Below are 56,884 nucleotides of genomic sequence, written 5' to 3'. Positions count from 1 at the left end.
CGCGGTCGGCGGCCACGCGGGCCGCGGCGTCGGCGGCGGCAGCGCGGGCGGCGGCCTCTTCGGCGCGGCGCTGCTGGTCCCAGGCCAGGTAGGCGTCGCGCTGGCTTTGCAGACCGGCGACCTGGGAGCGGGCGAGGTCGAGGCGCTGCTGGGCCGAATCGCGTTGGGAGAGCAGGTCGTTGCGGCGCGTGGTCTGCTGGTCGAGTTCGGCTTGGGCGGCGGCGACGGCGTTCTGGGCTTCGGTCTTCTTGACCTCGGCGTCGGCCGCGGCGGCGTCGGCGACCTGCTGGGCCTGCTTGGCGGTGGAGGTCTTGTTGGCCTGATCGACCTGGGCGCGGCGCAGGTCGTTGACCACGTCCTGCTGATTCATCGAGGCGATGGTCAGCACCTGGGCGCGCGCCAGAGCGATCTCCGGGCTGGGAGCGGCCAGGTAGTTGATGAGCGAGGTGGAACCCGGGCGCATGTAGACCTGGGCGACGTATTTGTCGAAGTCGTCGTGTGCGCGATCGACATTCGTGCCGGCCTCGGCGAGCTCGGTCTGGCACTGGGTGACCGCGCGGGCCGCGGCGTCGGCGGCGTCACGGGCGATCTGCAGGTCGACGAGAGCCTTGTTGACGGCTTCGCGGCGGGCGGCGACGGCATCGTCGAGCTGGCGCAGCTGCTGTTCGACACCGGCCACCTGATTGATGAGCGCGCCGACCTCACCGAGGTTCGCATCGACCTGGGCGCCCGCGTCGGCGATCTCGCCGTCGCTGGGATTGGGCGGTGGCGGCGGTACGGCATGGCCGGAAGTCGCCCCGATGACCAGCACGATCAATACGACCAGCAACTCGGTAGCGATCCTGAGCATGCGCAGACGTCGCCGCCTCGGCTGTCGCATCGCACCTCCCGGTCGCCCCTTACGACACTCTGTCCCCATCAGTGCCATCGCGAAACCGTACGACACTTATGGGTTTCAGAGCTTCAGGCGCGCCAGGGAGACCCGAAGGAATTTTGCTCGTTGCCAGTAATTTGCCTACCGGCAGCAAATCGCCGGAGACCTGTCAGGCGACGGGCGTGCGCTCCTCGGCAGCCGCCTCCGAACGCTTCTTCTTCACCACGTACAGCCCGCCGATCACCGCGAGCAGACCCGCCAGAATCACCAGCGTGATGACCGTCCACGACACCGTCTCCGGCTGCTCGAGCCGATCGACGAAGATCTGCGCCGCCTCCACCGTGTGGTTGGGCCCGCGATACTTCGCCTTGTCCTCGGCCCATTCCAGCCGCGCCCGCGTGAATTGATCGCTGTAGGTACCGATCCAGTCGTCGCCGAAGACGACCACGGTGCCGTGCTCCTCCTTGCCGACCTCGGTCGCGAGATCGCGCAGATTCGCCTCGATGCCCGGGTTGCCCTGCACCACAATGATGTTGAGATCGATGCCGTGCTCGCGCGCGTCCGCGGCGATCACCGCGAGCTTGTCCTGATCCCGGCCCTTGGGCGCGGCGACGTGATTGTCGGCCAGATCCAGCAGGATTGCCTTCAGATCGGTGTTGGGCGGTAGTTCCGCCTTCATGGGCGCGAAAACCGAGGTACGCGAGACGGTCACGAAGGCACAGTACGCGACAACTTGTCACATCACCTCACCACGGCACGCCGTAAGCTGCACTGGCCGGTCGGAACCCTCCCCCGTGCGTTCACAGGACAAGCGTACTGTTAGGCTCGAACACGGACGAGGCCTGCGCCTCGACGAGCCATCGGCACAGCCCCGCCGGTGGCCAACCATTCACAGACGAGTGGAGCTGAACGTGACGAGTATCGATACATTTGGCGCCAAGGGCACCCTGCAGGTCGGCGAGAACTCCTACGAGATCTTCCGCCTGTCGGCCGTGCCCGGCACCGAGAAGCTGCCCTACGCCCTCAAGGTCCTCGCGGAGAACCTGCTTCGCACCGAGGACGGCGCGAACATCACCGCCGACCACATTCGCGCCATCGCGAACTGGGACCCCAACGCCCAGCCCGACACCGAGATCCAGTTCACGCCCGCCCGCGTGATCATGCAGGACTTCACCGGCGTCCCCTGTGTGGTCGACCTCGCCACCATGCGTGAGGCCGTCACCGCCCTCGGCGGCGACCCCAACAAGGTCAACCCGCTCTCCCCCGCCGACATGGTCATCGACCACTCGGTCATCCTCGACGTCTTCGGCCGCGCCGACGCCCTCGAGCGCAATGTCGACCTGGAGTACGAGCGCAACTCCGAGCGCTACCAGTTCCTGCGCTGGGGCCAGGGCGCCTTCGACGACTTCCGCGTCGTCCCGCCGGGCATGGGCATCGTGCACCAGGTCAACATCGAATACCTGGCCCCCACCGTCATGGTCCGCAACGGCCAGGCCTACCCGGACACCTGCGTCGGCACCGACTCGCACACCACCATGGTCAACGGCCTGGGCGTGCTGGGCTGGGGCGTCGGCGGCATCGAGGCCGAGGCCGCCATGCTCGGCCAGCCGGTCTCCATGCTGATCCCGCGCGTCGTCGGCTTCAAGCTGACCGGTGAGATCAAGCCGGGCGTCACCGCCACCGACGTCGTGCTCACCGTCACCGACATGCTGCGCAAGCACGGTGTGGTCGGCAAGTTCGTCGAGTTCTACGGCAAGGGCGTCGCCGAGGTGCCCCTCGCGAACCGCGCCACCCTGGGCAATATGTCCCCCGAGTTCGGCTCCACCGCCGCGATCTTCCCGATCGACGAGGAGACCATCAACTACCTGCGCCTGACCGGCCGCAGCGACGAGCAGCTCGCGCTCGTCGAGGCGTACGCCAAGGAACAGGGCATGTGGCACGACGCCGACAACGAGCCGGCCTACTCGGAGTACCTGGAGCTGGACCTGGGCACCGTGGTGCCGTCCATCGCCGGCCCGAAGCGCCCGCAGGACCGCATCCTGCTCGCGGAGAGCAAGACCGCCTTCCGCAAGGACATCCACAACTACACCAACGATGCGGAGACCGGCCCCGCCGCCGTCACCCCGCACTCGCACCTCGACGAGGCCATCGAGGAGTCCTTCCCGGCCAGCGATGCCGCCGCCCTGTCCTTCGCCGACGACGACGCCATCCTGCCGTCCGCCGCGAACGGCAACACCGGCCGTCCGTCCAAGCCGGTCAAGGTCTCCGATCCGGAGCGCGGCGAGTTCGTCCTCGACCACGGCGCCGTCGTGGTCGCGGGCATCACCTCCTGCACCAACACCTCCAACCCGTCGGTCATGATCGGCGCGGCCCTGCTGGCCCGCAATGCCGTCGAGAAGGGCCTCGCGTCCAAGCCGTGGGTCAAGACCAACATGGCCCCGGGCTCGCAGGTCGTCGCCGACTACTACGAGAAGGCCGGCCTGTGGCCGTACCTGGAGAAGCTGGGCTTCTACGTGGGCGGCTTCGGCTGCACCACCTGCATCGGCAACACCGGCCCGCTGCCGGACGAGATCTCCAAGGCCATCAACGACAACGACCTGTCGGTGACCGCGGTGCTGTCCGGCAACCGCAACTTCGAAGGCCGCATCTCCCCCGACGTGAAGATGAACTACCTGGCCTCGCCGCCGCTGGTCATCGCCTACGCGCTCGCGGGCACCATGGACTTCGACTTCGAGACCGACGCGCTGGGTCAGGACAAGGACGGCAACGACGTCTTCCTGAAGGACATCTGGCCGTCCCCGCAGGAGATCGACGACACCATCAAGTCGGCGATCAACAAGGAGATGTTCACCAAGTCCTACGCCTCCGTCTTCGCGGGCGATGCGCGCTGGCAGGGCCTGAACACCCCGGCCGGCGACACCTTCGCCTGGGACGAGAACTCCACCTACGTCCGCAAGGCGCCGTACTTCGACGGCATGCAGATGGAGCCGGCCCCGGTCGAGGACATCAAGGGCGCGCGCGTGCTGGCGCTGCTGGGCGACTCGGTCACCACCGACCACATCTCCCCGGCCGGTCCGATCAAGCCGGGCACCCCGGCGGCGCAGTACCTCGACTCGCACGGCGTCGAGCGCAAGGACTACAACTCCCTGGGCTCGCGTCGCGGCAACCACGAGGTCATGATCCGCGGCACCTTCGCCAACATCCGTCTCCGCAACCAGCTGCTGGACGACGTCTCGGGCGGTTACACCCGCGACTTCACCCAGGACGGCGGCCCGCAGGCGTTCATCTACGACGCCTCGCAGAACTACCAGGCCGCGGGCATCCCGCTGGTCGTGCTGGGCGGCAAGGAGTACGGCTCCGGTTCCTCGCGTGACTGGGCTGCCAAGGGCACCCGCCTGCTGGGCGTCAAGGCCGTCATCACCGAGTCGTTCGAGCGCATCCACCGCTCCAACCTCATCGGCATGGGCGTCGTCCCGCTGCAGTTCCCGGCGGGCGAGTCGGCCAAGTCGCTGGGCCTGGACGGCACCGAGGTCTTCGATATCGAGGGCATCACCAAGCTGAACGAGGGTGTGACTCCGAAGACCATGAAGGTGACCGCCACCAAGGAGAACGGCGAGAAGGTCGTCTTCGACGCGGTGGTCCGCATCGATACCCCCGGTGAAGCGGATTACTACCGCAACGGTGGCATCCTGCAGTTCGTGCTGCGCAATATGATTCGCGGCTAAGAACACACCGCGGCTCGGCTGTGAAGGGCTGTTTCACAGCCGAGTCCTGGTGACGGGCACCGGTTTTCACCGTGCCCGCCGCGCGATCCGCCCGGATCGCTTCGCTCGTCGCTCGTGCGGGATTCCGCGCCGGACGCTTCCGGTGCGGAATCCCGCACACCCCGTTTCGGAGGAGTCCATGCCCAAGGTCAGTGACGACCACCTCGCCGCCCGCCGCAGCCAGATTCTCGACGGAGCACGCAGCTGCTTCGCCGAATTCGGCTACGAGGGCGCCACCGTCCGCCGCCTCGAGGAGGCGACCGGCCTGTCCCGGGGCGCGATCTTCCACCACTTCCGCGACAAGGACGCCCTCTTCCTGGCCCTCGCCCAGGAGGACGCCGGCCGCATGGCCGAAGTCGCCGCCACCCAGGGCCTCGTCCAGGTCATGCGCGATATGCTCGCGCACCCCGAAGACTTCGACTGGCTCGGCACCCGCCTGGAAATCGCCCGCCGCCTGCGCAACGATCCCGATTTCCGCACCAACTGGGAACAGCGCTCCGAAGAACTCACCGCCGCCACCGTGGCCCGCCTCGAAAAGCGCAAAGCCGAAGGCGCCCTCCGCGACGACGTCCCCACCGAAGTCCTGCTCGGCTACCTCGACCTCGTCCTCGACGGCCTCATCGCCCGCATAGCCTCCGGCCACGCCAACGACAACCTCTCCGCCGTCCTCGACCTCGTCGAAGCCTCCATCCGCCGCAAACAGTGAGCGTTCGGTAGGTTCGGGGTCGGATTCCGGGGTTTCCCCGGACGCGCCGGCAGGAAAGCGCCGCTAGCGTCGAAGAATGCGCGGCACACGGGCGACCGTCTGGACCGAACCGCTACAGCGGCTCACCTCGGTCTACTCGGTCGCCACCACCGCCGGCACCGCCCTCGTCCTCGGCTACGTGACCCCGGAAGTCCTCCTGGCCCGCACCGACATCGAACCCGCCGATGTCGACCAATGGCTACTCGCCTACCGCGCAGTGGGATTCATCTTCCTCCTGCTGAACGCGATCGGCATCGCAGCGGTCCGGGACAAGCCCTGGGTCTTCTGGATTGTGCTGCCCACCTGGTTGTTCCAGGGCATCGGCTTCTTCGCCGTCGATTGGCCCGCCACCGGCCTCCGCGACCTCGCACTGATCGCCACCTACGTCACCGACCTCGGCAGCGGCCTCCTCGCCTTGATCCTCCTCGGATTCCTGATCCGCTACCGGACCGCCTGGGCCTACCAGCGCATCCGATAACCCGCCCGCACACGCGGGATAGGATTCACACCGCGAGGAGAGAAGGTGTGAGAGGCAGAGAATGTATCGACCTGGGAATGGTTTGCCGGGCAGCCGTTTTCGAAAATGGGTGATTGTCGGCGCCGCCGGGGTGCTCTTCGCGGTCGCGGGGGTTGCGGCGACGAATATCGAGGTGACGCGGGAGCTTTCGTTGTCGGCCGACGGCGGCGGGCTGTCCCGGCCGTACGTGAGCGACAGCATTGCCGTTGGAGAAAATCCGGAGCACCTTGCCCTGTACGGGAGTACGGCGTTCGTCGCGGATCTGAACGGCACCGTGCGGGTCGTCGATCTCGGCACGAGCACTGTGCAGGGCACGATTCCGGCCGCGGCGAATGACTGGACCGCCGTGGGACTGGTTGTCGACGAGCGGAGTCACACCCTGGTCATGGCGGTGAACGATCGGGCGGGCAAGGGGCACCTCGTTCTGATCGATGCGGTCACGCGGCAGACCGGTGGCATCGTGCCACTGGGCCGGGAATCCAATGGCGCCATGGCGATCGATCCGGGGCTTCGCGCAGTGTATGTCACGGCCGGGGACGACGGCGCGCCGCAGTCGGTGGTGGCTGTCGATCTCGATACCCGGTCCGTCACCGGCGAATTCGCGCTCGACGCCGCACCGGGTCCCATAGCGGTCGATCGGGACACGCACTCGGTCTATGTTTCCGGATATTCGGGGGTGTGGATCTTCGACGGCGTCACCGGGACGCGCACCGGCACCATCGACACGATCGCGCTCGGGCTCGCGGTGCACGCGGGCAAACTGTATGCGACCAACGATGATCCGCACGAGGACGCCATCACGCCGTACAACACGGTTCTGACCATCGTCGACCTGAGCACCCGCGCCGTCACCGCCACCGTGCGCTCCCGCAAGCTGGGCCACGACATCGCGTTCGACACCTCGACCGGAATCGTCTATGTGACCAACGCGTATGTGAACGGGCTCGACCCGCTGGGCACGTGCTCCAGCGGATTTCTCACCCTCGTCGATCCCCTCCGCGGAGCAAGCGTGGACCTGGTGTGCCTGGGCGGTGCCACGGGCCGGGGAACGCCGACCGTGATCGACCCGGTGACCCATCGCGCCTACGTCCTCGCCGGGGACAACTTGCTCGTCGTCACGCCTTGACGGCGAGCTCGCACATTATTGCCGGCCCTCCAGGTCGGCGAGCAGCAGGCGGGTCAGGCGGTCGAGTTCCTTGCGGTCCTTCGCGGAAAGCACTGAGAGCAGGCGGGTTTCGTTCTCGGTGTGCTCGGTGACGACCAGGTCGACGAGTTCGAGGCCGCGGTCGGTGAGGGCCACCCGGATGGCGCGGCGGTCGCCCGCGTCGGCGGCGCGGCGGACCAGGCCCGCCGATTCGAGGCGGTCCAGGCGGCCGGTCATGCCGGCGCGGGAGAGCATGAGAGTTTCCGCGAGGACCGACGGGTTGAGCTCGTAGGGGGCTCCGGAGCGGCGCAGCGCGGCGAGCACGTCGAATTCGCCGCGTTGCAGGCCGTGGGCGGTGAAGACCGCCTCGATCTCCTTGCCCGCGACGACCGAGAGCCGGCCCAGGCGGCCGATGATGGCCATGGCCTCGAGGTCCAGGTCCGGTCGTTCGTGCCGCCACTGTGCGGCGATGGCGTCTACCGCATCCGTCGTCATCTCACCCATGGACAGGATTCTATTCGATGCCGTATAATTCGACAGCGAACTATCAACCACCGAATAATTCGGAGCTTGCCATGAACATCACCGCTCGCCAGGTCGCCATCCGTCAGCCGCACGCGGCCGAGACCCTCGGGAACGAGAATGCCCGCGTGCGCCTGCTCATTGATTCCAACGAGGCCGGCGGGACGGTCAGCACACTCGAGGTCACCATGGCCCAGGGCGCGGATGGGGCTGCGCCGCACTATCACACGAAGTCGGACGAGCTGTTCTATGTGGCCGAGGGAGAACTCCAGCTACTCGCTGGCGATCGCATCGTCACGGTGGGCGCGGGCGGGTCGATCGTGGTGCCGAAGTTCATGCCGCACGCCTTCGGCGCGACGCCCGACAGCGCGGCGAAGATCATGATCGCGCTCATGCCGGGCGTGGAGCGCTTCGAATACTTCCGGCTGCTGGATCGGATAGGGAAGGGCGAGGCCACGTTCGAGGATCTGGCGGCCTCGCAGGAGGAGTTCGACAATCATTTCGTGGATGCCCCGCACTGGTGGGCCGAGCGCAATGCGAACCGGCGGTAATGTTCCGGCCAACCTCGCGCCAACCCGGGGCAATGCGTCCGCGACCGGAATTGCCGGGGGTAGCCTGGCAATCGCCGGAATTGTGCCGTAGACCACGGAAAATGAGGAATGGACGCCCCCGGACGACAGGTTGGTGGTTGTATGGTTTTCTCCGTCCCCGTCACCGTGCGCGGTTATGAGCTCGATATCAATGGCCATCTGAACCAGGCCGTGTACCTGCAGTACGCCGAACACGCACGGTGGGAACTGCTGCGCTCGAGCGGCGCCCCGGGCGAGAAGCTGGTGGCCGGTGGCGTCGGACCGGTTGTCCTGGAAACGAACATCAAGTATTTCCGCGAACTGCATCTGGGTGATGAAGTCACCGTGAGCTGCGAATTCGAGTGGGCGGGCGGCAAGGTCTTCAAGCTGCACCAGCAGATCACCAAACTGGACGGCACCCTGTCCGCGCAGGTGGACGTCGTGCTCGGGCTCATGGATCTGAAGGCGCGCAAGCTCGTTCCGAATCCGGCCGAGGTGTTCCGCTCGCTGTCGGACTCCCCCGAGGTGCTCGGCCTCTAGCCGCGCGCGAGGGCCGTCGAAAAACTTTCGGCCGTAGCGGTTTCCGGGACTCCGGCAGAGTTTGCCGGAGTAGCGGAAATCTTTCGTTGCGAACCGGACTCCCCCGGTCAGGGGATATGATTCAGATCACGCTCGGCCTCGTAGCAAATCCCGAGCAGATCGGAGTTCAGCATGACCGGCGCCCTCCGCCCACCTGCCTGGACCAGTGTCGCAGGCATCGCCCCACCGCTATCCGGCTACCTCGTGGCCGCCACCGACCGGCATATCAGCGTGCGCGTCAGCGACGGCACCTGGACCTTCCGCCGCGCCGACATCATCGATCTCACCGACTGGGAAATTGAGTCCACGCAGGGATTCTGCGAGGGCCGCCCGGTATTGGTGCGGGTGCGCACCGGCGCCACCGCCGATTTCACCGTCCCCCGGCGCATCGAGCTCGTCGACCGCCCGCTGACCATTCCGCAGGACCACACCCCCGCCCGCGGCGACGAGGAATTACGGGAGCTCACCGAAATCTGGGCGCGCGCACTGGAATTGACCACGCGCCCCGGTATCGGCGGCGCCACCATGACCTGCTGCCAGACCCGCTCGCAGCACGGTAGCGACGACGGCGCCGCCTGCGACAGCCTGGACTGAGTTCCCGCATGGCCGCCCGCACAACGGGATCGGTGCTCATGGTCACCGAAGCCGACGACCTGCACGGCGACGCCCTCGCCGCCACCCTGCGCAAGGTGCACGCGCACAGCCCGATTCGACTCGATATGCGCGACTTCCCGCGCGAGAACGGCACTTTCCGGCTGGGCCGCGACGGCACCGCCCGCAGCCTGTCCCATGTACTGGGCCTGGACGATGTCACCGCGGTGTGGTGGCGCCGGCCGCAGCCGTGCCGGGTGCCGCTGGGGGCCAGCGGCGAGGACGACGCCTACCGGCAGGCCGAATGCGACGGGTTCCTGCAGGGGCTGCTGTGGTCGATGCCCGCGCTGTGGGTCAACGATCCGGGCGCCGACCGCACCGCCAATCGCAAGATCGTGCAGTTGGAGACGGCCTATCGGGCGGGTTTCGCGGTGCCGGAAACGCTCATCACCAATGATGTCGAGGAGGCGCGCGCCTTCCTCGAGTCGCGCCCCGGTCCGGTGGTCTACAAGCGCACCGGCACCGGGCGCGGCGCGTTCACCGAGACGCGCATCGTGACCGCGGCCGATATCGCCCGGCTGCCCACGATCCGCAACTCCCCCACCATCTTCCAGGATTACATCCACGCCGAATGCGATCTGCGCATAGTGTGGGTGGACGGCATCGAGTGGGTGGTGCGAATCGATTCGCAAGCCGGTGTGGGACGCGTGGATTCGCGCCTGGACACCTCGGTGGCCTTCACCGCCGACCGGTTGCCCGCCTCGGTGAGCAAATCCCTGACCACCCTGATGGGCACGCTGGGACTGGCCTTCGGTGTGCTGGATCTGCGGGTCGGCCGCGACGGCGAGTTCTGGTTCCTGGAGGTGAACCCGCAGGGGCAGTTCGCCTATCTGGAAATCAAAACCGGGCTGCCGATTTTCGAGAGCCTGGCCAACCTACTGGTGTTCGGCGACGGCACCGTGCCGCACTGATATCGGCGCAGGCACCCGTTCGCCGCCGCACGCACACGATCGACCGCCGTCCGAACACCGCCTCGCGGCGCGCGAAATCGCGGAGTGTCCAACGATTCTCGCCGCAAGTTCAGGGGGACCGAGCCTACTTGCTGCTCGCCTTGGCGGTGGACTTCCGCCGATTGGCCCCACCGCGGCTGCGGAGCTGCACATGCGACTCCACCAGCACATTGTGGATGAAGCCGTACGACCGCCCGGTCTCCCGGGCCAGGGACCTGATACTCGCCCCCGCCTCGTATTGCTTCTTCAACTGGGATTGCAGGCGGTCTCGCGACTTTCCCGTCACGCGCGTGCCCTTCCCCAATACGGCTTTACCCTGTCCGGGCCTGTCACTCATGACTTCCTCCGAGTCGCCGTGGGCGCCTTATTCCAGGTTAGATACTCGGATGGCTGTGATCAACGAAATGTTGTGATGAGAATCACGGAGACTGCGCGGTTCGCGAAATCGGCGTCGGGGCACCGCAACCCGCGCAGTGTCGTCCACGGCATCACAGCGATGTCGTCCGCGGCATCGCGGTCGGCGATACCGCGGACGACGGATGCGTCTCAGGCGAGCTGAATGAGCTCCAGATAATCCTGCGACCAGTGATCTTCGGTGCCGTCGGGCAGCATGATCACGCGTTCGGGATTGAGGGCCTCGGCCGCGCCCGGGTCGTGGGTGACCAGGACGACCGCGCCCGCGTAGGAGCGCAGGGCGTCGAGGACCTGTTCGCGCGAGATCGGGTCGAGGTTGTTGGTGGGCTCGTCCAGAAGAAGGACATTCGCGGCAGAAGAGACAAGTCCGGCGAGCGCCAGGCGGGTCTTCTCACCGCCGGAGAGGGTTCCGGCGGGCTGATCCAGCTGCGGGCCGGAGAACATGAACGCACCGAGCAGGCCGCGTAGATCCTGTTCGCCCGCATCGGGCGCGGCGTGGCGGATGTTCTCCCAGACCGTGGCCTGATCGTCGAGGGTGTCGTGCTCCTGGGCGAAGTAGCCGATCTTCAGGCCGCGGCCCGGATCGATCTGCCCGGCGGTCAGGGTCTCCACCCCGGCCAGCAGCCGCAGCATGGTGGTCTTGCCCGCACCGTTGAGGCCCAGGATCACCACCCGGCTGCCCCGGTCGATGGCCAGGTTCACGCCGGTGAAGATCTCCAGCGACCCGTAGAGCTTGGTCAGGTTGGTGGCCAGCAACGGCGTCTTGCCGCAGGGCGCGGGCTCGGGGAACTTGATCCGCGCCACCTTGTCGGCCACGCGCACCTCGTCGGCCTCGGCCAGCATGCGCTCGGCGCGCTTGACCATCTGGTGCGCCGCAGCGGCTTTGGTGGCCTTGGCGCCGAGCTTGGCGGCCTGCTGCTTGAGCGCGGACGCCTTCTTCTCGGCATTCGCGCGCTCGCGGACGCGGCGCTGTTCATCGGTGGCGCGGGCGTCGAGGTACTTCTTCCAGCCCATGTTGTAGATGTCGGCCTCGCCGCGCACGGCATCGAGGAACCACACCTTGTTGACGACGTCGTTCAGCAGCTCGACATCGTGGGAGATGACGATGAGGCCGCCGTCGTGGTTCTGCAGGAACCCGCGCAGCCAGTTGATGGAGTCGGCGTCGAGGTGGTTGGTGGGCTCGTCGAGCAGCAGCGTGGTGTCGGACTTGCCGCCGCTGCCGTCGGAGGCGGCGAACAGGATGCGCGCCAGCTCGATACGGCGGCGCTGACCGCCGGAGAGGGTGCGCAGCGGCTGGGCGAGCACGCGATCGGGCAGGCCGAGGCTGTTGCAGATGCGGGCCGCCTCGCTCTCGGCGACATAGCCGCCCAGGGCGGAGAAGCGGTCCTCGAGCTGGCCGTACTTGCGGACCGCCCGCTCGCGCTCCTTGTCGTCGGCGACCTCGGCCATGATGGCCTGCTGCTTCTCCATATCGCGGATCAGCTTGTCCAGACCGCGCGCCGACAGCACCCGGTCGCGGCCGAGCACATCGAGATCGCCCTCGCGCGGATCCTGCGGCAGGTAGCCGAGATCCCCGGAGCGAATCACCTTGCCCGCATACGGCTCGCCCTCACCGGCGAGGATGCGCAGCGTGGTGGTCTTGCCGGCGCCATTGCGGCCGACGAGGCCGATCCGGTCGCCGGCCTGCACCCGCAGCGCCGAGCCCGGCGCCGTCAGCAGAGTGCGGACTCCGGCCCGGACCTCCAGGTCGGTCGCGGTGATCACAAGGGTCTCCTCGATATCGGTGGTGACAAACCATTCGATTGTGCCGTCGGCAGGCACACAAGAACCACTTATTTTACCGGCGTGAACACTCGGAAGCCGAATCGAGCACACCTCCCGTTACCGGACGCGGCACCGCCTCCCGCCCCGGTCCTGCGGTGACGCGCCCCGGCCGTGGCGCAGGTCACTGCCCGGAGGCGATTTCGTGGTCACTCGCGACACGGCCCCGCGAGCGGCGACACGACACCGTGCACACCGCCGTGAACTTTCCGGCATGTCGCCGAACCGCTTCTGTCACACTGGTTTCGGCCCCGGGTGTCAGGGCAGCTCTCCGCCTACGACCACTTCCGCGATCCGAGCAGCTGCCAGTGGGAGGTAGTTCGCCATGACCACCATTCCGAACGAGCTGCGCTACACCAAGGATCACGAATGGCTCCGCCTGGAAGGCGATCAAGCCATCATCGGCCTCACCGACTACGCACAACGACAGCTCGGTGACTGCGTATTCGCGGAGCTCCCGAAGATCGGTGAAACCTACGACGCCGGCGAGCCCTTCGGATCGGTCGAATCGGTCAAGGCGGTCTCCGAGATATACATGCCCGTCGCCGGCACGGTCACCGCCACCAACGACACCCTCCAGTCCGACCCGGAGCAGATCAACGAGGACCCCTACGGCGACGGCTGGCTGGCACAGATCACCATGGCGGACCCGAGCGCGACGGGCGGCCTGCTCTCCGCGAGCGAATACCAGGACTACATCGCCGAGGAAGCCGCTGAATGACCACCCGTTCGGATTGAGATCCTCGCTGCCGCCGCGCGGGATACCATTTCGAGGTATTTCGACGCGAGGGGGAAGCGTGGTTGTCGAACGCAAGCGGGTTGTGGTCGTCGGGGCGGGCATCTCGGGGCTGGTGACGGCAAAAGTGCTGTGCCAGGACGGGTTCGAGGTGATGGTGCTGGAGAAGGAGTCGGCGATCGGTGGGGTGTGGGCGGCGTCGCGCACCTATCCCGGCTTGCGTACCAACAACTCTCGGGACACCTACGCCTTCTCCGACCACCCCTACGACCGCGGTGCGGACGTGTTTCCGACGGCCGAGCAGGTGCGCGGGTACCTGGCCTCGTATGTCGCCAGGTTCGGGCTCGAGCCGCTGATTCGGCTGTCGACAGAGGTGGTCGAGGTGGCGCGGCACGGGGCGGGGTTCGCCGTGACGGTTCTGGGCCCGCGTGGGCGAGCCGAATTGTCCTGTGACTTCGTGGTGGTCTACGCCGGTATCTATTCCGAACCCGATATGCCGCGGATCGATGGCGCGGAACAGTTCAACGGCAAGCGGGTCGTGGTGGTGGGGGCCGGGAAGTCGGCGCTGGACTGCGCCGCGTGGGCCGCCGAACACGCCCGGCACTGCGCGCTGGTGTTCCGCACGCCGCATTGGATGGCGCCGCGCTGGTTCCCCGGCCGCATTCCCGCCGACCGGGTGCTGATGGGGCGGAAATTCGAAGTCTTCCTGCCCTACCACCGGCTCAGCCGGGCCGAACGGTTCCTGCACGGCCGCGGCCGGAGCCTCACCCTCCTGTACTGGTGGGCGGCCGGGCTGCTCTTGCGCACGCTGCTACGCATGCCCGCGAATATGGTGCCCGACCAGAAGCTGCCGCACGGGCTGGAGAACGCCGGCCTCGCCTCGGAGTTCTACGATCTGGCCCACCGCGGCCGAATAGACCTGCGCCGCACCACGATCGCGGCCTTCGGGACGGACACCGAGGTGCGTTTGACCGACGGCGGCCGGCTCGAGGCCGATATCGTCATCTTCGCCACCGGCTGGCGCCGGACGCTTCCGTTCCTGACACCCGATCTCGCGGCCGAAGCCGTGCAGGACAGTCGCTTTCGTCTCTACCGTCACATCCTCCCGCCCGCCGAACCCCGGCTGGGCTTCGTCGGCTACGCCTCGTCCACGGCCTGCCAGCTCACCTCGGAGATCTCCGCGCACTGGCTGTCCCATGTCTTCGGCGGCGACCTCGCGCTCCCCGATCCCGCCGACATGAACACCGAGATCGATCACGTGCAGTCCTGGCTGTCCGACGCGTTCCCGGCCCGCTCCGAGGGCTTCCACATCGGCCCGCACGTCCTCCACCACATCGACGAGCTGCTCACCGACATGCGGGTCCCCACCCGGCGCACCCGCAATCTCGTGGCCGAATACCTCGGAACCTTCACACCCGCCCGCTACGCCGACCTCACCGCGCAGCGCCGCGCGCTCACCCGCGCTGGAATAACGCGGCCCCGTCTCGACCGCGCAGGGTGACCGCACCCGGGCTCACCGTTGCCCCGGTCACCGCACCGTGGATGACTCGTCGTCCGATCAGATCGGCTCGGGCAGTGGCGGGGAGGGGGTGAAGGTGACGGGCAGGGCGGTCAGGGCGCGGTGGAACGGGCCCGGGCGCCAGGTCAATTCGCCGATCGGTACGGCCAGGTGGATTTCGGGGAGGGCGTCGAGGAGTTGGTCGACGGCTTCCTGGGCGATGAGGTAGGCCAGGGAGCTGGCGGGGCAGGCGTGCGGGCCGGCGCCCCAGGCCAGGTGGGAGCGGTTGCCGGAGATCTGGCCGGTGCGGATTTCCGGATCGGTATTGCAGGCGGCCATGGAGATGACGACCGGTTGGTGGGCGGGAAGCCAGCGGTCGTCGACGAGGATCGGCTGGCGGGGGAAGCTGATGCAGAAGTTGGCCATGGGCGGGTCGTCGAAGAGGACCTCGTCGAGGGCGTCGCGGGTGGAGAGGGAGCCGCCCAGGACGCCGCCGCCGAAGCGGTCGTCGGTCAGGCTGAGCAGCAGGGTGTTGACGATCAGGTTCTGTTGCGGCTCGATGCCCGCGCCGTAGAGGGTGGCCAGCTGATGCACCATCTCGGTGTCGGTCAGGTCGGCGGGGTGGTGCAGCATGCGGGTGGTGACGTCGTCGCCGGGTTGGGCGCGCTTGTGCAGGGTCAGGCGCTGCAGGGCGTCGATGAGCAGTGTGTTGCCATTGCCCGCGCCGACGCCTTCGAAGATGGCGCGCATGCCTTCCGCCGCCTGGCCGGCGATATCGGCCGGGCAGCCGAGCAGGTGGTTCAGCACCTTGAACGCCAGCGGAAAGGCGTAGTCGCGCACCAGATCCGCCGAACCCGTAACGCAGAAGGAATTGGTCAGCGACACCGCGACCCGCGCCACGGTGCCCTGCAGGCGGTATCGATCGATGCCGGTCAGGCCCGCGGTATTGGTTTGCCGATAGCGCGCGTGCAGATTTCCCGCATTGCGCAGGGCATTCGGCCGCCACTGCATCATCGGCAGCACCGGGCAGTCGGCGGGCACCCCTTCCTGCCAGGCGCGCGGATCGGCCGGGAAACGCTCCGGATCATTGAAAATGCGGACCGCCGTGCGATATCCGAGCACCAGGGTGGCGGGAATCCCGGGCGCCAGTTCCACCGGAGCCAGCGCCCCGAACCGCGCCCGCATCTCCCGGTAGGCCCGGTGCGGATCGGCGGCGAACTCCGGGGTGTAGAGCGGCACGCGCGGACCGAACTCGTCGAACGGAGCCTGCGGGGCACGGGCGGGGATGGGATCCAGCATCGAGTGAGCTCCATGCGGTGAACGACAAAAACCCCCGCCGACCACCGCATATCCCGGACGTGGAACGAGCACACACTACCGATGCGAGCGCTCCCGCGGGCCGATATTCGCGGGTTCGATTCGCGGGCGATCGGGTCGGCGCGTGCACGGCTCGTTCCGATAGGCTGCGAACAGCAGCTTCGAGGAGGGCGAGTGCCGCTGATCGGCCGGGAGAACGCGGAATCGGTACTGCGTGAGGAGTTGCGCCGCACCGTATCCAGCCATGGCGGGCTCATCCTGGTCGCGGGCGAAGGCGGCATCGGCAAGACCGCGCTCATCACCGAGATCGTTCGCGAATTCGAGCACGACGCAGTGGTTTTGACGGCCACGGCATGGAGTGGTGAGGGCGTACCCGGCTTCTGGCCTTGGATGCAGGTCCTGCGCCGCCTGCGCGGCCAGTGCGATCCGGGACAGTGGACGGCGATCACGAATGCCGCCGGAGCTGCCCTGGCCATCCTGACCGGTGATCCGGCGACGCCCCCGACATCGGCACGCCGAACCACGCAGCCGGTTGCGCCACAGCCGAACACGATGCTCTTCCGCATTGGCGACGCTGTGACCTCGGCCTTGTGCGCTGCCGCGCAACAAAGGCCGGTGATCGTCGTCATCGACGATCTCCACCGCGCCGACCCCGAATCGGTCAAGCTGCTGACCTTCGTGGCCCGGCATTCCTGGTTCGAGCGCATCGCCCTGGTGGCGGCGATCCGAGACACCGAAGTCGACACCGAAAAACACCCACTGCGAGAAGCTTTCGCCGAACTGTCCGCGGCAGCGCGCCTCGTCGAGCTGACCGGCCTCACCCCCGATCAGATCGGCGAATTGGCCGCACACCTGACCGGGGGCCCGCTGCCCGCCACGGTGGTCACCCGTATCTCCGCGCTCACAGGCGGCAACCCGTTCCTGGCCGAACAAGCCGTACGCCTGTGGCACAGCGGCGGCTCCATCGAAACCCTCACGCCGGGCGTACGACAGACACTCGAAGCCCGATTGGCGCCTCTCCCGGACCGAGTGCTCGATGCGCTCACCACGGCGGCATTCCTGGGCCGGGAATTCGCGATCCCGGTAGTCGCCGCCGCGACAGAGGTGACAGCGGCGGCAGTGAACACCGAGGCCGCCGTGAAGGATTCACCTGCCGGGGAGGAAACCCTGCTCCCAGCGGAGACAGCACCTGCCGTGGTGAAGTCATCGGCCTCGACGGAGGCCGCACACGCGGCACCGAGAGAGGCTCCCGCGGCAGCAATGATCACGCCTGCGGCACGAGAGTTCCCTCCCACAGCAGCAGAGACGGCGGCAACGGAAGCCGCGCCCTCGTCAAGGGAAGTTGCGCCCCTGCCAGCGGAGACTGCGCCCACGCCAAGGGAGAATGGGCCGCCGGCCGGGCAGGACGTGCTGGTCAACTTGGCGGACGCGTTCGCCGTGGCAGTGCGTGCGCGGCTGGTGAATTCGCGCGGTGACGGGCGTTTCGCTTTCGTGCATGATCTGATTCGGGAGGCGCTGCTCGCGCGGGTGAGTCCGGCGGCGGTGCGGGTCCGGCACGAAGGCGTGCTGGCCGCGCTGGAGCGGCTGCCGCGCGAAGTATCCGGCGCGACCGCAGGCGATTTCGCACAGCATGCGTATCAGGCGGCGCACTCGGGCGACCCGGTCGCGGATGAGCGGGCGTTGCGATATCTGCTCGCGGCCGCGGCGGATGCATGCGGCCGCATGGCGGCGGGCGAGGTCGCCGCGCATCTGCGCCGTGCCCTATCGCTGGTTCCCCTTGGACAATTCGCGCAGCGTGGGCGCATCGGCCTCGACTTGGCCGCCGCCGCGCACGACGCCGGTGATCTGACCGAAGCGCGGCGCGCCTATCGGGAGGTGCTGCGTCTGGCCCGCGAACACTCCGAACCCGAACTGTTCGCTCGTGCCGCGCTCGGCTTGCACGAACTCGGCATGCCCGATCCGGAACGCCGCGCCGACCAAGAGATCGAACTCGTCGACCAGGCCCATCGCCTGCTTACCCGTGAGCGACCGCCCTCCGATCCACTGGCGGTGCGCCTGCTCGCCGCCGCGAGCCGGGTCCGGGTGCACACTGGACGGTCTCGGCAGCTCGCGGATTCGGCACGAACAGCGGAAACCATGAGCGCCGAAGCCGTCCGGCTGGCACGGGCCTCGGCCGACGATCACGCGTTGGGCCTCAGCTTGGTGGCGCGCCACGACGCCCTCTGGCGGCCCGGCACCGCTGAGCAGCGGCTCGCACTGGCCGAGGAAATTCGCGCGGTCGCCGATCGCAGCGGCGACGACGATCTGCGAGTCCAAGGCTTCGTCCTACGCATTGCGGCCCTGCTCGAACTCGGCGACCCACGCGCCCACACCGAACAGGCGAACTTCATGGCCTACGCCGAGCGAACGCGACTCCCACGGCCGAGATTCATCGCCCGCTCCCGCGCCGGGGCACTCGCCACCGTGGCCGGGCGCTTCGACGAGGCATCCCGAGCGATCGACGCCGCGTACGCGCTGGGCGAACGCATCGGGGAAGTCGATCGCATGCCGCTGTGGCTGGAACAGCGCTGGGTCCTCGCCCTGACCGCCTCCCTGTACGTGGAGAACCCCGGCGATGCCCTGGACAGCGACGCGGAAACCGTTCTCGAGCGTTATGTCGAGTTGGGTGGGGTTTATCCGGCCGTGCCGCGGTTGGTTGGGGCTGCGCGGCGGGGGGATCTCGAGGGTGTGCGGGGTGGGGTGGACGGGTTGTGGGCGTTGCTCGAGAGCTATCCGCGGCATTTTCATGCGGGCCCGTTGGTGGCGCTCGCGTATGCGGCTGTCGTGCTGGATGATTCCGGGTTGCGGGTCGGCGTGCGGAAGGTGCTGGAGCCGTTGGGGCAGCTGTGGGCGGTCGTGGCGGGTGGGGGCGCGGTGTACGGGCCGTACTCTTATTGGCTCGGGCGCATCGCTGCGGCGGAGGGCGATGTTGCCACCGCCGCATCGGAATTCACCTCGGCGATTGCCGCCGCGCGCCGGCTGCGGGCGGGCCCGTGGGCGGCCGCAGCGGAACGTGAACTGGCGCGGTTGGATTCCGGGGTGGCGTCGCCGGTGCGGGCGGCGGCGTTGCGTGCGCATTCCGGGATCGAGCCGGATCACAATGTCTTTCGCCTCGATGACGCGGTGTGGACGTTGCGGTTTGCGGGACGGACTCTGCATCTGCCGGATGCGAAGGGGTTGCGTGATCTGCACATGTTGTTGTCGCATCCGGGGCAGGATGTCGCGGCGCTCGAATTGCTCGGCGGTGTCGAGGACACCTCGCGGGCGGCTCGGCGATTCGGTGCGGACACTGTGCTCGATGAGCGGGCCAAGGCCGAGTATCGCCGCCGTCTGCGGCGGCTGGACGAGGAGATCGAACGGGCCACCGCGCGCGATGACGACCGGTATGCCGCCGAACTCGATACCGAGCGGGCCGCGCTGCTCGATGAGCTGCGGCGGGCCGCTGGGCTGGCCGGGCGGACCCGGAAGCTCGGCGATGAGGGTGAACGGGCGCGCAAAACCGTGTCGGCCCGCATTCGGGACACGTTGCGCCGCATCGATAACGGGCATCCCGAGCTGGGCGAGCACTTACGTGCCTGCGTTTCGCTCGGCCTGGTGTGCCGCTATCAGCCAACGCGTGAGGTTCGCTGGGCGCTCTGAACGGGCCGCGGCTGGGCACGATCGCGCGGATCTCGCATTGCTGGATCGCATCTCGCGCCTTATCGGTGACAGCGAAATCCGTGGCCGTGAGGCCACCGGGGAAGGAGCACACCATGGAGCAGATCTCCTCCGACCTGTGGGTCACCGAGACCGAGAACCCGTTTCCGGGGCTGACCACCCGCGCCTATCTGTGGACTCGCCCGGACGGCAATGTGCTGTTCTACAACACCACGCTGGCCGGCGAGCTGGACCGGATGGCCGAGCTGGGTGGCGTCGCCCATCAGTATCTGAGCCATCAGGACGAGATCACCTCGACCTTGGCCACGGTCAAGCAGCGGTTCGGTGCGAAGCTGCATATTCACGGGTCCGAGGCGCACCTGGTCGAGACCACCTCGGTGGACGATCCGTTCACCGAACGGCATACAGCCCTGGGCGATATGCAGGTCATTCCGGTTCCCGGACATACGCCGGGCAGCACCGTCTATCTCGCCACCATCTCCGGCCGCCGCCATCTGTTCACCGGCGACACCATCGTGCGGGGCGAAAACGGCTGGTGGGCCGGGTATATCGAAGGCCACAGCAACCGGGAGTCGCTGTTGGAGGCCCTCGATGTGCTCGCCGAACTGAACCCGGAGGTCATTGTTTCGAGCGCCTTCATGGGCGCATCCGGTGTCACCGAGCTGGCAGCGGGGGCTTGGCCCGACGCCGTCGACGAGGCCCGGCGCGGTCTGCTCAGCGGTCAGCAGATCACTCCCTGAACAGGGCGCCGGGACCACACTCGAGCGTGCCGGAGCCGGACCTTACCCTGGTAAGCCCCCATTCCGGCATCCTCCGCAGGTCGGATTTCTGGCCGCCGCGATTTCGGTACCTTCGGAATAATGCAGTGGCCCTTGATCGTTCGCTTGCGCGGCTGGCTGGTGGTGGGTGTGCTCGGCGCGTTCGTGCTCGGCGCGACGCTGGTGACCGCTCCCCCGGTGCGCGCCGACGGGATGGCGAGCGGCGCCGATCTCTCGGTCGCCCAATCGCTGGGCGACCGGGAGTTGACGGTCATCGTGCGGCGGGCCCAGCCTGTGCCCGGGCCGTTGCGCGTGGATGTGGTGGCGCACAGCGGGACGGCCGCGGGAATGCTCACGCTCACCGCCGCGCCGTCCGATCGGGCCGGTGAAACATCGTCCGCCAGTGTGGAACTCGGTGACCGGCCGGGTCCGTACCCGGCGACGCTGCGGGTGGTGCACGCGGGGCCGTGGGAGTTGTCCGTCTCCGATGGGCAGCGCACGGCCCGCATCCCCTTCGTGGTCGCCGCGCCGGTCGTGACCCCGTGGGAGCGGGCCGCTTACGGTGGATTCTGCGCGGCGGGCGCGCTACTGCTGGTGGCGCTCGGCAGTGCGGTGCTGACCCGGCGGGGCTGGCCGACGCTGGTCGCCACGGGCGCGATGATCGCCGCGTTCAGCGTCGGGGTGACGGGTGCGGTGCTGTCGTCGAGCGCGCCGCCGCCGCGCGCGGCGGGCAGTCTGCTGGATCCCACGTCGGATACCGTCGCCGACCCGTATCCGGAGGTCGATCTGCCGCTGACCACGAAATACTCGCGCCCACCGGTGAATATGACCGTGCGCGCCGACCCGCGGGCCGGTGGGCCCGCCGAGGTCCGATTGTCACTGACCGATTCGGCCACCGGGCGTCCGGTGGACGATCTGCTGGTCACTGATGACGCGCTGCTGCATTTGATGGTCGTCGGCCCCTCCGGCCGCCTGTGGCACCGGCATCCCATTCGCACCGCACCCGGTGAGTTCCGAGTCGGCCTGGGCGGTGCGGAATCCGGCGAGTACGCGATCGCCGCCGAGATCGCCCGCCGGGGCGGCGGCCTGCAACTGCTGCGATCCTCGGTATCGATCACCAGCGAAACGCCGCCCGGCACAGCCGATCCCACACCGCCCGGGGCGGAGCTGGTCATCGGGGACCCGGTCGCGGGCGAACCCACCACGCTCACCGCGAAATTCGGCGGTGCGGCCGACCTCCAGCCGTGGCTCGGCATGCTCGGCCATCTCATCGCGGTCGGCCCGTTGCCCGCCGGAGTCGCGCCGGGGACGGCCGCGCAGACCGCTCCGATCTGGGCGCACGCACATGCCATGACGCCCATGCCGCCGACGGGCGGGCAGCCACCCGACGAAACGGTCGCCGCCTACGGCCCGAATGTCCCGTTCACCTTCACGTTTCCACTGCCCGGCCGCTATCTGGTGTGGGTGCAGGCCGAGCGCGGCTATTCGGTGCTGACGGTGCCGGCCACTATCGATGTCCGCGCGGGAGCAGCCCGATGACCGCGCCGGACACTCCTCGCAGCGGAGGCACGGTCATCACGCGCCGGATACTCCTCGTGGCCGCGGTTCTCGTCGTGATAGTGGTGGCGGCCTGGTGGTTGTGGCCGGGCACGACCGGCAAATCCGCGCCGCGCATGACCGCGGGCCCCTATCTCGTCCAGCTGACGGTCGCCGACGGCACGCCGCGCACCGGAGACAACACCGTCGAGATCGAAATCACCGACCAGCAGGGCGTTTCCGCGACCCCGGACAAGGTGTCGGTGGAGCCCGCCATGCCGCAGATGGGCCATGCCGTCCCGCCCGGCATCGCCGAGACCGTGACCCCCGGCCACTATCGCGCCACCGTGAACCTGCCCATGCCGGGGCAGTGGGAGATCGCCGTGCACCTGTCGGGACCGCAGGGTTCGGGCAGCGCCACCTTCTCCGTGCAGGCCAACTGACGTGCAGGCCAATCGAATCGAGGAAAGGAACAGCATGGATCTCACCGCTGACGGCCGTGGCCGCACCGCGGACGCGGCCGCGCCGTTCACGCTGCGCCCGTGGCTGCCCGCAGCCATTCTGCTCATTGCGAGCACGACGTTCGGGATCGGCTCCACGTGGGATATCCAGTGGCACTCCGATGTCGGCCCGGACACCTTCTTCACGCTCCCGCACCTGTTCATCTACGCGAGCGCGGCCGTCGCCGGATTCACCGGTCTCGCGGTCATTCTCGCGACCACGGCGGCAGCGCGGGCGGGACGGCGGGTGGACGGCGCGCTCGGCGGCCCGGGTATCGGCGTCTTCGGCCGGACCTTCACCGCACCGCTGGGCTATATGGTCGCCGCCCTGGGCGCGGCGTCGTTCCTGCTGTACGGGCTGTGGGATCTGTGGTGGCACAGTATCTACGGCTTCGACGCGGTCATCGATTCCCCGCCGCACATCGGATTGTTCCTGTCCAGCACGGTCATCTCGGTGGGCATCGTGATCGTGTTCGCCGCGGCGCGCGACCAGCGCTGGGGACGGCTGGTCGCACTGTTCGCGCTCGCACAGCTGCTGACCGACAGCACGGTCACCGCGCTGGCCGTGCAGCAGCTCAATGTGGGCAATGTCCGCTGGACGGTCGCCGTCACCGCGTTCATGGTCGTGCTGCTGCTGGTCGTGGGCGCGGCCTTCCAGCGGGGCGGCGCGACCATCGTGGCGGTGTACGCCTCGGCGATCCAGGCGGTGTTCTGGTGGTTCGCGCCGTGGGCCGCGCGCACGTATGCCGATTACGTGGGATTGCCGCTGCGCGAACACATCCGGGTGATTCCCGCGACTCCGGCGCTGATCCCGTTCTGTTTGATCGCGGTGGGCCTGGTGATCGATCTGCTGGTGCGCCGGTCCGCCGGTGGCACGCGTCTGCTTCCGGCGCTGGCCGGTGCGTGCGGCGGCGCGATCATCGCCGCCCTGGCCCCGGTGCAACGGGTCATCATCTACGACTCGCGCCTCGAGCCCGCGGCGATCACCATCGCCACCGTAGTCGCCGCGGCCGTGCTCGGAGCCCTCGCGGGATTCCTCGGCCGCCGTTTCGGCGACATGCTGCGCCTGACCGCCCCGAACACGGAGGTCCGGGCATGATCACACGCTTGTTCTCCACCGCCGCAACGGTATTGGCCCTCATTACTGTCCTGACGGCCACGACCGGCACCGCATCCGCCTACGAACCCGTCAATATCGTGCACACCGAACGCGTGCAGGCCGGCCCGTACGGTCTCACCATCGGTTTCAGCGAATGGCCCGTGCGCGCATTGCAATCGCTGGACTTCACCTTCATCCCCGACGGCGGCATCGCCGACAAGTCCGGGACGCTCACCGAGGTCCTGCCCAATGGCAAGACCCGCTACGGCGAACCGCTCTCCCGCCATCCCCGCAAACGCGATGTCTGGGGCCTGGACGTCCGGTCGCTGGACAAGGAGGGCACGTGGATCTTCCGCTTCACCATCGACGGTCCCCAGGGGCGCGGTGAAGGCGAACTGCGTGACCTGGCGGTTCTCCCTCAGCCCGGTCCGCCCCTCGCGCTCAGCTGGACCCTCAGCAGCCTTCCGCTGCTGGGCTTGATCGCCTTCCTGGTCTATGCCTGGCGGCGCACCCGGCCCGTCGCGGCGTAGGTCGCTCAGAGCGGTCCGAAGAACCCGATCACACGGCGGATTCGTCCGTCGTCGGTGAATTCGATGAGGTCCAAGCCGTCCGGCAGCGCCGTCCCGTCCGCCTGCACCACATGCCATGCGAAGCGTGCCAGGTCGTGATGGGCGTCGACGCGGCTGGTCCGCAGCACGGTGGCACCGGGGCGGCGGGCCGCGACGGTCTCGATGTGGGCAAGCAACCCGTCCAGGCCCGTGACGTGCACCGTGGGATCGGTGTAGGTGGCGTCGGGAGCCCACACCTTCTCGAGGACCGCGCGCCGGCGAGCGGGATCGCTCTCGCTCCAGGCCGCGCAGTAGGTGTCGATGAGTTGCTCGAAAGCCGCATGCAGCGCTGCCATTTCGTCATCCTCGGTGACGTCGCCGAACCCGCCGGGCGCGGGGGTTCATCTCCTCGGATTGTCCGCCAGTAGGATTCCCGCGGTGCACCGATCGCTGAAAGCGCTGCGCGCTGTCCGCCGATACCGGCCCGACCCGGTGCCGCGCGCACTCATCGAGCAGATTGTCGACGCGGCCCGCTGGACCGGTTCGGCCCGCAACCGTCAACCGTGGCGGTTCGTCGCGGTCACCGATCCGGTGAAACTGGACGAATTGAGCCGCTGCGGCGCCTACGCCGTGCATCTGGCGTCGGCGCCCGTGGTGCTGGTGCTCGCCTCGGTGGAGAACAGCTTCTCCGACACGGTTTTCGATATGGGACGCATCACCCAGTCGATCTGCCTGGCCGCGCAGGAGCTCGGATTGGGCACCTGCCCGACGACGTTTCACCCCGAGCCCAATGTGTCCCGGGTCGCCGCACTGCTGAATCTGCCCGCCGGTTGGCGGCCCGGACATGCGGTGGCCATCGGCTATCCGGCCGCGATTTCCTCGCCTTCCGCGATACCCACGGGCCGCCTGTCCACCGCCGAACTCCTGCACTGGGATTGATCCGGCGGGCGGGTCAGGCGAACAGGGCGTGCACCTGATCGACGCCTTCGATGCCGTAGGCCACCGCACCCACCGGAACCGCGCCCCGGACTTCCTCGATCACTCTGGCCGTCCAGATCGGGCCGAAGCCGCCGCACAGCTCGATCAGCTGTGCGCCGCCGTCGACGAGGCGGCGGGCTACCGCAATGGCTTGTTCCGGGTGATCCACGCCGACGAATACCGAACGGCAGGACGGTGTTTCCACGATGGTCTCCCGGTTCGGGTCGCTGCCGGTCGCCGTGTAGATGAATCCCCATGCGGTGAGCGCCATATCGTGCCTCTCGTGCTGTATCCGGTTCGCCCGCACCGTGTTCTACGGCGCTGTGGCCTGATCGGATTCCAGCAGACCCGATCGCGGGGCGTGCCGTCCACGAGGTAGCGCCGGATGCGTGTGCGGCGGTTCCGAACGCGCCAGGTCATCGGCGATTTCGCGATAGCGCGGGGCGGCGGAATCGGTGGCGTTCCAGGTGAGGGCGTAGCGGATGCGGGGCGGATCCGCGATCAAAGGCAACCAGGCCAATCCGTCACCCGGCCGCACATCCCACCTCGGGCGCAGCGCTACGACGTCCTCGCCGTGGGTCAGCGCGGCGGTGAACAGCGTTCGGCGCGGGGCGCTCTCGTGCACCACCGCCGGATGCCATCCCGACCGGGTCCACCACTCGCGCACCGCGTCGTAGTATCCCGGCGCCGACGATCGCGCGAACCACAGCAGTGCGCTGCCGTCGAGGTCCACCGGCCGCACCGCCTCCCGTCCGGCGAGCCGATGATCGGCCGCGACCACCACGCCCAGCTCGGCATCCGCGACCACCGCATGGTGCAGACCCGGCATCTCGGCAGGTAGGAGCACAACACCGGTGTCGAGCGTGCCCTCACGCAGCCGGGTCAGTTGCTCCGAGGTCTGCAGATCGGCGACGTCGAGGACGAACTCTCCGGCGGCGCGCCACAAGGCCGCCGCCAGCCACGGTGGCGCGCCAGGCGTCACGGCGACACGCAGCGCCTCCCGTTCCCGCATCGACTCCCGGGCGCGCCGAGCCGATTCCACCACCGCCCGAGCGTGCACCATCAACCGCGCACCGGCCCGCGTCGGCGTCATGCCCGAGGAGGTGCGCACGAACAATGCCACCCCGAATTCGCGCTCGAGCGCGATGATCTGCTCGCTCAACGAGGTCGGCCTGATCCCGACCACATCCGCGGCCCGGGTGAGGTTGCGCTCCTCCGCGACCGCGAGGAAGTACCGCAACTGTCGCAGTTCCACCCGGCAACGCTACCGAACCACGCGCCCCGGCGGCTGGGCGTGGCGTGAACCATCCCGACGGCCTGGATGGTCTGATCGAAAAGGAGTATTCACAGGCGAAAGGATGTCTTGATGCCGGAACGGCGGTCTCGAATCGGTCGGGCGTTCGCGGGAGCAGTGGCGGCGGTGATGGTGGCCGCGGGGATGGCGATCGCCTCCGGAGCGACCGCCGCGGCGGCCCCGGGCGCCTACCACCGTTACGTCGCACTCGGGGATTCCTATGCGGCCGTTGGCGCTTGGACCTCGATGAACGGAAATCCCGTGGGGTGTCTGCGAGCCTCGGACAGTTACCCCGCCGATGTGGCGCGAGCAGTAGGGGCGGGTGTGTTCGTCGATGCGAGTTGCAGCGCGGCCATCACCGCCGACATGACGCGGCCGCAGGTGCCGAATCTGTACGGCGTCCCGGTCGGCGGGTTGAATCCGCCGCAGTTCGACGCGCTGACCCCCGACACCGATCTGGTGACATCAGCATCGGCGGCAATGACATCGGCCTGTCCGATATCCTGCAGGCCTGCATGGCCCGCGCCCTGGGCGATCCGGGCGGCAGCCCCTGCCGAAACTACTACACCGAAGGCGGCTTCGACCGGCTGACCGCGTCCATCGATGCCGTCGCGCCGCGCATCGCCGCGACCCTCGACGGTATCCGCCAGCGCGCACCGCGGGCCGATATCGCGGTCATCGGCTACCTGCCGATCCTGCCGTCCGACGGTCGCAGCTGTTTCCCGTCGGTCCCCATCGCCGCCGGTGACGCCCCGTATCTGGCCGAGGTGCAGCGCCGCCTCAACGGCATGCTCGCCGACCAGGCCGCCCAGCACGGCAGCATCTTCGTCGATACCTTCACCTCCGGTCACGACGCTTGCCGGCCGGCGGGTTTCAACTGGAGCAATCCGCTGTTCTTCCCCAACCCGTTCAATACCTGGCCGTTCCATCCGAATATCGCGGGTCAAGCCTTCATCGCCGACCGCATCACAGCGGCTCTGCCCAGGTGAGATACCCCGGCCCGAGTAAAGTGGACGGTTGGTCACCGTGGAGTTTGCCCTCTGGTAACCCTCGTGTGAAACAACGAACGCGCACAGCGCTGATCGTTCTATGAGAGGTGGACATGGCGTGACGCCGCAGGTCGAGACCGCGATGGGTGCATCCCCGTTATTGCGAGGCGCACTCGCGCCGCCCGCCCGCACCCTGGTCGACATTCTCGCGGCCACCGCGCGAGCGCATCCGGACGCACCCGCCATCGACGACGGCGAGGCGGTGCTCAATTACGCGGAGTTGCTGGCCGCCATCGACCTGGAAGTGGGCAGGCTCGCGGCCGCCGGCGTGCGCGCGGGTGATCGCGTGGGCGTGCGCATGTCGTCGGGCACCAGCGCGCTGTACGTGACGATCCTGGCGGTGCTGCACGCGGGCGCGGCGTACGTGCCGGTGGATGCGGACGACCCGGACGAGCGGGCGCGGCTGGTGTTCGGAGAAGCCAAGGTCACCGCCATCGTCACCATCGACGGGATCGAAACCACCGCGGCCGCATTCGAATCCAGGGGTACGCAGACGGGCGTCGCCGCGCCCGCCCCCGCGGACGACGCGTGGATCATCTTCACCTCCGGTTCCACCGGAACCCCGAAAGGCGTTGCGGTGACCCATCGCAATGCCGCCGCCTTCGTGGACGCCGAGGCGCGGCTGTTCTTGCAGGACGCGCCCATCGGCCCGGACGATCGTGTCCTGGCCGGGCTCTCGGTCGCCTTCGACGCCTCGTGCGAGGAGATGTGGCTGGCCTGGCGGCACGGCGCGTGCCTGGTGCCCGCGCCGCGCGCCCTGGTGCGCACGGGCGCGGATCTCGGGCCGTGGCTCGTGCGCCGGGAGATCAGCGTCGTCTCCACGGTGCCGACCCTGGCCGCGACCTGGCCGGCCGAGGCCCTGGAATCGGTGCGGCTGCTGATCTTCGGCGGCGAGGCGGTGCCGCCGGAGCTCGCCGAACGCCTGGCCGGGACCGACGAGCGCGAGGTCTGGAATACCTACGGGCCCACCGAGGCCACCGTGGTGGCCTGCGCCGCGCTGCTGAACGGCGGCTTCCCGGTGCGCATCGGGCTGCCGCTGGACGGCTGGGATCTGACGGTGGTGGATCAGGCCGGAAATCCGGTGGGCGAGGGCGAATCCGGGGAACTGGTCATCGGCGGCGTGGGGCTGGCGCGGTATCTGGATCCGGCCAAGGACGCCGAGAAGTACGCGCCGCTGCCGTCGGTCGGCTGGGAACGCGCCTATCGCAGTGGCGATCTGGTGCGCAATGACAGTGCGGGCCTGGTGTTCCTGGGGCGCGCCGACGATCAGATCAAGCTGGGCGGGCGGCGCATCGAGCTCGGGGAGATCGACAATGCGCTGCAGCATCTGCCGCAGGTGACCGGCGCGGCCGCCGCGATTCGAAGCACCAAGGCGGGCAACAAGATCCTGGTCGGGTACCTCACCGGGCCCGAGGCCGGATACGACCTCAAGGCCGCCAGAGCACTACTGGCGGAACAGCTTCCGGCTCCGCTGGTGCCGCGCCTGGCCGTGGTCGCCGAACTGCCGACGCGCACCTCGGGCAAGGTCGACCGCGACGCGCTGCCCTGGCCGCTGCCCAAGGCGGCCGCCGCCGAGGCCGAGGCCGGTCTCAGCGCCACCGAGCAATGGGTTGCCGGACTGTGGGATTCGATCCTCGGCGCGGAGGTCACCGATCCGGGCACCGATTTCTTCGATGTGGGCGGCGGCTCGCTGGCGGCCGCGCAGCTCGTCGCGGCGCTGCGGGAACGCTTCCCGCACATTGCCGTCGCCGATCTCTACGATCATCCCCGGCTGGGCGCGCTGGCGGCCTACCTCGACGAGAGCGCCCCGGCGGCGGCGGTCGAGGAACGTATCGTGCGGCCGACTCCCCTGCCCGCCCAGCTCTTCCAGGTGCTCGCGACGATTCCGCTCACCACGCTGACCGGCTTGCAGTGGCTGACCTGGCTGGGCGTGGTCGGCAATATCGCCGCCTGGTCCGGATCGCTGCCCTGGCTGCCGCAGCTGTCGTGGTGGTGGGCGCTGGTGGCGTTCCTGCTGTTCATCTCGCCGCCGGGACGTATGGCGCTGTGCGTGATCGGCTCGCGAATCCTGTTGCGGGGCCTGCGGCCCGGCAGCTATCCGCGCGGCGGCCGGACGCATCTGCGGCTGTGGACCGCGGTGCGGCTGTCCGAGGCCAGCGGCGCCGAGAACCTCTCGGGCGCACCGTGGATGGTGCCGTTCGCCCGCGCGCTCGGCGCGAAGATCGGCAAGGGCGTCGACCTGCACACGCTGCCGCCGGTGACCGGCATGCTCGAACTCGGCAAGGGTTGCAGCGTGGAACCCGAGGTCGATCTGTCCGGATACTGGATCGACGGCGATCTCGTGCACATCGGGCCGATCAGCATCGGCCCGGGCGCGGTGGTCGGCGCGCGGTCGATGCTGCTGCCCGGCACCACCATCGGCCGCAATGCCGAGATCGCGCCCGGCTCGGCGGTCTCCGGCAAGGTGAAGGCCGATCAGGAGTGGGCGGGCTCGCCGGCGGTGAAAGTCGGTAAGGCCCAGCATCGCTGGCCCGATCACACACCCGCGCGGGCCGCGCACTGGGTCGCCATTTTCGGCATCACCTCCATGGTGCTCGCGGCCGTGCCGATCCTCGGCCTCGCCGCCGGCGGCGCGTTCATCGCCTGGTGGATTCGCGATACCGCCACGCTCACCGCGGGTCTCGGGCGCGCGTTCGCCATCCTGCCGGTCGCCATGCTGCTCAGCCTCGGCGTCTACGCCGTCGTCACCGTGATCGCGGTGCGCCTGTTCAGCATCGGGCTGACCGAGGGTTATCACCCCGTCCGCAGCCGGATCGGCTGGCAGGCCTGGGCCACCGAACGCCTGCTCGACTCGGCGCGCACCTTCCTGTTCCCGCTCTACGCCAGCCTGCTGACGCCCATCTGGCTGCGCCTGCTCGGCGCGAAGGTCGGCAAGCACGTCGAGGCGTCGACGGTGCTGCTGCTGCCCAAGTTCACCACCGTCGCCGACGGGGCATTCCTGGCCGACGACACCATGATCGCCAGTTACGAACTCGGCGGCGGCTGGCTGCGCATCGGCGAGGCCAAGGTCGGCAAGCGCGCCTTCCTCGGCAACTCCGGGATGACCGCGCCCGGTCGGCGCGTGCCGAAAAACGGCCTGGTCGCGGTGCTTTCGGCCGCGCCCTCCAAGGCCAAGGCGGGCTCATCGTGGCTGGGCAGCCCGCCGGTGCGCTTGCGGCGCGCGGCCGAAACCGCCGACACCGCACGCACCTTCGATCCGGCGCCGCGGCTGCGCATCGCGCGCGGCATCGTGGAAACCTGCCGGCTGATCCCGGTGCTGGTCACCTTCGGCATCGGGCTCGGGGTGCTGTTCGCGCTCGCCTGGCTCGCGAACACCCTCGGGCACCTGCCCGCCGCGCTGCTCAGCGGGCTGGTGCTCATGGGCGCGGGCGCGGTGGCGGGATTCAGCTCCGTCATCGCGAAGTGGTTGCTGGTCGGGCGGATCGACGCGGAGGAGCATCCGCTGTGGAGCTCGTTCGTGTGGCGCAACGAGGTCGCCGACACCTTCGTGGAACATGTTGCGGCGCCGTGGTTCGCGCGCGCGGCGACCGGTACGCCCGTGCTCAATCTGTGGCTGCGCGGGCTCGGCGCGAAGATCGGCCGCGGGGTATGGTGCGAATCCTATTGGCTACCCGAGGCGGACCTGGTGACTCTTGGCGACGGCGCGACCGTGGAGCGGGGCTGCGTGGTGCAGACCCATCTGTTCCACGATCGAATCATGGCCATGGACACCGTGACTCTGGAGGCGGGCGCCACACTGGGACCGCATTGCGTCGCCCTGCCCGCCGCGCGGATCGGCGCGGGCGCGACCGTCGGACCGGCGTCACTGGTCATGCGCGGCGACAGTGTGCCGCCGTCCACCCGGTGGTGGGGTAATCCGATCGCGCCGTGGCCGGGCCGGGCGGAAGCGGTTCGGCGATGACGGGAAAGTTCTACGAAGAACCCATCGACGAATACCTGCCGCAGAACGGGAATCGCGGGTATCGGGTCTCGCGCTACGAGCTGGATCTGACCTACAAGGTCGCCAGCAACCGGCTCGCGGGGCGGGCCGACATCACCGCGGTGACGACCGGGCCGCGGGATCGGTTCGCGCTGGATCTGTCCACGACGCTGGCGGTGTCCAAGGTGCTCGTCAATGGCGCCAAGGCCGCGAAATACACGCACCGGCAAGGGAAACTGGTCATCACCCCGCAGCAGAAGGTTCCGGCGGGCGGGGCGCTGGTGCTGTCCATCCAGTACACCGGCACGCCGAAACCGGTGCGCGGGCCGTGGGGCGAGGTCGGCTGGGAGGAGCTCACCGAGGGCGCGCTGGTGGCCAGCCAGCCCAATGGGGCCGCCTCCTGGTTCCCGTGTGACGATCACCCGAGTTCCAAAGCGAGCTACCGGATCTCGATCACCACCGATTCGCCGTTCTATGCCGTGGCCAATGGCGTGCTGGTGCGCAAGCAGACCAAGGCCAGCCAGACCACCTGGGTGTACGAGCAGCCCGAACCCATGTCGAGCTATCTGGCGACCATCCAGATCGGGCCGTATCGCAAGCACCGGCTGGAGACCTCGCACGATCCGGTGCCCATGCACGCCGTGCTGCCGCCGCGGTTGCGCGCGAACTTCGATCACGACTTCGCGCGCCAGCCGCGCATGATGCAGGTGTTCATCGACAAGTTCGGCCCGTACCCGTTCGAGGCGTACACCGTCGTGGTCACCGACGACGAGCTCGAGATCCCCATCGAGGCGCAGGGCATCTCGGTATTCGGCGCCAACCACTGCGACGGCCGGCGCGGTTCGGAACGCCTTGTCGCCCACGAACTCGCGCACCAGTGGTTCGGCAACAGCCTCACCATCCGCCAGTGGCGCGATATCTGGCTGCACGAGGGTTTCGCCTGCTACGCCGAATGGATCTGGTCCGAGGCCTCGGGCGGACCCTCGGCGGACCACCTGGCCCGCACCGCCCACCAGAACCTGTCCCGGCTCCCGCAGGATCTCCTCCTCGCCGACCCCGGCCCCCAATTCATGTTCGACGACCGCGTCTACAAACGCGGCGCCCTCACCCTGCACGCGCTGCGCCTGCACCTCGGCGACACCGCGTTCTTCGACCTCCTGCGCGCCTGGACCGCCCGCTACCGCCACTCCTCCATCTCCACCGAGGAATTCACTGACCTCGCCGAGCACTACAGCCAGACCTCGCTGCGGCCGCTATGGGACAACTGGCTGCGCTCCGAGGCGCTCCCCCAACTGCCCTCACCGGCCGCCGCCTGGACAGTGGACATGCGCTCCCGCCGGAGAGACGCAGCAGGCTGAACCGCGGCCGTCCGGAGATGATCCGGCCCGCCTCGCCCGCCGGCCGGAACTTCTCCCTTGGTCATTCCGGCGCGCTTTTGGCCGGAATCCACCCACGTTGCCGGAGATCCCGGCCAAAGGCGCGCCGGGATGACGGGGCAGGACTGCCGGGATGACGGGGCAGGACTGCCGGGATGACGGGCAGGACTGCCGTCCACGCATTCGTCACCCCCACGACGGTGCCAGAGCCGCAGCCCCGCGACGCTGCCGGAGCCTCGGCCACGCCACCATAGGCGACAGTGCCGCGAGTGCGCGCGACACTGACACACGGGTGGGCAGCGCTGCCCGACTGGTCGGTCCGCCTAGGCTGCATCCATGGTGGACACCGATGTGACGCCTGCCGCGGTGGGTGTTGCCCCGTGGGGATCGCGGCTGCTCGGATCGGCCGACGAGGGCGCGTTGTCGCGGCGGTTGCGGGTGCAACTGCTACTGACCGTGCCGCTGATCTTCGCCAATCTGATCGGCATCGCGGTCTCCAGCCTGCTCATCGGCGTGGTGCTGCCGGGGCCGCCGCTGTTCACCAGCGAGACGGCACTCTTGAATTTCGTCGCGGTGCCCGTGTACGTGAGTGCCGCGTTCGCCGCCGGGTTCGTCTGGGGAACGGTGGGGAGCCTGCGGACGCTGCGCTGGGCGACCGACCCGGATCGGGTGCCGACCGAGGCCGAACAGGCCGCCACCGCCCGGGTGCCCCGGCGACTGGTGGTGCAGCAGGCGCTGCTGTGGTTCGGCGGAATGCTGATTCTCAGCCCGCTCTACGGGCTGGTCGATCCCGCCTACGTCCCCAAGGTGCTGCTCGGCACCGGGTTCAGCGCCATCGTCGTCTGCGCCAACAGCTATCTGCTGGCGGAATTCGCATTGCGGCCGGTGACCGCGCGGGTCCTGGAGGCCGCGCCGCGGCGGCGACGGCGCGGGCTCGGTGTTTTCGGGCGCTCGCTGCTGGTGTGGATGCTGGGTTCCGGGACACCGGTGGCCCTGCTGATGACGATCGCGGTGCTGGATCTGGCCGGGATGGATATCAGCACCAATCGACTGGCGGTGTGCGTGCTGTCACTGGGCGGCGCGACGCTGGTGTTCGGACTGCTGTTGATGACGCAGACCCTCGCGGCGGCGGTGGCGCCCATCCGCGGGGTGCGCAATGCGCTGCGCCGGGTGGAGGACGGCGATCTCGATGTCGTGGTCACCGTCTACGACGGCACCGAATTGGGTGAGCTGCAAAGCGGTTTCAACCACATGGTGGCGGGAATGCGTGAGCGCAAACGCATCCGGGACCTGTTCGGCCGCCACGTCGGGCACGATGTCGCGGCCGCGGCGCTGGCCCGCAATCCCGAGCTCGGCGGCGAGGAATGCGAGGCCGCGGCGATTTTCGTGGACATCATCGGATCCACCACCATGACGGCGACGCGGCCGGCCAATGAGATCGTGGCGCTGCTCAACGAGTTCTTCGAGATCGTGGTGGACGAGGTCGAACGCTTCGGCGGGCATGTCAACAAGTTCGAGGGCGATGCCGCGCTCGCCGTCTTCGGCACCCCCGCACCGCTTCTCGACGCCGCCGGGTCGGCGCTGGCCGCGGCCCGGGCCATCCGGTCCCGATTGAGCGATGCCGCCATGGAATTCGATGCGGGCATCGGCATCGCGGCCGGTCGCGTGGTCGCCGGGAACGTGGGTGCGCATCGCCGCTACGAGTTCACCGTCATCGGCGACGCGGTCAACGAGGCCGCCCGGCTGTGCGAACTGGCCAAGCAGGACGAGAGCCGGGTGCTGGCCTCGGCCGCGGCGGTGGACGCCGCCGAGGAGATCGAGCGCAAGCACTGGGAGCTCGGCGAGCCGGTCACCTTGCGCGGCCGGATCCGGGAAACGCGGCTGGCGCGACCGTATCCGCGCTGATCCGGAAGATGACGTTGGCCACCAACGTACGTCGTAGATCGGCTCGTGGGATATGGTGTTCAGCAGTCGAGTAGCGATCTTGCATACTCATTCCGTCGTGGATGTCTTCTCTTCGCGTCGGCTACGCAGCGGATCAGCAGGCGGGACGACAGTCCTGCGCACCACTGCGGTTCACCCCGATGCTCGAAAGGCACCTGAAACACTTATGACGACTCGTTCATCGAGCCCGGCCCTGTCCTTCTCCGCGCTGGGCGTGCGCGCGCAGATCGTGGACGCGCTGGCCGCGAACGGCATCACCGAGCCCAAGCCCATCCAGGCGGCGACGCTGCCGGATGTGCTGGCCGGACACGACGTGCTGGGCCGCGGCCGCACCGGCAGCGGCAAGACCCTGGCCTTCTCCATTCCGCTGGTCGAGCGCCTGGTCGGCGTCCCCCGCAAGCCCGGCCACCCGACGGGCCTGATTCTCGCGCCCACGCGCGAGCTGGTGACCCAGATCGCCGCCGCCCTCGAACCCATGACCGCCGCCTGCGGCCTGAAGGTCACCACCGTCTTCGGCGGCGTCCCGCAGAACCGCCAGGCCAAGGCCCTGCAGGCGGGCGTCGATATCGTGGTGGCCTGCCCCGGCCGCCTCGAGGACCTCATGCAGCAGCGCCTGGTCTCCCTCGACGCGGTCCGCATCACCGTCCTCGACGAGGCCGACCACATGGCCGACCTGGGCTTCCTGCCCGGCGTCACCCGCATCCTGGCCGCCACCCCCGCCGACGGCCAGCGCCTGCTGTTCTCCGCCACCCTCGACAACGGCGTCAACAAGCTGGTCAAGCGTTTCATGCGGAACCCGTTGTCCCACAAGGTGGACGAGGCCCACTCCCCCGTCCCCGACATGACCCACCACGTCTTCGAGGTCACCGGCCCCGAAGCCAAGCGCGACCTGGTCACCGCCCTGGCCTCCGGCACCGGCCGCCGCATCCTGTTCATGCGCACCAAACACCACGCCCGCCGCCTGGCCAAGCAGCTCACCGCCGTCGGCATCCCCGCCACCGACCTGCACGGCAACCTCTCCCAGGCCGCCCGCGACCGCAACCTGGCCGCCTTCGCCGACGGCACCGCCCGCGTCCTGGTCGCCACCGACGTGGCCGCCCGCGGCGTCCACGTCGACGACGTCCAGCTGGTGGTCCACGTCGACCCGCCCGCCGAGCACAAGGCCTACCTGCACCGCTCCGGCCGCACCGCCCGCGCCGGCAGCTCCGGCGATGTCGTCACCCTCGTCCTCCCCGACCAGCGCAAAGACGTGGCCGCCCTGCTCCGCAAGGCCGGCATCACCGTCGAACCCCAGCGCGTCACCGCCCAATCCACCCCGGTGACAGCCCTCGTCGGCCCGATCGCACCCCTGGAAACACCGCGAACGGCCCCCGCCGCAACGACTTCCGAGCCCCGGGAAAAGCCCGCCGCTCGCGGTGGCCGCCGATCGAACGGCCGCGGCACCCGTCCCGATTCCACCGGCGCCTCCCCCAAGAGCGGCCCGCGCGGTACCGGCAGCCCCCGCACCGCCGGCAACGAATCTCCCCGCGGCACCCGAAATCGCCGTTCGCACACCGTAACCGGCGGCACCTCCCGCGCCGCCACCACCGATTCGCGCGCAACGGCCACCGCTTCCTCCCGCGGTGCGACCAACAGCCAGCGCGCGGAATCCCGTACCACCGCGAATGGACCGCGCCGCGCGAAATCCGAGGACGTCCGCGGAACCGCCACCGCCGCCCGTCGCACCCCCGGCCACGCCGACACCGCGCGCTCCACCGGTGGGCGCACCACCAACCGCCGCGACGACCGCCCCGCCAACGGATCCGCCACCCGCACAGCGACATCCGGCACCGGCCGCGCACATGCCGGATCCTCGCGCCGCCGCGCCGGAGCACCCGCCGCCCCGAACGACCGTTCGGCATCCCAGCGCCAGGGCCGCCGCTGACAGCTGACACGGGCGCCCACGTCACTCGCGGCGATCCATGCGCCGCAAGTGACGTGCGACCCCGGGTTGGCCTCGGACCCGAAGGGTTTCCTCGGGCGGCGACCTCCTTCCCACTTACGACCAGGGCATCCACCAACACCAGGCCCAATGCCAGGGCCGGTGGGCGCGAGGCTTCGGCCGCATTCACAGTCCACGAGCGCCGACGTGCCCGGCGTTCGTGCGCGTCACGAGAACCAGTGCCGCCGGGTGAATCCGACGCGCCTGGGCATTGCGACCGGCACTGAGTCGGCGAGCGCGAAAAGTGCACAGCCACGCGACTCTGTCCTGGTAGCCGGGGGGGTGGTCAGCGGCGGTGGAGTTCGAGGGCAGCGCGGACGCCGCTCTCGAGGGCGCCTTCGATCCAGGCGGTGTTGAGGCTGGTGTGGTCGCCGGCGAAGTGGACTCGGCCTTCTACCGAGCGGGTTGCGCGGTGGTGTTCGTGGAGTTGGCCGGGGGTGGGGATGGCGGCTTCGCCGAGGGCGTAGCGGGCGCGGACCCAGCTCTGGGTGTAACCGATGCCGGTGAATTCTGTGTCGACGCGGGGGCCGAAGAGGGTGCGCAGGCCGGAGAGGGCGAAGTGGAGGCGTTCGCCTTCGGTGAGGGAGTCCCAGCGCATGGCGTCGTCGCCGAAGGTGTAGGAAGCCAGGACCACGCCGCCGTCGGAGTCGTCGACGTGGGAGGGGAAGTAGATGGAGCGGTTCGGGGAGTCGGTGGTGCAGCGGCCGCCGCGGAAGCCGGTGGGGCCCTGCTCCCAGAAGCGGGTTTTGAACTCCAGCAATATCTTTGTGGCGGCGTCGTGGTGCATTTCGATGATGGCGCGGCGCTTGTCGTAGGACAGCGGCGGGTCGAAGGCGCAGAATCTGGCGGCGGTGAGCGGGATGGCCAGGATGGCGTAGTCGGCGTCGAAGGATTCGACCGGGGCGGCCGGAGCGCCGTCGGTGTGTTCGGTGCCGGTCTCGGCGGTGGTGTGGATCCGCACGCCGTGGTCGGTCTGTTCCAGGCGAGTCATGCGCTTGCCCATCAGGATTGCCGGGCCGAGCCGCCGGGTCAGGGCATCGGTGAGCGCGGCCATGCCGCCCTTCAGTTCCCAGTGGGTGACATCGGGCGGGAGCAGGGTGTGATCGACGAGCGGGAAGACGACGCTGTATCGCAGTCGGGCGGTGAGGTTTTCGAGGGTGCCGATGGTTTCGATGCGTTCCTTCGACCAGCCTTGGTCCATGAGATAGCGGCGTAGGCAATGGTTTTCGTAGGTGTGCAGCAGTTCGGTCCAGCCGTCGAGCTGCCGCTGGATCGGCTGATCGGTCAGCGAGGTCTGCCGCAGCGCGGCGCCGAGAACCGTGCGGCTGGGTTCGCTCAGGTCGCAGCCGAACCCGGCGTGAACCGCGGCGGGATTCGCGGCGTATTCGCCACGGGTATAGGTCGTTCCATTGACATGGATCAGGCTGCGCCGCGCCGATGACGCGGGCCGGTAGTCGAGCGCCGGCCCATTGGACCACTCCTCGCCGGTGAAGGAGCGGTAGAACACCGGGGGCGTGAGCGGCATCGCGGTATCGACGGCCACATCGGAGCCGTAGAACGGCCTGCGCCGCACGCCCAGCTTGTCCGCGAGCGCCAGCACCATCGGGTGCACACTGGACAACCGCATGGCCCCGGCCTCGGCATGGAGCGCCGGATCGGAGAAGACCCCGCGCAATGTCTTGATCCGCCCGCCCGTGCGATTTCCGTTGGCCTCCAACACCGTGACCTCGTGCCCGGCATCGGCCAGCAGGTTCGCGGCGCACAGCCCGGCCGCGCCGGCGCCGACGACAATGATCTTCTTGCGGCTGCCGGTAGCGGGCAGGCCGGTGTCGATGAGGATCTTCAGATAGGCCAGCGTGAGGTCGGCCCCGTTCTCGTCGACCCCCAGCAGCTGCCGCGCGAGCCACTCGCTGCGATCGCGGGAGCGATCACCCTCGGCGCTCTGCGCGGGAACGGGCGCACACGCCGTGGTCGCGGTCGCGCCGGCGACGACCCCCGCGGCCAGCGCGGTGCTCAACAACCGCCGTCGCGAAACCCTGCTGATCGACATGCGAATCCTCCCGGAACGAGGGACGAAACGGGTGGTCCAGCAATGCCGCACTGGCCTTAGCGGCATATTCGTCGCCCGAGCGGTTCCGGATGGGCGCGGTCCTCGACGAAATCCGGCCGATTTATCTGTTACTTTCAGTCGCGCTAATCGCTGTCATGTGCCACGCTGAACCCGCAGTGTTGCGAACACGAGAGGTGCAGGCGTCAATGGCGACCGAAGTATCCGTTCACGAATCCGGCGGCGGCGCAAGCGAGCCGGAACGAATCAGCGCTTTCCACCGCGGGGACCTCGCATTCCCCGTCCGCGATTCCGGGCCGATCACCGGCGAGCCGGTCCTGCTGCTGCACGGCTGGCCGCAGGACTCCCGCAGTTGGCACACGGTCGCGGAGCTGTTGAATCAGGCGGGCTACCGGACATTCGCACCGGACCTGCGTGGCGCGAGGCCGACCGCCGCCCCGCGCTGGCGATGGCGGTACCGCCTCGACGAGCTGGCCGCGGACGTGCTGGCGATGATCGATTCCATCGGCCGCCCGGTGCATGTGGTCGGCCATGATTGGGGCGCGGCCGCGGCGTGGGCGGCGGCCATCTCGGGCTCCGATCGAATCCTGTCGCTGTCGGCGCTGTCGGTCCCGCATCCGGGCGCGTTCGCGCGAGCCATGGTCACGAGCCGCCAGTCGGTGGCCTCCTGGTACATGTATTTCTTCCAGCTGCCGCTGCTCCCCGAGCTGACAGTGCGCACCGCACTGTTCCGCTGGATGCTCGAGCAGACGGGCCAATCCGCCGAGATGGCACAACGCGAGGCAGATCGCCTGCGCGACAGGGCGATAGCCCGCGGCGGCCTGCACTGGTACCGCGGCATGCCCTTCTCCTCGCCGCGCTACCTGCGCGGCCGCGTCACCGTCCCGGTCCTGCAGATGTGGAGCGACAGCGACACCGCGGTGCACAGCACCGGGGTGAAGCTGACACGCCGCTTCGCTGACGGCCCGTATCGACTGGAGGTCTTGCCGGGAGTCTCGCATTGGATCCCCGAAGAGGCGCCCGCCCCGGCCTCCCGGCTGCTCATCGACCATTTCACCGCGGTCGGTCAAGATACCCGCTGACCAGCGGCGACCTCGCGCACGGCCGCGGCCACCGCGCGAAAGTCCTTGCGCAGGATGTGACGCCTCGACGCACGCGCCGGGGTGTTTCACCTGGTCACGCCGACGCGGGGGCGCTTGAGCACCAGCCCGCCGAGCACCATGCCGACCACCCCGAGCACCACGGCGATGAAGGCCCCGACGATCCCGTTGCCGGTCCCCGGCCCGCCGTCCGCGGTGGCCGCGAACACGCCGCCGAGCACCGTGCTGATCAGCCCCGCCACCAGTGCCACCATGGCTCCCCGCCGCCCGTCGCCGCTTCCGGGACGCCCGGCACGAGCCCAGGTCAGACCCCCGATCACCACGGCGAACAACCCCACCAACGCGGTCAGGGTCGGTCCGAGCCGCCCGGAGGTCATGCCGGTGACCGCGGCACTGTGCTGAACCGATGCCGACGCCGGTGCGGCTACCGCGATACCCCCGATCAGCGCGGCCAGGACAATGGCGGGGAGATGACGGACGGACATGAGATGCTCCTTGCTCGAACTACTCGATGCCCAATCATGTCGACCAGCCCCACCGCCGATCATCGTGCACGCGTGGACAATTCACCCTGCCTCCACCGCCGTATCCCCCTGCTGCACACGCCGTACCGACCGCGTGACTACTGCGTCCGCGGTATCGAACCCTTCGGCCTCCGGAAGCTGGATCGAGCGGGTCAGTGCCTGCGATCGGTTTCGATGCCCCAGGGCTTGCCCCGGCGGCGGGCGAAGGGCGGGGTGCGCTCCCAGGTGTCGTTGAGCAGGCTGGGCACATTGTGGTGCTGCGCGGTGTCGCGATGCCAGGTGGTGGTCATGATGGTGATGCCGAACAGGGCGGTCACGGCGCAGATGATGCCGGCAACCATGGCGTACTCCGTGTGGCCCGAGGCGGCGGCGGTGATGGCCATTGCCAGCGTTGCCGAGGCAACCAGTATGCAAAAGTATCCTGACCAGGCGGCGAAGCGGTTCCGCGTGACCCATCGTGGAGTGGTAAGCATATTTGCAGCATTACCCCGGGCGGGGCGGCGAAACCTCGGCGGTGATTTCGATGATGAAGGCCCGAATTCCGATCAGCTTTGAAGAAGCCGCCGGATGGCCAAGGTCCCTAACATTGCAGACGACAGCACGAAAACCCTGGTAGGGAGGATTCGACAATGGCCGCACAGAAGTCCGCCGAGAACCAGAATTCCGCGGGATTTTCCGCCGAGGAACGCGCCGCCATGAAAGAGCACGCCGCCGAACTGAAAACGGCGGCCCGGCGGGGTGCGAAGGCCACCAGGGCCGACGGCGAGAACGATGTCCTCGGCAAGATCGCCGAGATGCCGGAATCCGATCGCGCCATTGCCGAACGCATCCACGCCATCATCAAGGAAAACGCCCCCGACCTGGCCCCGAAGCTCTATTACGGCATGCCCGCCTACGCCAAGGACGGCAAGGTGCTGTGCTTCTTCCAGGCGGCGGCCAAGTTCAAAACCCGCTACGCCACCTTCGGCTTCAACGACATCGCCAATATCGATGACGGCACCCTGTGGCCGACGGCTTTCGGCATTACGAAACTGACCGCCGCCGATGAGGCGACAATCGCCGACCTCGTGAAGAAGGCCGTCAGCTAGGGCTGCCGAGCGAGTCCGGATCGGCCGCCAGGCCGAGAGTGGCGACCAGGCGGCGCACTCGGGTTTCGATGTCGTCGCGGATGGTGCGGATATCGTCGAGGCCCTGCCCGGCCGGATCGGGCAGCGGCCATTGCTCGAAGCGGTGGCCGGAGACGATGGGATCGGTATCGCCGCAGCCCATGTCGATGACGACATCGGCGGCGCGCATGAGTTCGTCGGTCCAGGGTTTGGGGAATTCGGCGGCGATATCGATGCCGCGCTCGGCCATGGCCGTGACCACCAGCGGATTCACCGCGATATCGGGAGCGGACCCGCCGGACCACCCGCAGGCGCGATCGCCGGCCAGCTGGGTGAAGAACCCGAGGGCCATCTGGGAGCGCCCGGCATTGTGGGTGCACACGAACAGGACGGCGGGTCCGGTGTTCGTCGCACGGCCTTCCGCTTTCGCCGACGCGGTCAGGCGCTCACGCGCGAAGCGCTCGGCGAGCAGTTGCGGATGATCCGACACCGCCGACAGCCGCTCGAACGAGGAGGTCAGCATGCGTTCCACGGTGTCGGCATCGAAGATGCCGGCGAACTCCTCCGACAGCCGGGCCGTGGATCGCTCCAGAACCGCTTGCGGATCACTCGATTCCGGCGCCGCTGCGGAGATCGGGTTCTCACTCACTCTGCCACCCCTTCCACCACGTGCGACTCGCCATCCAGCCTATCGGTCCCGCACCGCCGACGCCGACCTGCCACGGCGTCAGCGAGAGTGACCGTCACCTCACCGCGCATGCCTGCCGCCGCGCTATGGGTGGCCCAAAGCTGCGGAGAACCAGAGCTTGCGGCGCATCCGAGCCGGACCTCCGGCCACCGTCGTTCACCGCGCCTTGCCCGATCCGACCCCGAGCGCACCCGCGCACGGTAACGATGGGGTGATGACCGACACCGAAACCTCTTCGCAGACCGGCGGTCTCACCCGCCCCGGCATGCGGCGCGTACTGGCCGTGCTGTGCCTCACCGAGATCACCAGCTGGGGCATTCTCTACTACGCGTTCGCGGTGCTCGGTGTTTCCATCTCCCGCGATACGGGCTGGTCGCTGCCGGCCATCACCGCGGCCTTCTCGCTCGGGCAGCTCGCCGCCGCGCTCATCGGCATCCCTCTCGGCCGTATTCTCGACCGTCGCGGCCCGCGCGCGGTGATGACGGCCGGTTCCGCGCTGGGCGCCCTCGCTCTGCTCGTCGTGGCGGTGTCACCGAATCTGGTTGTCTTCTATGCCGGTTGGCTCGTCAGCGGCACGGCCATGGGCGCGGTGCTGTACTCCCCCGCTTTCGCGGCCCTGACCCGCTGGTGGGGCGCCGAGCGGGTCAAGGCGTTGATGATCGTCACCCTGGTGGCCGGCCTGGCCAGCACCGTCTTCGCTCCGCTCACCGCGCTGCTGAACGAGCATTCCGACTGGCGCGCCACCTATCTCACGCTCGCCGTCGTGCTCGCCGCGATCACCGTTCCCGCGCACTGGTTCGGCCTGCGCGGCCCCTGGCCGCATCCGCCTGCCCCGGTCGCGGAGGACTTCGCCGATCACGCCGCCATCGTGCGCAGCCGCGGTTTCCGGGCGCTCATGGTCACCCTGAGTCTGGGCTCGTTCACCACCGCGGCCGCGGTGTTCAATCTCGTTCCGCTGCTTCAGGAACGCGGCTTCTCCCCCGCTCTCGCGGCCGTCGCCCTCGGTCTCGGCGGCGCCGGTCAAGTCCTCGGCCGCCTCGGCTATCTACCGCTGGCCGCGCACACCACCGTGACCACCCGCACCATCGCCATCCTGGCGGCCACCGCGATCGCCACCGCCCTGCTCGGTCTCGGCGCCACCGTGACGACCTTGATCGCCTTCGCGATCGGCTCCGGTCTCATCCGCGGCCTGTTCACCCTGATCCAGGCCACCGCCGTCACCGACCGCTGGGGCGCAACACATTACGGCCGCCTCAACGGAATCCTCTACGCGCCGATGATCGTCGTCATGGCCCTCGCCCCCTGGGCGGGCACCCTGCTGTCCTCGTGGACCGGCAGCTACGCCCACGCCTACCTGGTCCTGGGCGGGATCGCCGCGCTCTCCGTGCTCACGGCGGCCCTGAGTCGTCAGGCCGCGGCCGCGAGCATCCGAATCGCGTGATCCGGATCCTCCACATCGATGACCAGCCGGGTGAACTCGCCCCCGGCCAGATCGATGCGCACCGCCTGTTCATGAAAGAGCGTGTCCCAGAATTCCTTGCGGCCCTTGCCCCGGAACGTACCGGCGGCAATCACGCCCGGAAAGAACGTTCCGGGCGCACGCAACCACGGCGGCCGCAAATCCACCTCGGCCTTGGTGATCCCCTTGACCTGATTCAGATCGAAGCTGACGTGTTCGCGCAACGCCAGCACGCGGTGTGCGCCGGTCACGTGCACCGTCACGGTTGTCCCGTCGACTTCCAGCTCGACCATTCCGCACCTCGACTTCTACGTATCCGCTCCGCTCCGAATCCAGACTGCCGTTCGGTTCTGGCAGGAGTCTGTGCTTCTCCTTGGAGTTCTCTCAGGTTCGGGTCCCGACACGCGTGAGCGGTTACGGCCTGCGGGTTCGCGCGGATGGCACCCTGTCGCTGTGACCGATTCGCTGACGATGGCCGCGATCGACACCGTCTCGCAGACGGTGAACTCCTATGCCGCCGCGGTGGCCGGTATGCCGCTGCCGCAGATGACGTGGATGTGGGACTGCTGTTCGCGGTTCGCGACCGCGTCGGGCGAGGCGGAGTTCCGGGGCACCGTCCATCCGGACCTACCGGATGCCGAGGCCAGCGCGCAGCTGTTGCAGTGGGCGCGGGCCTTGGACATGGTGGAGTCCACGACCGATCGGGAGGCCGCCGATGGCCGGCGGGCGTTCACCGGGACCATCGGTGCCGCGCGGATCCGGTTGACCGCTGTCGTCGAAACCCTTTCCCCCGCAACCGAAACCCAGCCGCTGCTCATTGTCGGCTGAGGGCGCGGCGGGTTAGACCGAGGCCGCGATGATCGCCACCAGCGGCGGCAGGCTGGAACCGATGGTGCCGAGCACGCTGCCCCACTTGGGCCGCCAGAGCCCGAGCAGGTCGGCGATGAGCATGGCGAGGCCGGCCAGCAGCATGTACCAGGAGGCGGTCAGCACCACGGTGCGGCCGACGGTCTCGTCGCCGTTGTGCAGGATGATCAGGCCGATGATGGTGCCGATGCCGCCGAGCATATTGCGGAATCCGACGACGAAGGCCCACATGCGCACGTCGTCGAGATTGTCGGTGTCGACGTGCAGAAGTTTGCGGACGGCGGGGCGGCCGTAGAAGAACATTTCCAGGGGCGCGGCCCCGATGTAGGCGATCGCGCCGACGAGGGCGGCGATCTGGGCGAGACCGTTCATGACGAGTCCTCGGGTGATAGGCGCCGACGCAGTCCCATCGCAGGTCAGCGGGTTTTCATGCTACCCCCGGAGACCTGCGCGCGACCGCGATTCGCCGACTGTCGATCACCTGCCCGCGACCATCCCGCAATCCGGATCAGAGGGTGAAGAGCTGCGCCTCCGGACGGAGGACGCGAATCGTGCCGGAGATCTGCTCGACCAGTTTCCAGGGGCGGTCGAGGTCGGTGGTGGCCTTGCCATTGGTGAGGATGGCGCCCGACAGGCCGCGAGCCGGGTCGGCCCAGCCGTATTGGGTCGTCAAACCGCTGCGGCCGAAATGCGATTCGGTGTCGCGGCCGAATTTGGAACGGTGCGCGCCGAGTTCGTAACCGGCCCGGCTGACGCGACCGGCCGCGCCGGGAATCCGATTGGCCGGGGCGACGGCGGCCCGCAGGGTGTCCGGTCGCATGATGCGCACGCCATCCAATTCGCCGCCGCGAGCGAGGATTTCATAGAAGCGCGACAGCTCCGCAGCCGTCGTGACCAGGTTGCCCGACGGCAGTTCCGCGGTGAGGAACGCGCGGTTGGCGGCCTCGGACATGGGTCCGCCCATGCCGCCGCCGAGGGCCTTGCGGGCCAGGTAGCTCCACATGCGTGAGGGATTCGCGCCGACCTTGACGCTGGGCACGACCAGGTCGACCTCCTCCGGGCGGACCCCGAAGTTGGTCCATCGGAAGCCGAGCGGTTGCAGGACCTGCTCGCTCAAGTGCTCGCGCATCGGCTTCCCGGTCGCCCGCTGCACCAGCAGCCGTTGAATCAATCCGCTGGTCAGGGCGTGATACACGCGAAATCGGTTCGCCGGCCAGCTCGGCTTCAGATCGGCCAGTGCGCGCGCGGCCACCTCTTCGTCGACGACGAGTTCGTAGCCGCGATAGGGCTTGGTCACGAACGGCACACCGGCGGAGTGCGAGAGCACATCGGCGATGGTGATGCCCGCTTTCCCATTGGCCGCGAACTCGGGAATGTATGCGGAGACCGGGTCTTCGGGCCGGAATGCTCCTTGTTCGACGAGCATGTACATCAGGGCCGCCGAAACGCCCTTGGCCGTGGAGAATCCGCAGAACGGCATATCGGGGGTGAGCGGGATCGGCTCCACCTCGGGCCCATCGCCGGGCGCATTGCCCCATCCGTGCCCGATCGCGCGATTCAGCACGACCTTCCCGTTGCGCCGCAGGCAGATCTGGATCGCGGGCGTGGTGCCCATCCGATACCACGCCCGCACCGACTCCCAGATCGAGTCGATCGCCAGCGGCGTCAGCCCGGCTTCGGCCGGATCGTCCTCGGGTCCGACCGTGGTCACCGCGTCGAGATCAGCGGCGATCTTCACCAATGCGACAACTGGAGCATTCACCCGACCCAGAGTAGCCAGCCGGACGCCCTACTCGTCCTCGCCCGGGTCCGGCGCGGGTTCCGCGGTGCGGAGATCGATCTGCTCGCCCAGATAGCGCAGCACCACGGCCAGCACCGCCGCCGTCGGCACCGCGAGGAACGCGCCGACAATGCCGTACAGGCCGCCGCCGACGGTAATGGCGAGCAGCACCACCACGGCGTGCAGCTGCATGCTGCGGCTCTGCAGAACCGGTTGCAGCACATTGCCTTCCAGCTGCTGCACCACAATGATGATGGCCAGCACGATGAGCGCCGTCGTCACGCCCTTGCTCACCAGGGCGACCAGCACGGCGAGCGCGCCGGCGACGAAGGCGCCGACGATCGGGATGAAGCCGCCGAGGAAGGTGAGCACGGTCAGCACCGCGGCCAAGGGGACGCCCAGAACGACCAGGCCGCCGCCGATGAGCACGGCGTCGATGAGACTCACCAGCGCCTGGGTGCGAATGAAGCCGCCGAGGGTGACCCACACCCGGTTCAGCACCTCTTCGATGTGCCGGCCGCTGCGGGTGCCGAGGATCGAGTGCAGCCACGGTAGTAGCTTGGGCCCGTCCTTGACGAAGAAGAAGGTCAGCACCAGCACCAGGAACAGCGTGACAATGGCCGAGGTGGCGGTGCTGACGCCGGTGAAGACGCCGGTCGCGATGCGCTCGGCGCTGGACTGCAGCCGCGAGATGATCGCGTCCACCGCCGAATTCAGTTGCTCTTCCCGAATATTCAGCGGCGGGCCCTCGAGCCATTGGCGCACCTTGTTGATGCCCTCGGTGGAGCGGTCGGCCAGTTCCGGCGCCTGATCCACCACCGAGGGCACGATCAGCGCGATGACTCCGGCCAGAATGCCGAGGAATCCGACCGTGGTGATCGAGGCGGCCAGCGCGGGCGGCAGGCCCCGCGCGGTGAGGAACCGCGTGGGCGGCCACAGCACGGTCGAGACCACCAGCGCCAAAGCCATGGGCAGCAACGCCACCCAGAACTTGGCGATGACGAAGCCGAGCACCCAGGCGCCCGCGGCAATGGCGACGATGCACAGCGACCACTTGGCGAGCCAGAGAATGCCCTGCCCGATGATGGTGCCCCGGTCCGGCGGTGTGTCGGCCGGCTTGTCCCGGCCGGATTCGATCTTTGGCTCGCTCACGGTGCTCAGTCTGGCACGATCAGGCCGCCGGTTCCGGGAACGACGGCGATCAGCCGAAGGGCGAGGCGTCGGCGGCACATCCGGTGCCTGCGGGCGGGAGCTGACCGGAGAACAGGTATTCGCGCTTGACCTGCTCGGCGCAGGTGCTGGGCACGTACATACTGCTGTGTCCCGCGCCTTCGACCACGACCACCTGGGCATGGGACAGCTGCGCCGCGCCCGCGCGAGCACCGTCCAGCGGTGTGGCGGGGTCGAAGCGGCTGTTCAGCACCAGAATCGGCGCGGAGGTCTGCCGATTCCACGGGCCGGTGTAGCGGTCCGCGTCGTGACCCTGCCAGTAGGCGCAGGCCATGAGCGAGTAGACGGAGATGCGCCCGAAGTAGGGCACGCGCAGATCCTCGGTGATCGCGGCGCGGCTGTATACGGCCGGATCGGTGGGGACGACGCTGTCACTGCACTGGATGGCGTGGAAGGCCTCGGTGCGATTGGCGGTGTAGGCGGCGGAATCGGCGATCGGCAGAATGCCGGGGAAGGTCGTGCCCGCATCGAACAGGCTCTGCAGCAGCCGGGCGAGGTCGGGGTACACCGACGGCTGCGAAAGGCTCGCTGCCGCATTGATGATCGACGAATAGGTGTAGGGCTCACCGTTCACACGGATCGGAGCCAGGCGCGCCCGTTCCGCGAGCACTCGCCATTTCAAGGCCGGATCGCCTTCGGAGAATGCGCACTTCGGTCCGGCCGCGGAGCACAGGCGCAGGAATTCGTCGAAGGTGGCCGAGATGCCGGAGGCGACGTTCTGGCGGGTGTCGAGGGGCACGGTCGCGCCTTGTCCGCCATGCCCGTTCGCATTGCCCGCGAAATCGAGCGACCCGTCGAACACCATGGCGCGCACCCGGCCGGGGAACATATTGGCGTAGATCGCGCCGAGCTGCGTGCCGTAGGAGATGCCGTGATAGCTCAGCTGCGCATCACCGACCGCGCGGCGCAGCAGGTCCAGGTCGCGGGCGGTGTTCGCGGTGGAAGCGTGATCGAGGATGGCGCCGGCCGATTCGCGGCAGCGATCGGCGAAATCCTTGGAGTAGGCGAAGAACGCCGCCTCACCCGATGCGTCGCCGGGCATATCCGGATAGCCGCCCAGAAAGGCCAGCTGCTCTTCGGTATTCGCGAAGCACCGTGCCGTCGCGCTGCGGCCCGTGGCCCGCGGATCCCACGAGACGATGTCGAATCGTGCACGTAGTTCCGCCGAGAACAGCCACGGCCAGCTCGCCCGCTCGCGTAGTCGATCCACGCCGGAGGCCCCGGGACCGCCGAAATTCACGAACAGCGTGCCGATGCGGGCGGCCGGATCGGCGGCGGGCAGTTTGATGACCGCCAGATCGATCTGCTCGGCCTGCGCTCGCTGATAGTCCAGCGGCACCTGCGCGGTCGCGCACTGGAATCCGTCGGCGCAGTCCGCCCACTGCAGGACAGGGGTTTTCGCTGACTCGGCCAGCTCGTCCAGGTAGGTGTCCGCCCCCTCCCCCGCTGCCGCCGGCACCGGATTCCCGAAAACCCCCGCACCGACCACTAAACCGAAGGCCACGATCCGGATCAGGTGAAAACTCTTGCGTCCCAACCACGAATCCAAACCCACAGCCCTCCGAGCACACACCGACATCCGGCTCTACACATTGCCACACAGTCGGATATGTCCGCTCTCTACCCCGGGCTCAGACCAGGGCGACCCGGGAATTCACGTAGGCGAGGATGACCTCTTCGGCGTAGGCCGGCGCGTCACGGTGCGCGTAGCCCGCACGGAGATGCTCGATGGCGTCGTCGAGTTGCGGGCCCGGGCCGTGATCGGCGAGCAGGACCACGATCGCTTCCCGGGTTCCGATTCCGGGGTCGGGGCGGGCGAGCAGCTCCTCGAGGTAGCGGCCCGGTTCGGCCAGTCGCAGTGCGGCGCGGGCACAGGTGTGCACTCGTTTGGGCAGTTCGGCGCGGATGGCGTCGATATCGGCCTGCCGCGCGTGCTGGCCCTGCTGGGTCGAATCCACGCGCAGCGACCACAATCGGGCCGGTATGCCGAAGTCGGTGATCAGCCCGGGGCCTGCGGCCTGCTCGATGGGGATGGGCGGCTTGCCTTCTCGCGTCTCGCGCCAGTTGCGGAATTCCCACCAGCCGGTCGGCGTAACATCGAGGGTCAGGCCGAAGCTCAGTTCATGCTGACCGGCCGTCCAGGCGCGGGTCACCCGGGTGCGCCCGACCGTCGCGACGCCGCCCTCCCCGGCTCGCGCCCAGGTCGGCTCGGCGCCCTCGAACCCGTAGGCCTGCAACAGCTTTCCTGTTTCGCGCATCAGGCGGCGCAGCGCCGACTCCGGTCTGACCATCCCAGCAGATTAGCGGTGCGCCCCGACAGCACAGCGAATCCGCAGCATCGCGCACCCGCCCGCGCGTCAGGTGGCGGACAGATCGTGCAGCGCCGCCCGGATCACGCCCAGGAACCAGCGCTGCGCGGCGCCGCGGCCGGGGGCGCGCCGGGTGTAGGCCGCCACTTCCACCGGTTCGATCGGCCACGGCAGGGCGAACACCCGCACCGGATGCGTGCGGGCCAGGGCGCGGGCGACGCGTTCGGGGACGATGGCGACCAGGTCGCTGTCCTGCACCACGTACGGCAGGGTGGCGAAGCGGGTGACGCGGACCGCGACCCGGTCTTCGAGGCCGTGATCGTGTAATGCCTTGCGCGGACCGGGATGTCCGGTCACGCCCTCCACCACGATGTGCCGCTCGCGGCGCAGGTCCGCTTCGGCGACGGTGTCGCCGCGCAGCCGCGGGTGCCCGGCCGCGGCCAGTCCGGCGTAGCCCTCGCGGAACAGCGGGGTGCGGGTCAATCGGGGTGAATCGAGGACCGGGCTGGCCACGATGGCGTCGACCGCGCCGCGGGCCAGGCGGTCGGTGGCGGTGTCCATATCGAAGGCCTCCACGTCCAGGCTCGCCTGCGGCGCGAGCGCGGCCAGGGCCGACAGCACCAGCGGCAGCACGGTCACCTCGCCGAGATCGGACAGGCCGAGGGAGAACCGCGTCGGGCGGCTCGGATCGAATTCCGTAGCGGCGCCGAGTGTTTCATCGACCTCGGCGATGGCGGCGCGCAGCGGCGGATAGAGCCGTTCGGCTTCCGAACTCGGTACCAGCCCGCCCGGACCGCGCACGAACAGCTCGTCGTGCAGCCGCCGGCGCAGCTTGCCGAGCCCGTAGCTGACCGTCGGCTGGGTGACGCCGAGCAACTCCGCGGCGGCGGTCACGCTGCGGGTCTCGTACAGCAGCACGAAGGTGCGGACGAGGTTCAGGTCGAACTCGGCGGCCATCGATCTCCTCTATACAAATCGAAAAATACATCTATTGGATTTCTGCCGGCTGGCCAGCCTACCGTGACTGCCATCACTATTCGGTGCCGGCTGTGGCCGGGCCGACGCATAAGAAACGAACATCATCATGAAGAAACTGCCGTCGACGCCGGCCGTGCTGTGCTGGCTCATCGTCGTGCTCGAGGGATACGACCTCGTTGTTCTCGGGGCGGTCATTCCCACGCTCATCGAGCAGCATCACCTCGGATTCACCGCGGCTCGCGCGACATTCGCCGCGACCATCTCGCTGGTCGGCGTGGCCATCGGCGCGGTGCTGGTGGGTCCGGTCGCCGATCGATACGGTCGCCGCAAGGTCCTGCTGGGCGCGATCGCGCTGTTCTCGGTCTTCACCGCGGCGGTCCCGCTGGCCGGGTCGGTCGCCGTTTTCGGCGCGTTCCGGCTCATTGCCGGGATCGGGCTCGGCGCGTGCCTGCCGACCGCGCTGACATTCATGGCCGAGCAGGTGCCGCTCGAGCGGCGAGCCTTCGCCAGCACCCTGACCATGACCGGATATCACGCCGGCGCGGTGCTGACCTCCGTGCTGGCGCTGCAACTGATTCCACACTGGGAGCCGCTGTTCTACGCCGGTGGCCTGGCCGGTCTGCTCCTGCTGCCGGTGCTGTGGGCCAAGCTGCCCGAGTCCGAGGCGTATCTGGCCGCCCAGGCCGCACCCGAGCGGGTTCCCGCGACCGTCGTGCTCGCGCCCAGATATCTGCGGACCACGCTGGGCGTGTGGGTCGGGTCGTTCATGGGCCTGCTGCTGGTCTACGGGCTCAACACCTGGTTGCCGAAGCTCATGCGCGATGCGGGATACAACATGTCGACCTCGCTGACGCTGCTGCTGGTGCTGAACGTGGGCGCGATCATCGGCCTGGTGGCGGCGGGCATCCTGGCCGACAAGCGCGGGACGAAACCGATTGTGCTGCTGTGGTTCGCGGCGGCCGCGGTGCTGCTCGCACTGCTGAGCGTGAAGGTGCCGAGCACCCTGCTGCTCAATGTGCTGGTGCTGGTCACGGGCATTTTCGTGTTCTCGGCGCAGGTGCTCGTCTATGCCTATGTCACGCAGGCGTATCCGGCGGCGGTGCGGGCGACCGCGCTCGGCATGACCGCGGGCGTCGGGCGGCTCGGGGCCATCCTCGGGCCGACCTTCACCGGATGGCTCATTGCCGCCGGGTCGGCGTACCCGTGGGGCTTCTATTTCTTCGCCGCGGTCGCGGGCCTCGGCATGCTCGCCATGGCGGCGGTCGCCGGGCTGAAAACGGGCGCGGCCGCACCGGTCGCCGCCGAGACTTCGAAGGGGCAAACCGTATGAAATCCACGCGGACACAGGTAGCGATCGTCGGCGCCGGGCCGGCCGGGCTGATGCTCTCGCACCTGCTGCACCGGTCCGGAATCGATGCGGTGGTGCTCGATATCCGCACGCACGAGGAGATCGCGACCACCATCCGGGCGGGCATTCTCGAGGCGGGATCGGTTCGGCTGCTGACGGATTCGGGGGTGTCCGATCGGGTCATCACCGAGGGCGACCGTCACGACGGCGTGGTGCTGCGGTTCGACGGCGAGAATCATCGCATCGATTTCCAGGATCTGGTGGGCGAATCCGTGTGGCTGTACCCGCAGACCGAGGTGTTCATCGATCTGGCCGAGCGCCGCCAGGCCGACGGCGGTGACGTGCGCTATGGGATTCGCGATACGGCGGTGGATGTTTCGGGTGAGCGGCCGGTGGTCACCTTCGTCGAAGCCGATGGCGGTCCCGCGCGGCTGGATGCCGATCTGGTGGTCGGCGCGGACGGGTCCCGTTCGATCTGCCGCCACGCCTTTCCGCAGGGCACCCGCACCGAATGGTTCCGCGAATATCCCTTCGCCTGGTTCGGATTCCTCACCGAGGCGCCGCAATCCCATCCGGAGTTGATCTACGCCCGCTCCGAGCACGGCTTCGCCCTGGTCAGCCAGCGCACTCCGGCCATGCAGCGCATGTACTTCCAGTGCTCGCCCGCCGAACGCCCGGAGGAGTGGGACGACGACCGCATCTGGGCCGAGATGCGCCGCCGCGTCAACGGCAACGGTTTCGCGCTGCAGGAGGGTCCGATCAGCGCGAAGATGGTGCTCCCGTTCCGGTCCTTCGTGACCGCGCCCATGCGGCACGGCCGCATCCTGCTCGCCGGCGATGCCGCCCACACCGTTCCGCCGACCGGAGCCAAGGGGCTGAATCTCGCGCTCGCGGACGTGCGCGTCCTGCACGAGGTGCTCACCGACTACTTCGCCGGCGACCAGGACGCGCTGGAGCGCTACACCCCCCGCGCACTCGACCGCGTGTGGAAGGCGCAGCACTTCTCCTACTGGGCGACCACCATGCTGCACAGCATCGACGGCGCATCGGATTTCGATCTCGAACGGCAGCGCGCCGAACTCGCGCTCGTCACCGGGTCCCGCCACGGTGCGGCGTATTTCGCCGAGGGATACACCGGCTGGTCGCGCCGCTGAGCGTGCGACGATCAGCCATGCGAAAGCGTGTCGGTTTTGTCCAAGACGGCGGCGTCGCCCGTCCGTAGGCTTACCACCGGCACGCTTCGCCGCTGATCTTCAGGAGGATGTTTTGACACGGGAACTGGTCTACACGGGCTTCATGTCGCTGGACGGCGTGGTGGATTCGCCGGGCGGCAAGGTCGAGGGGCATCGCAGCGGTGGCTGGGTGATGGAAACCGAGTTCGTGCCCGAGGCGTACTCGCTCAAGGGCGAGGAACTGGCCGACACCTCGGCGCTCATGTTCGGGCGCAACAGCTATGAGGCATTCGCCCCGATCTGGCGCGATTCCGAGGATCACGCCGCGTACAAGGAGCTGCCCAAGTACGTCGTGTCGACCACGCTCAAAGAGGATGCGCTGATCGAGGGCTGGGGTCCGATCACCATCCTGCGGTCGGTCGAGGATATCGCCGAACTGAAGCAGGGCGACGGCGGCGCCATCTTCATTCACGGCAGCGCCGAGCTGGCCCGGCGGCTGGCCGATGCGGATCTGATCGACCGCTACAACCTGCTGGTGTTCCCGGTCCTGCTGGGCGCGGGCAAGAGCCTGTTCAGCCGGGCCGACCGCGACAAGCAGAACCTGCGCCTGCGCGAGTCCGCCGGCTACTCCAACGGCGTCACCAAGCTCATCTACGACGTGGTGCGCTGAGCGGCATCGAGCGCGATCGCACCGCCGCGGCCTTCGCGGAGTTCCCGCGCGGTGCGCCCGACGTACTGCCGCAGCGCCCGGGCGAGATGGGGTTCGTCGTAATAGCCGAGCTTGGCGACGACATCGCCCGGGCTCTCCCCCGCGGACAGCAGGAGCGCGGCGGTGCGGGCCCGCCCGATCTGCCGCACCGCGCCCTGGGTGAGACCCGTCGCCGACCGGAAGCGGCGCTCGACCGTGCGGTCGGTGGCCGCGGGGCTGTGACCCCGCAGCACCTCCGCGACCAGGCTGTCGCGGACCACCGCGCCGTCGCGCACGAGCCGTTCGACGAGCGCCTCGGCATCGTCCAAACACGGTGTCTCCCAGCGGGTGCCGTCCAGCCAGAAGCTGCGGTGGGTCACATCCGGCAGCACGAGACCGGTGTCGACCAGGGCCGGCGCGGCCACCGCGCGCAGTGAGGTGCCCACCGCGAATTGGATTCCCACGAAATCCGCCCCCTCGGGCACCGGTGCGGTCCCGGTCCGGCGCTCGGGCCCCGTGACCGACGCGTACGCCACGCCGTCCTGCTCCCAGAACACCAGACCCCAGGTCTCGCACGCGACCGAGGTCATTTCCGCGACCTGCTCGCTGCGGCACGTCCACACGGAGTCGATCCACGGCGAATCCGAAGCCCGCGTCTCGAAAACCAATCCCACCGCCGTGAGTTTAATCCCGGCTTTGCGCCACAGCGCTTCCGGAGACAGCGCCTATCCGGGCGGCCGAGGGACAAGGTGATGTTGCGAAATCGACCCGGTGTCCGGAGGTCGAGGCGATGTCCGGAGGACTGGGCGGAGCGCACGGCCGCCCACGCCGTCGACGAATTTCAAGGTGACCGTCCATAGCGGGTGGCGAGGGCGGCGGCGCGGTCGCGCAAGGAGGTGCGCAACCATTGCGGGGCAAGGGCTTCCGCGTTCGTGGCGAGCTGCCACAGCGCCCATTCGGCATGTCTCGCATCTTGGAAGGTCGCCTCGAGTCGCAGCCACCCCTCCGCGTCGGTCTCCTCGGTGAGCACTGCCAGCGCGGTGCCCACCAGTTCCTCCCGCCGCGCCGGGTCCACCCGCACCAGCACGGTGACCAGGTCGCCGCCGGTCCGAAACCGCGTGCTCCGTTCCTGCCAGGCCCGGTCCAGATCCACCCGCTCCGGTCGCTGAGCAGGTTCGGCGAGCGCCTCGGCCGCCAGGACCCGGGACAAACGGTAGGTACGGTCCGCACCGGACCTCGTAGCCAGCAGGTAAACGTGGTCGCGCACGATCACCAGCCCGATCGGGTCCACCGTGCGCCACTTCGGCCGCTGATCCACGGCCGCATAGTGAATACGCAACTTGTGCCCGGCGAACACCGCCTTCCGAACCTCGGCAACCACGGCTTCGGGCACCTCCTCCGCAACCAGCCGCCGCGAGAGCAGGTCGGTCTCCGGGTCGATGAGCAACCGCTCCGCCGCCCCCGTCGCATTGGCCCGATTGCTCTCGGGCAACGCGTCGACCACCTTCCGCATGGCCGAGGCCAGCGCCGACCCGAGCCCGAATGCCTGCGCCCCCCGCCGCGACCCAGCAACCAGCAGCGCCAGCGCCTCATCATGATTCACCCCCGTGAGCTCGGTCCGAAACCCGGGCATCAACGCAAACCCCCCATGCCGCCCCCGCTCGGCATAAACCGGCACCCCCGCCCCCGACAGCGCCTCGATATCCCGCAACACCGTCCGAGTGGAAACCTCCAACTCCCGCGCCAACTCCGGCGCCGTCATCCGCCCATGCCGCCGCAACAACAACACCAGCGACACCAACCGATCAGCACGCATGCAAAAACCTTCTCAGAAATACCCGACACAAGATGTCATGTTTCCCCGAGAGCCTAATCGGTATGACCAACGAGAAAGTGGCCACAAAGCCGAACGACCTGGCCAGATCCTTCACGGACGCACCCCAATGAACCGGATCACCACAATCGGCGTCTACGGCTTCACCGCCGAAACCTTCCTCCACCAACTAATCACCGAAGGCGTAGACCTCCTCCTCGACCTCCGCCAACGCCGAGGCGTCCGAGGCCCCGACTACTCCTGGGCCAACGCCACGCGCCTCCAACAATCCCTGACCACCGCCAACATCACCTACCGCCACATCAAACCCCTGGCCCCCACCACCGACCTCCGCCACCTCCAATACCGCGAAGACGCCCGCCAGGGCGTAGGCAAACGCACCCGCACCGCCCTCTCCCCCGCCTACATCACCCGCTACACCCAAGAAATCCTCACCCCCTTCAACCTCCCCGCCCTCCTATCCACCCTCCCACCCACCTCAACCTTCGCCCTCTTCTGCGTAGAACGCGACCCAGAAGCCTGCCACCGCTCCCTGGTAGCCGCCCGCCTGAGCACCGCAACCGCCCGCCCAGTCACCAACCTCCGCCCAACCTGACCCGCGCCCCACACCACATGTATGCGCGGCGACGGCCATCTGGTGCGGCGCCCGGACCAGGGTGACGCTGACCAGATGGCCGTCGGGTCGATCGCTGCCAACCCGACGGGCGATCGACCTGGGAACGCAGGATCGGCGATGGGGGGGGGGGGCCCCCACCCCCCCCTTTCTCTTGGGGGGGGGGGTTGGGGGGGGGGGGGGGGGGGGGTTCGTTTGGGGCGGTAACGAAGCGGTGTCGGCGAAAGGGGTTGCACGCGAGAAGCTTCGGGCGGTGTCCAAATGTGCGTATCGTTGGTGGC

General features: G+C 68.6%; 53 protein-coding genes (1 of these 53 cut by a window edge). 31 read left to right on the top strand and 22 right to left on the bottom strand.

Features of this window, described 5'->3' with window-relative positions; all coding sequences use genetic code 11:
- Both ACFVIV_RS21595 and ACFVIV_RS21590 read right to left on the bottom strand, forming a co-directional pair.
- On the bottom strand, nt 1–850 hold the 5' portion of the coding sequence (locus ACFVIV_RS21595; protein WP_379198945.1) for an NlpC/P60 family protein. The gene continues 539 nt to the left of window position 1, outside the view; only the first 850 of its 1,389 coding nucleotides appear in the window; its start codon is at nt 848–850; its stop codon lies beyond the left edge, outside the window.
- 193 nt (nt 851–1,043) lie between these two features.
- Complete coding sequence (locus tag ACFVIV_RS21590) at nt 1,044–1,586, bottom strand: DUF6676 family protein (protein WP_379198943.1); 543 nt, start codon at nt 1,584–1,586, stop codon at nt 1,044–1,046.
- Nucleotides 1,587–1,785: 199 nt separating this feature from the next.
- Between ACFVIV_RS21590 and ACFVIV_RS21585 the strand changes: the two genes are divergently transcribed.
- From ACFVIV_RS21585 to ACFVIV_RS21570, 4 genes are all read left to right on the top strand, one after another.
- Complete coding sequence (locus ACFVIV_RS21585; protein WP_379198941.1) at nt 1,786–4,599, top strand: aconitate hydratase; 2,814 nt, start codon at nt 1,786–1,788, stop codon at nt 4,597–4,599.
- A 178-nt stretch (nt 4,600–4,777) separates the two neighbouring features.
- Entirely contained in the window at nt 4,778–5,344 is a 567-nt protein-coding gene (locus ACFVIV_RS21580) for a TetR/AcrR family transcriptional regulator (protein ID WP_379198939.1), read from the top strand.
- 76 nt (nt 5,345–5,420) lie between these two features.
- Nucleotides 5,421–5,861, top strand: a complete 441-nt coding sequence (locus tag ACFVIV_RS21575) for a hypothetical protein (RefSeq protein ID WP_379198937.1) — start codon at nt 5,421–5,423, stop codon at nt 5,859–5,861.
- Between the two features lie 109 nt (nt 5,862–5,970).
- Nucleotides 5,971–7,026 (top strand): YncE family protein, encoded by a 1,056-nt coding sequence (locus tag ACFVIV_RS21570; RefSeq protein WP_379198935.1) that lies wholly within the window; start codon nt 5,971–5,973, stop codon nt 7,024–7,026.
- A gap of 15 nt (nt 7,027–7,041) precedes the next feature.
- Here the strand turns inward: ACFVIV_RS21570 and ACFVIV_RS21565 are convergent, their stop codons facing one another.
- Entirely contained in the window at nt 7,042–7,548 is a 507-nt protein-coding gene (locus tag ACFVIV_RS21565; RefSeq protein ID WP_379198933.1) for a MarR family winged helix-turn-helix transcriptional regulator, read from the bottom strand.
- A gap of 71 nt (nt 7,549–7,619) precedes the next feature.
- On the opposite strand from ACFVIV_RS21565, the gene ACFVIV_RS21560 reads away from it, so the two are divergent.
- From ACFVIV_RS21560 to ACFVIV_RS21545, 4 genes are all read left to right on the top strand, one after another.
- Nucleotides 7,620–8,117 carry a cupin domain-containing protein gene (locus tag ACFVIV_RS21560; RefSeq protein ID WP_379198931.1) on the top strand — a complete coding sequence of 166 codons (498 nt, stop codon included), beginning with the start codon at nt 7,620–7,622 and terminating at the stop codon, nt 8,115–8,117.
- Between the two features lie 141 nt (nt 8,118–8,258).
- Nucleotides 8,259–8,675 (top strand): acyl-CoA thioesterase, encoded by a 417-nt coding sequence (locus tag ACFVIV_RS21555; protein ID WP_379198929.1) that lies wholly within the window; start codon nt 8,259–8,261, stop codon nt 8,673–8,675.
- Nucleotides 8,676–8,846: 171 nt separating this feature from the next.
- Entirely contained in the window at nt 8,847–9,308 is a 462-nt protein-coding gene (locus tag ACFVIV_RS21550) for a hypothetical protein (RefSeq protein ID WP_379198927.1), read from the top strand.
- 8 nt (nt 9,309–9,316) lie between these two features.
- A complete protein-coding gene (locus ACFVIV_RS21545; protein ID WP_379198925.1) occupies nt 9,317–10,276 on the top strand; it encodes a hypothetical protein in 960 nt (319 codons plus the stop codon).
- A 124-nt stretch (nt 10,277–10,400) separates the two neighbouring features.
- Here ACFVIV_RS21545 and ACFVIV_RS21540 read toward each other — a convergent pair whose 3' ends face one another.
- Both ACFVIV_RS21540 and ACFVIV_RS21535 read right to left on the bottom strand, forming a co-directional pair.
- Nucleotides 10,401–10,652: a helix-turn-helix domain-containing protein gene (locus tag ACFVIV_RS21540; RefSeq protein WP_067536715.1), complete on the bottom strand. Its 252-nt coding sequence runs from the start codon at nt 10,650–10,652 to the stop codon at nt 10,401–10,403.
- A gap of 209 nt (nt 10,653–10,861) precedes the next feature.
- Nucleotides 10,862–12,493, bottom strand: coding sequence for an ABC-F family ATP-binding cassette domain-containing protein (locus tag ACFVIV_RS21535; protein ID WP_379198923.1), 1,632 nt, complete (start codon nt 12,491–12,493; stop codon nt 10,862–10,864).
- Nucleotides 12,494–12,875: 382 nt separating this feature from the next.
- Between ACFVIV_RS21535 and gcvH the strand changes: the two genes are divergently transcribed.
- Complete coding sequence (gene gcvH / locus ACFVIV_RS21530; RefSeq protein WP_379198921.1) at nt 12,876–13,271, top strand: glycine cleavage system protein GcvH; 396 nt, start codon at nt 12,876–12,878, stop codon at nt 13,269–13,271.
- Between the two features lie 76 nt (nt 13,272–13,347).
- Complete coding sequence (locus ACFVIV_RS21525) at nt 13,348–14,787, top strand: flavin-containing monooxygenase (RefSeq protein WP_379198919.1); 1,440 nt, start codon at nt 13,348–13,350, stop codon at nt 14,785–14,787.
- A gap of 57 nt (nt 14,788–14,844) precedes the next feature.
- Here ACFVIV_RS21525 and ACFVIV_RS21520 read toward each other — a convergent pair whose 3' ends face one another.
- Nucleotides 14,845–16,083, bottom strand: coding sequence for a cytochrome P450 (locus ACFVIV_RS21520; RefSeq protein ID WP_379198917.1), 1,239 nt, complete (start codon nt 16,081–16,083; stop codon nt 14,845–14,847).
- 192 nt (nt 16,084–16,275) lie between these two features.
- On the opposite strand from ACFVIV_RS21520, the gene ACFVIV_RS21515 reads away from it, so the two are divergent.
- The 6 genes from ACFVIV_RS21515 to ACFVIV_RS21490 all read left to right on the top strand — a co-directional run bounded on the left by ACFVIV_RS21515 (nt 16,276) and on the right by ACFVIV_RS21490 (nt 24,220).
- Nucleotides 16,276–19,779: an AAA family ATPase gene (locus ACFVIV_RS21515; RefSeq protein ID WP_379198915.1), complete on the top strand. Its 3,504-nt coding sequence runs from the start codon at nt 16,276–16,278 to the stop codon at nt 19,777–19,779.
- A gap of 113 nt (nt 19,780–19,892) precedes the next feature.
- Nucleotides 19,893–20,537, top strand: a complete 645-nt coding sequence (locus ACFVIV_RS21510) for an MBL fold metallo-hydrolase (protein ID WP_379198913.1) — start codon at nt 19,893–19,895, stop codon at nt 20,535–20,537.
- A 120-nt stretch (nt 20,538–20,657) separates the two neighbouring features.
- The gene (locus ACFVIV_RS21505) at nt 20,658–22,094 is read left to right on the top strand and encodes a hypothetical protein (RefSeq protein ID WP_379198911.1); all 1,437 of its coding nucleotides are present in this window, start codon (nt 20,658–20,660) and stop codon (nt 22,092–22,094) included.
- Nucleotides 22,091–22,534, top strand: coding sequence for a FixH family protein (locus ACFVIV_RS21500; protein ID WP_379198909.1), 444 nt, complete (start codon nt 22,091–22,093; stop codon nt 22,532–22,534). Before ACFVIV_RS21505 ends, ACFVIV_RS21500 begins: the two co-directional genes overlap by 4 nt.
- A 34-nt stretch (nt 22,535–22,568) precedes the next feature.
- Nucleotides 22,569–23,690, top strand: a complete 1,122-nt coding sequence (locus tag ACFVIV_RS21495) for a hypothetical protein (protein ID WP_379198907.1) — start codon at nt 22,569–22,571, stop codon at nt 23,688–23,690.
- Nucleotides 23,687–24,220, top strand: a complete 534-nt coding sequence (locus ACFVIV_RS21490) for a hypothetical protein (protein WP_379198905.1) — start codon at nt 23,687–23,689, stop codon at nt 24,218–24,220. Before ACFVIV_RS21495 ends, ACFVIV_RS21490 begins: the two co-directional genes overlap by 4 nt.
- A 5-nt stretch (nt 24,221–24,225) precedes the next feature.
- Here ACFVIV_RS21490 and ACFVIV_RS21485 read toward each other — a convergent pair whose 3' ends face one another.
- Complete coding sequence (locus ACFVIV_RS21485) at nt 24,226–24,594, bottom strand: nuclear transport factor 2 family protein (RefSeq protein WP_379198903.1); 369 nt, start codon at nt 24,592–24,594, stop codon at nt 24,226–24,228.
- Nucleotides 24,595–24,676: 82 nt separating this feature from the next.
- Here ACFVIV_RS21485 and ACFVIV_RS21480 point away from each other — a divergent pair, with 82 nt between their 5' ends.
- Entirely contained in the window at nt 24,677–25,177 is a 501-nt protein-coding gene (locus ACFVIV_RS21480; protein ID WP_379198901.1) for a nitroreductase family protein, read from the top strand.
- A 13-nt stretch (nt 25,178–25,190) separates the two neighbouring features.
- On the opposite strand, the gene ACFVIV_RS21475 is transcribed toward ACFVIV_RS21480, so the two are convergent.
- Nucleotides 25,191–25,487, bottom strand: a complete 297-nt coding sequence (locus ACFVIV_RS21475; RefSeq protein WP_379198899.1) for a DUF6506 family protein — start codon at nt 25,485–25,487, stop codon at nt 25,191–25,193.
- Nucleotides 25,488–25,529: 42 nt separating this feature from the next.
- Nucleotides 25,530–26,471: a LysR substrate-binding domain-containing protein gene (locus ACFVIV_RS21470; protein WP_379198897.1), complete on the bottom strand. Its 942-nt coding sequence runs from the start codon at nt 26,469–26,471 to the stop codon at nt 25,530–25,532.
- A 44-nt stretch (nt 26,472–26,515) separates the two neighbouring features.
- Between ACFVIV_RS21470 and ACFVIV_RS21465 the strand changes: the two genes are divergently transcribed.
- The 5 genes from ACFVIV_RS21465 (at nt 26,516) to ACFVIV_RS21445 (ending at nt 36,782) form a co-directional block, all read left to right on the top strand.
- Nucleotides 26,516–27,499 (top strand): SGNH/GDSL hydrolase family protein, encoded by a 984-nt coding sequence (locus ACFVIV_RS21465; RefSeq protein ID WP_379198895.1) that lies wholly within the window; start codon nt 26,516–26,518, stop codon nt 27,497–27,499.
- Between the two features lie 142 nt (nt 27,500–27,641).
- A complete protein-coding gene (locus ACFVIV_RS21460) occupies nt 27,642–31,520 on the top strand; it encodes a Pls/PosA family non-ribosomal peptide synthetase (RefSeq protein WP_379199148.1) in 3,879 nt (1,292 codons plus the stop codon).
- The gene (locus tag ACFVIV_RS21455) at nt 31,517–32,896 is read left to right on the top strand and encodes a M1 family metallopeptidase (RefSeq protein WP_379198893.1); all 1,380 of its coding nucleotides are present in this window, start codon (nt 31,517–31,519) and stop codon (nt 32,894–32,896) included. Before ACFVIV_RS21460 ends, ACFVIV_RS21455 begins: the two co-directional genes overlap by 4 nt.
- A gap of 354 nt (nt 32,897–33,250) precedes the next feature.
- Nucleotides 33,251–34,819 carry an adenylate/guanylate cyclase domain-containing protein gene (locus ACFVIV_RS21450; protein WP_379198891.1) on the top strand — a complete coding sequence of 523 codons (1,569 nt, stop codon included), beginning with the start codon at nt 33,251–33,253 and terminating at the stop codon, nt 34,817–34,819.
- Between the two features lie 205 nt (nt 34,820–35,024).
- Nucleotides 35,025–36,782 carry a DEAD/DEAH box helicase gene (locus ACFVIV_RS21445; protein WP_379198889.1) on the top strand — a complete coding sequence of 586 codons (1,758 nt, stop codon included), beginning with the start codon at nt 35,025–35,027 and terminating at the stop codon, nt 36,780–36,782.
- A 343-nt stretch (nt 36,783–37,125) separates the two neighbouring features.
- Here the strand turns inward: ACFVIV_RS21445 and ACFVIV_RS21440 are convergent, their stop codons facing one another.
- Nucleotides 37,126–38,889: a flavin monoamine oxidase family protein gene (locus ACFVIV_RS21440; RefSeq protein ID WP_379198887.1), complete on the bottom strand. Its 1,764-nt coding sequence runs from the start codon at nt 38,887–38,889 to the stop codon at nt 37,126–37,128.
- A gap of 206 nt (nt 38,890–39,095) precedes the next feature.
- Here ACFVIV_RS21440 and ACFVIV_RS21435 point away from each other — a divergent pair, with 206 nt between their 5' ends.
- Nucleotides 39,096–39,989 carry an alpha/beta fold hydrolase gene (locus ACFVIV_RS21435; protein ID WP_379198885.1) on the top strand — a complete coding sequence of 298 codons (894 nt, stop codon included), beginning with the start codon at nt 39,096–39,098 and terminating at the stop codon, nt 39,987–39,989.
- A gap of 86 nt (nt 39,990–40,075) precedes the next feature.
- On the opposite strand, the gene ACFVIV_RS21430 is transcribed toward ACFVIV_RS21435, so the two are convergent.
- Both ACFVIV_RS21430 and ACFVIV_RS21425 read right to left on the bottom strand, forming a co-directional pair.
- A complete protein-coding gene (locus ACFVIV_RS21430; RefSeq protein ID WP_379198883.1) occupies nt 40,076–40,492 on the bottom strand; it encodes a DUF6223 family protein in 417 nt (138 codons plus the stop codon).
- A 191-nt stretch (nt 40,493–40,683) separates the two neighbouring features.
- The gene (locus tag ACFVIV_RS21425; protein WP_379198881.1) at nt 40,684–40,872 is read right to left on the bottom strand and encodes a hypothetical protein; all 189 of its coding nucleotides are present in this window, start codon (nt 40,870–40,872) and stop codon (nt 40,684–40,686) included.
- On the opposite strand from ACFVIV_RS21425, the gene ACFVIV_RS21420 reads away from it, so the two are divergent.
- Entirely contained in the window at nt 40,871–41,086 is a 216-nt protein-coding gene (locus ACFVIV_RS21420) for a hypothetical protein (protein WP_379198879.1), read from the top strand. The two genes, ACFVIV_RS21425 and ACFVIV_RS21420, sit on opposite strands and share 2 nt — an antisense overlap.
- Nucleotides 41,087–41,160: 74 nt before the next feature.
- Nucleotides 41,161–41,619, top strand: coding sequence for an iron chaperone (locus ACFVIV_RS21415; protein WP_379198877.1), 459 nt, complete (start codon nt 41,161–41,163; stop codon nt 41,617–41,619).
- Here ACFVIV_RS21415 and ACFVIV_RS21410 read toward each other — a convergent pair.
- Complete coding sequence (locus ACFVIV_RS21410) at nt 41,612–42,286, bottom strand: arsenate reductase ArsC (protein WP_379198875.1); 675 nt, start codon at nt 42,284–42,286, stop codon at nt 41,612–41,614. The genes ACFVIV_RS21415 and ACFVIV_RS21410 overlap by 8 nt on opposite strands.
- A 253-nt stretch (nt 42,287–42,539) precedes the next feature.
- On the opposite strand from ACFVIV_RS21410, the gene ACFVIV_RS21405 reads away from it, so the two are divergent.
- On the top strand, nt 42,540–43,766 hold the full coding sequence (locus ACFVIV_RS21405; protein WP_379198873.1) for an MFS transporter: 1,227 nt from the start codon (nt 42,540–42,542) through the stop codon (nt 43,764–43,766).
- On the opposite strand, the gene ACFVIV_RS21400 is transcribed toward ACFVIV_RS21405, so the two are convergent.
- Nucleotides 43,733–44,077: a hypothetical protein gene (locus tag ACFVIV_RS21400; RefSeq protein WP_379198871.1), complete on the bottom strand. Its 345-nt coding sequence runs from the start codon at nt 44,075–44,077 to the stop codon at nt 43,733–43,735. The two genes, ACFVIV_RS21405 and ACFVIV_RS21400, sit on opposite strands and share 34 nt — an antisense overlap.
- A 160-nt stretch (nt 44,078–44,237) precedes the next feature.
- Here ACFVIV_RS21400 and ACFVIV_RS21395 point away from each other — a divergent pair, with 160 nt between their 5' ends.
- Entirely contained in the window at nt 44,238–44,612 is a 375-nt protein-coding gene (locus ACFVIV_RS21395; RefSeq protein ID WP_379198869.1) for a hypothetical protein, read from the top strand.
- A 12-nt stretch (nt 44,613–44,624) separates the two neighbouring features.
- Here ACFVIV_RS21395 and ACFVIV_RS21390 read toward each other — a convergent pair whose 3' ends face one another.
- The 6 genes from ACFVIV_RS21390 to ACFVIV_RS21365 all read right to left on the bottom strand — a co-directional run bounded on the left by ACFVIV_RS21390 (nt 44,625) and on the right by ACFVIV_RS21365 (nt 50,927).
- On the bottom strand, nt 44,625–45,023 hold the full coding sequence (locus tag ACFVIV_RS21390) for a DUF1304 family protein (RefSeq protein ID WP_379198867.1): 399 nt from the start codon (nt 45,021–45,023) through the stop codon (nt 44,625–44,627).
- Nucleotides 45,024–45,159: 136 nt separating this feature from the next.
- Entirely contained in the window at nt 45,160–46,413 is a 1,254-nt protein-coding gene (locus ACFVIV_RS21385; RefSeq protein ID WP_379198865.1) for a serine hydrolase, read from the bottom strand.
- A 27-nt stretch (nt 46,414–46,440) separates the two neighbouring features.
- On the bottom strand, nt 46,441–47,583 hold the full coding sequence (locus tag ACFVIV_RS21380; RefSeq protein ID WP_379198863.1) for an AI-2E family transporter: 1,143 nt from the start codon (nt 47,581–47,583) through the stop codon (nt 46,441–46,443).
- Between the two features lie 49 nt (nt 47,584–47,632).
- A complete protein-coding gene (locus ACFVIV_RS21375; RefSeq protein WP_379198861.1) occupies nt 47,633–49,198 on the bottom strand; it encodes an alpha/beta hydrolase in 1,566 nt (521 codons plus the stop codon).
- A 94-nt stretch (nt 49,199–49,292) separates the two neighbouring features.
- Nucleotides 49,293–49,952 carry a hypothetical protein gene (locus ACFVIV_RS21370; protein ID WP_379198859.1) on the bottom strand — a complete coding sequence of 220 codons (660 nt, stop codon included), beginning with the start codon at nt 49,950–49,952 and terminating at the stop codon, nt 49,293–49,295.
- 66 nt (nt 49,953–50,018) lie between these two features.
- Nucleotides 50,019–50,927 carry a LysR family transcriptional regulator gene (locus ACFVIV_RS21365; RefSeq protein WP_379198857.1) on the bottom strand — a complete coding sequence of 303 codons (909 nt, stop codon included), beginning with the start codon at nt 50,925–50,927 and terminating at the stop codon, nt 50,019–50,021.
- 127 nt (nt 50,928–51,054) lie between these two features.
- Here ACFVIV_RS21365 and ACFVIV_RS21360 point away from each other — a divergent pair, with 127 nt between their 5' ends.
- The 3 genes from ACFVIV_RS21360 to ACFVIV_RS21350 all read left to right on the top strand — a co-directional run bounded on the left by ACFVIV_RS21360 (nt 51,055) and on the right by ACFVIV_RS21350 (nt 54,138).
- A complete protein-coding gene (locus tag ACFVIV_RS21360) occupies nt 51,055–52,278 on the top strand; it encodes an MFS transporter (protein WP_379198855.1) in 1,224 nt (407 codons plus the stop codon).
- Nucleotides 52,275–53,450, top strand: a complete 1,176-nt coding sequence (locus ACFVIV_RS21355) for a 4-hydroxybenzoate 3-monooxygenase (RefSeq protein WP_379198853.1) — start codon at nt 52,275–52,277, stop codon at nt 53,448–53,450. The genes ACFVIV_RS21360 and ACFVIV_RS21355 overlap by 4 nt, the downstream gene beginning before the upstream one ends.
- A gap of 112 nt (nt 53,451–53,562) precedes the next feature.
- A complete protein-coding gene (locus ACFVIV_RS21350; RefSeq protein WP_379198851.1) occupies nt 53,563–54,138 on the top strand; it encodes a dihydrofolate reductase family protein in 576 nt (191 codons plus the stop codon).
- Here ACFVIV_RS21350 and ACFVIV_RS21345 read toward each other — a convergent pair.
- Both ACFVIV_RS21345 and ACFVIV_RS21340 read right to left on the bottom strand, forming a co-directional pair.
- A complete protein-coding gene (locus ACFVIV_RS21345) occupies nt 54,120–54,830 on the bottom strand; it encodes a helix-turn-helix domain-containing protein (RefSeq protein WP_379198850.1) in 711 nt (236 codons plus the stop codon). The genes ACFVIV_RS21350 and ACFVIV_RS21345 overlap by 19 nt on opposite strands.
- A 167-nt stretch (nt 54,831–54,997) precedes the next feature.
- A complete protein-coding gene (locus ACFVIV_RS21340) occupies nt 54,998–55,972 on the bottom strand; it encodes a helix-turn-helix transcriptional regulator (RefSeq protein ID WP_379198848.1) in 975 nt (324 codons plus the stop codon).
- 127 nt (nt 55,973–56,099) lie between these two features.
- Between ACFVIV_RS21340 and ACFVIV_RS21335 the strand changes: the two genes are divergently transcribed.
- Nucleotides 56,100–56,585: a DUF488 domain-containing protein gene (locus ACFVIV_RS21335; protein ID WP_379198846.1), complete on the top strand. Its 486-nt coding sequence runs from the start codon at nt 56,100–56,102 to the stop codon at nt 56,583–56,585.
- Nucleotides 56,586–56,884: the final 299 nt, after the last annotated feature.

Source organism: Nocardia sp. NPDC127526 (assembly GCF_042672265.1).
Taxonomy (GTDB): domain Bacteria; phylum Actinomycetota; class Actinomycetes; order Mycobacteriales; family Mycobacteriaceae; genus Nocardia.
Note: the sequence above shows the minus strand (reverse complement) of the source record. Positions and strands in the feature narration are given on the sequence as shown.

Excerpts from the sequence above, each read along its gene's own strand:
- ACFVIV_RS21580 (WP_379198939.1), top strand. The coding sequence starts at position 4,778 with ATGCCCAAGGTCAGTGACGACCACCTCGCCGCCCGCCGCAGCCAGATT.
- ACFVIV_RS21575 (WP_379198937.1), top strand. The coding sequence starts at position 5,421 with ATGCGCGGCACACGGGCGACCGTCTGGACCGAACCGCTACAGCGGCTC.
- ACFVIV_RS21565 (WP_379198933.1), bottom strand. The coding sequence starts at position 7,548 with ATGGGTGAGATGACGACGGATGCGGTAGACGCCATCGCCGCACAGTGG.
- ACFVIV_RS21560 (WP_379198931.1), top strand. The coding sequence starts at position 7,620 with ATGAACATCACCGCTCGCCAGGTCGCCATCCGTCAGCCGCACGCGGCC.
- ACFVIV_RS21555 (WP_379198929.1), top strand. The coding sequence starts at position 8,259 with ATGGTTTTCTCCGTCCCCGTCACCGTGCGCGGTTATGAGCTCGATATC.
- ACFVIV_RS21550 (WP_379198927.1), top strand. The coding sequence starts at position 8,847 with ATGACCGGCGCCCTCCGCCCACCTGCCTGGACCAGTGTCGCAGGCATC.
- ACFVIV_RS21545 (WP_379198925.1), top strand. The coding sequence starts at position 9,317 with ATGGCCGCCCGCACAACGGGATCGGTGCTCATGGTCACCGAAGCCGAC.
- ACFVIV_RS21540 (WP_067536715.1), bottom strand. The coding sequence starts at position 10,652 with ATGAGTGACAGGCCCGGACAGGGTAAAGCCGTATTGGGGAAGGGCACG.
- gcvH (WP_379198921.1), top strand. The coding sequence starts at position 12,876 with ATGACCACCATTCCGAACGAGCTGCGCTACACCAAGGATCACGAATGG.
- ACFVIV_RS21520 (WP_379198917.1), bottom strand. The coding sequence starts at position 16,083 with ATGCTGGATCCCATCCCCGCCCGTGCCCCGCAGGCTCCGTTCGACGAG.
- ACFVIV_RS21510 (WP_379198913.1), top strand. The coding sequence starts at position 19,893 with ATGGAGCAGATCTCCTCCGACCTGTGGGTCACCGAGACCGAGAACCCG.
- ACFVIV_RS21505 (WP_379198911.1), top strand. The coding sequence starts at position 20,658 with ATGCAGTGGCCCTTGATCGTTCGCTTGCGCGGCTGGCTGGTGGTGGGT.
- ACFVIV_RS21500 (WP_379198909.1), top strand. The coding sequence starts at position 22,091 with ATGACCGCGCCGGACACTCCTCGCAGCGGAGGCACGGTCATCACGCGC.
- ACFVIV_RS21495 (WP_379198907.1), top strand. The coding sequence starts at position 22,569 with ATGGATCTCACCGCTGACGGCCGTGGCCGCACCGCGGACGCGGCCGCG.
- ACFVIV_RS21490 (WP_379198905.1), top strand. The coding sequence starts at position 23,687 with ATGATCACACGCTTGTTCTCCACCGCCGCAACGGTATTGGCCCTCATT.
- ACFVIV_RS21485 (WP_379198903.1), bottom strand. The coding sequence starts at position 24,594 with ATGGCAGCGCTGCATGCGGCTTTCGAGCAACTCATCGACACCTACTGC.
- ACFVIV_RS21475 (WP_379198899.1), bottom strand. The coding sequence starts at position 25,487 with ATGGCGCTCACCGCATGGGGATTCATCTACACGGCGACCGGCAGCGAC.
- ACFVIV_RS21460 (WP_379199148.1), top strand. The coding sequence starts at position 27,642 with ATGGGTGCATCCCCGTTATTGCGAGGCGCACTCGCGCCGCCCGCCCGC.
- ACFVIV_RS21455 (WP_379198893.1), top strand. The coding sequence starts at position 31,517 with ATGACGGGAAAGTTCTACGAAGAACCCATCGACGAATACCTGCCGCAG.
- ACFVIV_RS21450 (WP_379198891.1), top strand. The coding sequence starts at position 33,251 with ATGGTGGACACCGATGTGACGCCTGCCGCGGTGGGTGTTGCCCCGTGG.
- ACFVIV_RS21445 (WP_379198889.1), top strand. The coding sequence starts at position 35,025 with ATGACGACTCGTTCATCGAGCCCGGCCCTGTCCTTCTCCGCGCTGGGC.
- ACFVIV_RS21440 (WP_379198887.1), bottom strand. The coding sequence starts at position 38,889 with ATGTCGATCAGCAGGGTTTCGCGACGGCGGTTGTTGAGCACCGCGCTG.
- ACFVIV_RS21435 (WP_379198885.1), top strand. The coding sequence starts at position 39,096 with ATGGCGACCGAAGTATCCGTTCACGAATCCGGCGGCGGCGCAAGCGAG.
- ACFVIV_RS21430 (WP_379198883.1), bottom strand. The coding sequence starts at position 40,492 with ATGTCCGTCCGTCATCTCCCCGCCATTGTCCTGGCCGCGCTGATCGGG.
- ACFVIV_RS21420 (WP_379198879.1), top strand. The coding sequence starts at position 40,871 with ATGGCGTACTCCGTGTGGCCCGAGGCGGCGGCGGTGATGGCCATTGCC.
- ACFVIV_RS21425 (WP_379198881.1), bottom strand. The coding sequence starts at position 40,872 with ATGGTTGCCGGCATCATCTGCGCCGTGACCGCCCTGTTCGGCATCACC.
- ACFVIV_RS21415 (WP_379198877.1), top strand. The coding sequence starts at position 41,161 with ATGGCCGCACAGAAGTCCGCCGAGAACCAGAATTCCGCGGGATTTTCC.
- ACFVIV_RS21405 (WP_379198873.1), top strand. The coding sequence starts at position 42,540 with ATGACCGACACCGAAACCTCTTCGCAGACCGGCGGTCTCACCCGCCCC.
- ACFVIV_RS21400 (WP_379198871.1), bottom strand. The coding sequence starts at position 44,077 with ATGGTCGAGCTGGAAGTCGACGGGACAACCGTGACGGTGCACGTGACC.
- ACFVIV_RS21390 (WP_379198867.1), bottom strand. The coding sequence starts at position 45,023 with ATGAACGGTCTCGCCCAGATCGCCGCCCTCGTCGGCGCGATCGCCTAC.
- ACFVIV_RS21370 (WP_379198859.1), bottom strand. The coding sequence starts at position 49,952 with ATGGTCAGACCGGAGTCGGCGCTGCGCCGCCTGATGCGCGAAACAGGA.
- ACFVIV_RS21365 (WP_379198857.1), bottom strand. The coding sequence starts at position 50,927 with ATGGCCGCCGAGTTCGACCTGAACCTCGTCCGCACCTTCGTGCTGCTG.
- ACFVIV_RS21360 (WP_379198855.1), top strand. The coding sequence starts at position 51,055 with ATGAAGAAACTGCCGTCGACGCCGGCCGTGCTGTGCTGGCTCATCGTC.
- ACFVIV_RS21355 (WP_379198853.1), top strand. The coding sequence starts at position 52,275 with ATGAAATCCACGCGGACACAGGTAGCGATCGTCGGCGCCGGGCCGGCC.
- ACFVIV_RS21340 (WP_379198848.1), bottom strand. The coding sequence starts at position 55,972 with ATGCGTGCTGATCGGTTGGTGTCGCTGGTGTTGTTGTTGCGGCGGCAT.
- ACFVIV_RS21335 (WP_379198846.1), top strand. The coding sequence starts at position 56,100 with ATGAACCGGATCACCACAATCGGCGTCTACGGCTTCACCGCCGAAACC.